Here is a 57153-nt window from a genome sequence, read left to right on the forward strand (position 1 = left end):
ATCCTCTACTGGAACGGCGCGCCCGATCAGTGGAGCGGGGGCGATGGCTGGCGCGTCGTCTGTATCTTCCTGTCGGTCGCGATCGCCGCACCGTTGTTCCAGACCGCACGCGATCAGGGTGCACGGCGCTTCCCTTATGCCGAAGTCCATAGCCACGCGCTGACCAATGTCGTGATCTGGTGCGCCGGCTGGGCGTTCGTCGGGATCGTGTTCCTGCTCACGCTGCTGCTGTCCGAACTGTTCGCGCTCATCAAGATCACGCTGATCAAGGACCTGCTCGACGAAAACTGGTTTGTCCGCGTGCTGATGGGCGCATCCTTCGGCGCGGCGATCGGCATATTGCGCGAGCAGGATCGGATCGTGCGCGTACTCCAGCGCGTCATCGTCGCGGTGCTGAGCGTGCTGGCGCCCGTGCTCGGCGCGGGATTGCTGCTGTTCCTGCTGAGCCTGCCCTTCACGGGCCTAACGGCGCTGTGGGATGCGACCAAGGCGACGACGCCGATCCTGCTGTCCTGCGTGATCGGCGCGCTGATCCTCGCCAATGCAGTGATCGGCAACAGCGACGAGGAGGAGTCCCGCTCCTTGCCACTGCGCTATGGCGCAATGGCGCTCGGGCTCGCGATGCTGCCGCTTGGCGTAATCGCGGCGATCTCGACGGGGCTTCGTATCGGCCAGTACGGCTTTACCCCCGATCGGCTCTGGGCGCTGGTTTTCGTCGTGATCGCCTGCGCCTATGGTCTGGCCTATCTCGTTGCGCTGTTGCGCGGGCGGCTGAACTGGGCCGATCATCTGCGCCCCGCCAATCTCAAGCTCGCCTTCGGACTCTGCGCGATCGGACTGTTCCTCGCGCTGCCGATTTTGAGTTTCAACGCCATCTCGACGCGCGACCAGGTCGCGCGGCTGGAAAAGGGCAGGGTGACGCCCGAGAAATTCGACTGGGCCGCGCTGCGCTACGATTTCGGTGAAGCGGGCAAGGCCGCTGTAGATCGGCTGGCACGATCGTCGTCGCCGGCAATCGCGAAGGCTGCAAAGGCTGCGCTTGCAGCCGATACACGATGGGATCTTGCGGAACGTCAGACAAATGCGGTGCGGGCCGAACGCGTCCGGCGGACGATCCGCATCGTCCCCGAGCAGGTTGCACTTCCCCGAGGGCTTCTGGAGTCGTTCAATCTGGGCTGGGGCGATGATGCGAGCTATGTGCTCCACTTTGTGCCGGGCGAGCAGAGTGCGGTGCTGGTTGGCCGATATTGTCGCGACTGTCCGCTGAACGTGCAGGTGACCCGCCTTGATGCGAAAGGCGCATGGAGCACCGATAGGGCGGATCGCCCTGTGGTGCAGAAGCCCGTTGAGGCCCGGCCCGGCGTGGCGATTTCGGGCGATATCGAGGTGCGTGAGGTGAAGCGGCGGCAGGTCTTCGTCAACGGTGCCCCCTTGGGCGACGCGTTCGAATAACCTCTCTGCTTGAAGCGCGGCGCGGCGGGTGCTAGCCGCGCTGGCGTCTATCCGACCTGATTGAAGGCTTTCATGTCCGTCGATACCGCAACCGTGAAGAAGATCGCGAGCCTCGCGCGCATCGCCATGCGCGATGACGAGGCCGAGGCGATGGTGCCCGAACTCAACAACATCCTCGGCTGGATCGAGCAACTGGGTGAGGTCGACACCAGCGCCGTCGAGCCGATGACCGCGGTGATCCCCAATCATCTGCGCCTGCGCGAGGATGTCGTGACCGACGGCAATTGCCGCGACAAGATCCTCGCCAATGCGCCCCAGGCCGAACACGGCTTCTTTGCTGTTCCCAAGGTGATCGAATAGTGACCGAACTGACTGACCTTGGCGTTGCCGCCATCCGCGACGGTGTGCGCGACGGCAGCTTTTCCGCGCGCGAAGTCGCGACCGCGTTCAACGATCGCGTCGCGAAGGCGAAGGCGCTCAACGCATTCCTCGTCGAAACCCCCGATCATGCGCTGAAGGCAGCCGATGCGGCCGATGCTGCGCGCGCTTCGGGCGATCTCAAGCCACTTTCGGGCGTGCCCATCGGCATGAAGGACCTGTTCTGCACCGATGGCGTACCGACGACCGCGGCGAGCGGCATCCTCGAGGGCTTCACCCCGACCTATGAGTCGACCGTCTCCGCCAATCTGTGGAACGCGGGCGCGGGCATGCTCGGCAAGCTCAATCTCGACCAGTTCGCGATGGGCTCGTCCAACGAGACCAGTGCCTTCGGCAACGTAATCTCGCCCTGGCGGCGCAAGGACGGCGGCAATGCGCCGCTCGCACCGGGCGGTTCCTCGGGCGGCAGCTCCTCGGCGATCTCGGCGCGGCTCTGCCCTGCCGCGACGGGCACCGACACCGGCGGTTCGATCCGCCAGCCCGCGGCCTTCACGGGCATTTCGGGCATCAAGCCCACCTATGGCCGCTGCTCGCGCTGGGGCACGATCGCCTTTGCCAGCTCGCTCGATCAGGCGGGCCCGATGGCGCGCGACGTGCGCGACTGCGCGATCATGCTCGAGGCGATGGCGGGCTTCGACCCGAAGGATTCGACCTCGCTCGAACTCGCCGTGCCCTCATGGGAAGCCGGGCTGTCGAGCGATCTGAAGGGCAAGAAGATCGGTATTCCAAAGGAATATCGCGTCGACGGCATGCCGCACGAGATCGACACGCTGTGGGAGCAGGGTATCGCATGGCTGAAGGATGCGGGCGCCGAGATCGTCGAGGTTTCGCTGCCGCACACCAAATATGCGCTGCCCGCCTATTACATCATCGCGCCCGCCGAAGCCTCGTCCAACCTCGCGCGCTATGACGGCGTGCGCTATGGCCTGCGCGACCTGCCCGACGGCGCGGGGCTGCAGGACATGTACGCCGCAACGCGCGCAGCGGGCTTCGGTCCCGAGGTCAAGCGGCGCATCATGATCGGCACCTATGTGCTCTCGGCGGGCTTTTACGACGCCTATTATAATCAGGCGCAGAAGGTCCGCACGCTGATCGCACGCGACTTCGACGAGGCTTGGAAGAGCTGCGACCTGCTGCTCGCGCCGACCGCGCCGTCGGCGGCGTTCGCGCTCGGCGAGAAATCGGCCGATCCGCTGGCGATGTACCTCAACGACGTCTTCACCGTGCCGAGCTCGCTTGCCGGCCTGCCCGCGATGTCGGTGCCCGGCGGGCTCGACGCGCAGGGTCTGCCGCTGGGCCTCCAGATCATCGGCAAGGCGCTCGATGAGCAGGGCGTGCTCAACGCGGGGCTCGCGATTGAGGAGCGTGCAGGCTTCACGGCGCGGCCGGAGCAATGGTGGTGAAAAGCCCCCTAGGCCGAGCAAGGTTGCTTCAACCCATCCTTTGGTTCGGCCTGCTGTTTTGGTGTGGTTGGGTGATTGCGCTGTTGTCAGGAGGCAGCAGCAATTCGATCAACTTCTGGGCTGCGGCGTTCTTTGGGGGGCTAGGATTGCTGAGCTATTTCAATGCATGCCCAAAATGTCACACCAATCTGGCCTCAATGACATCCCGCCCTCAAGCCGAGTGCAAAGCGTGTGGAGAGGACCTTACCCGACCACATAGAATTATTGGATCGCTTGGTTCAGCGAACGGAATCGAGAAATGACTGAGAGCACGTACAGAATTCAGGGCGCAACGGGCGAGTGGGAGGTCGTGATCGGCCTCGAGGTCCATGCGCAGGTCACCTCCAACGCCAAGCTCTTCTCGGGCGCGGCGACAGCGTTCGGCGCGGAGCCCAACAGCCAGGTGTCGCTGATCGATGCGGCGATGCCGGGCATGCTGCCCGTGCCCAATAAGGAGTGCATCCGTCAGGCGGTGCGCACGGGCATGGCGATCGACGCGCAGATCAACAAATGGTCGCGCTTCGACCGCAAGAACTATTTCTACGCGGATCTGCCGCAGGGTTACCAGATCTCGCAGCTCTATCATCCGCTGGTGGGCGAGGGCGCGATCGAGGTGACGCTCGACGAGAAGGATCCCGACAGCGCGGTGAAGCGTATCGGCATCGAGCGCATCCATGTCGAGCAGGATGCGGGCAAGCTGATGCACGACCAGCATCCGACGCGCTCCTATGTCGACCTCAACCGTTCGGGCGTCGCGCTGATGGAAATCGTCTCGCGCCCAGATATGCGTTCTCCTGCGGAAGCAGGGGCTTACGTCAAGAAGCTGAGATCGATCCTCCGCTATGTCGGCTCGTGCGACGGCAATATGGAAGAAGGCTCGATGCGCGCCGACGTCAATGTCAGCGTCCGCAAGCCCGGCGACGAATTCGGCACGCGGACCGAGACCAAGAACGTCAATTCGGTCCGCTTCGTGATGGCGGTGATCGAGCACGAGGCGAACCGACAGGTCGATGTGCTCGAATCGGGCGGCACGGTCGTGCAGGAAACGCGGCTCTACGATCCCGATCGCAACGAGACGCGGTCGATGCGCTCCAAGGAGGACGCGCACGACTATCGCTATTTCCCCGATCCCGACCTGCTGCCGCTCGAACTCGACGATGCGTTTCTCGAGGAATGCCGCGCGTCTCTGCCCGAGCTGCCTGATGCCAAGCGCAAGCGCTACGAGGGCGAGCTCGGCCTGACCGCCTATGCTGCCGCGGTGCTGACCGCCGAGGCCGAAACCGCGCGCTGGTTCGAGGCTTTGCTCGCCGAATGCGGCGATCAGGGCATGGCCAAGGCCGCATCCAACTGGCTGATTTCGGACCTGTTCGGCGCACTGAACCGCCTCGGGCTCGATATCGAGCACAGCCCGGTTTCACCGAAGCAGGGCGCGGAGCTGCTCAAGCTGGTCGCCGATGGCACGCTTTCGGGCACGCTCGCCAAGCAGGTCTTCGAGATCATGCTCGAGACGCGCCAGGACCCCGGCGTCATCGTCGAGGAAAAGGGCCTGAAGCAGACCAGCGACACCGGCGCGATCGAGGAAGTGATCGCGGGCGTGCTCGCGGCCAATGCCGACAAGGTCGAGCAGTACAAGAGCGGCAAGGAAGCGCTGTTCGGCTTCTTCGTCGGCCAGACGATGAAGGCGATGGGCGGCAAGGCCAATCCCAAGGTTGTCAATGACCTGCTCAAGAAGGCGCTTGCCTGAATCGACTTCTCCCTCCAGATCATTGCCGGTTCAATTTCCGGGGGGAAATACAAATGAGAGGGTATGTAAGGGCGTGCGCCATTGTGGCGCTGCTCGCGGCCGCGCCGTATGCGCATGCTGAACAGCCGGCGTCAGCGCCGCCGGCGGCCACCGAGAATGAAGACGATCCCAGCAAGTTCTTCTGGTTCAACAAGAGCGATACGCCCGTCGATGTCGCCAGGACCGACATCAGCTATTGCCTCGCTCAGGTAAGCTCGGTCCGTGCGATGCAGCGCCCGGACAGCTATAGCGGCGGATTGATCGGCGCCCTGGTTAGCGGGATCATCAACGGGATTACAGAGGGTGTGGAATCCCGCCGCATGCGCGATGCCGGGATGCGCAAGTGCATGGGACTGTACGGATATGCCCGCTTTCAAGTGCCCGAGCCGCAATGGAACGAGATGATGCGCGCATCGGACGCGCTTGACCGTCTCGCGGTTTATGCAACTGGCCCCGTTCCCGTCACCGAAAGGCTCGATCCATGAAACGCGCACTGCTTTCGTTCGGCGCGGGCGCGCTGATCGTGCTGTCATTTGCCTCTGCCCCGGCAGAAGCAGCCAAGCGGCTGAAGCCCGGCAAAGTCCAGCTCGATCCTGCGCTCGGCTATGTCCTTGTCCGCGTCGGCCCCAAGATCGGTAAGAAGGAAAAAGCGCCCAATATCTATATCTGGCGCTTCGATCCTGCGAGCAACCGGCTGCGCACGACGCGCAAGTCGGACCCAAGCCGCGTTGCCAAGGGTGAAGATGTTTCGGTCTTCTTCGGGGATCGGCCTTTCGTCACCACGACGGGCGAAAGCGCGTTCCTCGCCTCGGTAACCCCGGGCGACTATGTCATCCACGGCACGGAATCGACGTGTTTCTGCCTCGGCAGCTACCGCTTTTCAGTGAAGGCAGGCGAAGTGACCGATATCGGCACGGTGATTGTCGCGCGCGAGGATGGTGGCACGGGCTACGAGGAACTTCGCTCCCACAGGGTTGCGAGCGATCTGCTCGATCGTCCCTTTGCCGTAACCGATATTATCGCGGTGCGACCGGCGGGGGAAGGCGATCCGATTCCCGCGGATCTGGCGCAGGCGAAGATCGTGCGCGCAGAGCTGGTCGCGGACGTGCGCTTTCCCAATACCGGCCCGACGCGCGTGATGTATCCGGGCGGCCTGCTGGTCAATCGCGCGGCGGGGCTTCCTGCCCCGGTTTCGGGGGATATGAAGGCGCTTGTTGATTCGTTGCGTCCCGCCGGCGCAGACGAGGGCATCGTCGCGGCGCCCGTTCCCGAGAAGGAGCAGCCCGCCAGCGCTGAAAAGGCAGCTCCGGTCGCAGCGGAAAGCGGCGAGCGCTGAGGGGGACGGCCGATCGCCTGACGCGATCGGGGATATGCCGCCGAAGGGGGTGGGGCACCCCCTTCGCAATGCATCTGATCCGGGAAAGCATGGAGCTGCGCGTGACAAGCTTGCCCTTGCCGGTGCTCCTGCTATAGACGCCGCCGACCGGCGGTCCTCAAGCGGGCGTGGCGGAACTGGTAGACGCGCTGGATTTAGGTTCCAGTATCGCAAGATGTGGGGGTTCGAGTCCCTTCGCCCGCACCAGTTTCGCTTCAGGCGAGCGGAGGCAAGGCCAACCAGATTCCTGATAATGAAGGCGTTTGAGAGAAATGCAGACTGTCGAGACGTTGAATGAAGGCCTGAAGCGGGCCTACACGCTCACCATCACCGCGAAGGACATCGACGCGCGTGTGGAGAAAGAGATCAAGACCGTCGCGCCGCAGGTGCGCATGCCTGGCTTCCGCCCCGGCAAGGTGCCCGCGAACCTCGTCCGCAAGATGCACGGCGAGGCGCTCCATCAGGACGCGCTGAACGGGTCGATCCAGGAAGGTGTGCAGAAGCTGCTCGCCGACAACAAGCTGCGCCCCGCGATGCAGCCCTCGGTCGAGCTGAACGAAGGTTATGAGCCCGGCAAGGATGCCGAGGTAAAGGTCGCGCTTGAAGTGCTGCCCGACGTGCCCGCGCCTTCGATCGAAGGCATCAAGCTTGAGCGCCTGACCGTCGAGGTCGAGGAAGCCAAGGTTGACGAGGCGCTCGCCAGCATGGCGTCGCAGAACAAGCAGTTCGAGGAAGCGGCCAAGAGCCACAAGGCGAAGGAAGGCGACCTGGTCGTCATGGATTTCGTCGGCAAGGTCGACGGCGTCGCCTTCGAGGGCGGCACGGGCGAGGGCATGTCGGTCGAGATCGGCTCGGGCCGCCTCATCCCCGGCTTCGAGGATCAGCTCGTTGGCGTGAAGGCTAATGACGAGAAGACCATCAACGTGACCTTCCCCGAGGATTACAACGTCGAGACGCTCAAGGGTAAGCCCGCGACGTTCGACCTGGTGATCAACGAGGTCCGCGTTCCCAAGGAAGCCAAGGCCGACGAGGACTTCGCCAAGTCGCTCGGTCTCGAAAGCCTCGAGCAGCTTCGCGGTCTGCTGAAGGGCCAGCTCGAGCAGGAGCTCAACGGCCTGACGCGCACGCACATGAAGCGCAAGCTGCTCGACCAGCTCGCCGCCAATCACGATTTCGAGGTTCCCCCCTCGATGGTCGAAGCCGAGTTCAACCAGATCTGGGCGCAGCTCCAGCACGAGGCGAGCCACGAGGAAGACCCCGAGGCGGCGCTCAAGGAAATGGAAGCCGACCGCGAGGACTACCGCAACATCGCGGTGCGTCGCGTGCGTCTCGGCCTGCTTCTCTCCGAGATCGGCCAGGCCAATGGCGTCGAGGTCAGCATGCAGGAGATGAACCGGCTGATCGCGCAGGCCGCGCAGCAATATCGTCCCGAGGATCGCGAACGCTTCGTCCAGTACATCCAGCAGGAGCCGATGGCTGCCGCACAGCTTCGCGCGCCGCTCTATGAGGACAAGGTCGTCGACTTCCTGTTCTCCAAGGCCGAAATCACCGATCGCACGGTGAGCCGCGAGCAGCTCGAAGCCGAGATCGAGGCCGAGGATGACGGCCATGTCCATGGTCCGGGCTGCGGCCACGACCATGACCATGATCATGGTGAAAAGCCCAAGGCCAAGAAGCCTGCGCCCAAGAAGGCCGATGCAGAGGAAAAGGCCGAAAAGCCCGCCAAGGCGAAGGCCGAGAAGGCTGACGCCAAGGCTGAAAAGCCGGCTGCCAAGAAAGCTGCGGCGAAGGCGGACGACGCTGCACCCGCAGCCGAGAAGAAGCCTGCGGTCAAAAAACCGGCTGCAAAGAAGTAAGACGCCAGGGACGGGGGGGAAATGGCACAACCGGATAGCGTGAAGGCGGGCGCACTGCCCGCCGGGCTCAGGGTCGCCGTTCTTCTCCCCTGCTACAACGAGGAAGCCGCGATCGCGCAGACGATCGCGGGCTTCCGGGCCGCGCTGCCTGGCGCCGCCATCTATGTCTACGACAACAACAGTCGCGACCGCACCGTAGAGGTTGCACAGCAGGCGGGCGCGATCGTCCGCACCGAGCGCATGCAGGGCAAGGGCCATGTGGTGCGCCGGATGTTCGCGGACATCGACGCCGACATCTATGTCATGGCCGATGGCGACGCGACATACGACGCCGCCGCAGCGCCCGCGCTCGTCGCGCGGCTGTGGGGCGAACAGCTCGACATGGTCGTGGGTGCGCGCAAATCCGAGGTGGAGGAGGCCTATCGTCGTGGCCACCGCTTCGGCAACGCCATGCTGACGGGCCTGCTCGCACGACTGTTCGGACGCAGTTTCAGCGATATTCTCTCTGGTTACAGGGTTTTCTCGCGACGTTTCGTGAAGAGCTTTCCCGTGCTTTCGGGCGGGTTTGAGATCGAAACCGAGATCAGCGTGCATGCGCTCGAACTCAAGATGCCCGTGGCCGAGGAAATCACCCAATATGGCGCCCGACCGGAAGGGTCGGTGTCGAAGCTGTCGACCTATCGCGACGGCTTCCGCATCCTCAACATGATCGTCACGCTGTTTCGCAACGAGCGTCCTGCGCTGTTTTTCGGCATCGTCGCGGCGCTGCTGGCGTCGCTGTCGATCATCCTCGCGATACCGCTTGCGATCGACTATCTCCACACCGGACTGGTGCCGCGACTGCCCACGGCCGTGCTCGTGACGGGCCTCATGATTCTGGCGTTTTTGAGCCTGTTCAGCGGACTGATTCTGGACACCGTGGTGCGCGGTCGCCGTGAGTTTCGCCGGCTCGCCTATCTGTCCCAACCGGCTCCGGGCGGCAAGCCGGCTTGAAGCCGGTCGGCTTTCAACCGATATAGGGTGGGCAAAAGGCTCACTTCAGGAAAAACGGATCTCCCATGCATCCTCTTCAAGACGCTCTCGTCCCCATCGTCATCGAGCAATCGAACCGCGGCGAGCGCAGCTTCGACATTTATTCGCGGCTGCTACGCGAGCGGATCATCTTCGTGACCGGGCAGGTCGAGGACCACATGGCCTCGCTCATCACCGCACAGCTCCTGTTCCTTGAGTCGGAGAATCCGAAGAAGGACATCTACATGTACATCAACTCGCCGGGCGGCGTGGTGACGGCTGGCATGGCGATCCATGACACGATGCAGTACATCCGTCCGCGCGTCGGCACCGTATGCATCGGCCAGGCCGCGTCGATGGGCAGCTTCCTGCTCGCGGCCGGTGAGCCCGGCATGCGCATGGCGCTCACCAATTCGCGAATCATGATCCACCAGCCTTCGGGCGGCGCACAGGGCCAGGCGACCGACATCGAGATCCAGGCGAAGGAAATTCTTCGCATCCGGCACCGGATGAACGAGCTCTACGCGAAGTACACCGGCCAGCCGCTCGAAACCATCGAGAACGCGATGGAACGCGACAAGTTCATGTCTTCGGACGAGGCCAAGGCATTCGGCATCGTCGATGAGGTGTTCGACAAGCGGCCGATGCCTGCCGAGGAGCCCGCGGCGGCGGCGTGAGACGATTACCGGAAATTCGTCATTGTGAGATAGAAGCAACGCGGTCTAGGATGACCGCGTTGCAAATGGCCCCTGTATGGGACCCAAGGATGTTTAGATGACCAAGTTGAGCGGCGGCGACTCGAAGAGCACCCTGTATTGCTCGTTCTGCGGCAAGTCGCAGCACGAAGTGCGCAAGCTGATCGCCGGCCCCACCGTCTTCATCTGCGATGAATGCGTTGACCTGTGCAACGACATCATCCGCGAGGAGACCAAGACCGCGCTCGTCAGCAAGAAGGATGGTGGCGTTCCAACGCCGCAGGAAATCTGTGACGTGCTCGACGACTATGTCATCGGTCAGAAGCAGGCCAAGCGCGTGCTCTCGGTGGCAGTGCACAACCACTACAAGCGGCTCAACCATGGCGCCAAGGGCACCGATGTCGAACTCGCAAAGTCGAACATCCTGCTCGTAGGGCCCACGGGCTGCGGCAAGACGCTGCTCGCGCAGACACTCGCCCGCATCCTCGACGTGCCATTCACTATGGCCGATGCGACGACGCTGACCGAAGCGGGCTATGTCGGCGAGGATGTCGAGAACATCATCCTGAAGCTGCTCCAGGCATCGGATTACAATGTCGAGCGCGCGCAGCGTGGCATCGTCTATATCGACGAAATCGACAAGATCAGCCGCAAGGCCGAGAATCCCTCGATCACGCGCGACGTGTCGGGCGAGGGCGTGCAGCAGGCGCTGCTCAAGCTGATGGAAGGCACGACCGCATCGGTCCCGCCGCAGGGTGGCCGCAAGCACCCGCAGCAAGAGTTCCTGCAGGTCGATACGACCAACATCCTCTTTATCTGCGGCGGTGCATTTTCCGGCCTGGAAAAGATCATCGCGGACCGTCTTCAGGGCAAATCGATCGGCTTCGGCGCCTATGTCGCTGCGCCGGAGGAACGCCGTACCGGCGAGATTCTGCGCCAGGGCGAGCCCGAGGATCTGCTGAAGTTCGGCCTGATCCCCGAATTCGTCGGCCGTCTGCCTGTCATCGCGACGCTCGAGGATCTCGACACCGACGCGCTGGTCAAGATCCTGTCGGAGCCCAAGAACGCGCTGGTCAAGCAGTACCAGAAGCTGTTCGAGATGGAGGAGGTGAAGCTTGGCTTCACCGACGACGCACTCACCTCCGTCGCCAGGAAGGCGATTGATCGCAAGACCGGTGCACGCGGCCTTCGTTCGATCCTCGAAGGCATCCTGCTCGATACCATGTTCGATCTGCCGTCGATGGATGGCGTCGACGAGGTGATGATCGACAAGGATGTCGTTGAAGGACGCAAGGACCCCGTCCGCGTCTTCTCCAAGAAGGAAAAGGCCAAGGCGGGTGACGCCGCCTGAGCCGATATGACGCACCCTGCCGACGTCTTTGCCGGCCCGCGACAGCACGCGTGGTGATATCGCCACCACGCGTGCAGATTATTGCCCGGGACGCAGCGTAGTCCGGTTTGATGCGCTAAAAGTTATGGTATTGCGTTGCTTCATTGATCGGCAAGGCACGCGCGCCCATATACGCATCACGCGTTTCCGGAGTCTTCATGTCCAATAGCTACCCCGTATTGCCGCTTCGCGACATTGTCGTCTTTCCGCACATGATCGTGCCGCTCTTCGTCGGGCGTGACAAATCGGTCGTGGCGCTGGAACGGGCGATGGAAGCGAACAAGGAAATTTTCCTTGTTGCTCAGCTGGATCCGGCCGAGGACGATCCGGGCCGTGAGGATCTTTACGATCTGGGCGTCATCGCAACAGTGCTGCAGTTGCTCAAGCTGCCCGATGGGACGGTGCGCGTGCTGGTCGAAGGACAGCAACGGGCTTCGCTCGAGTCGTTGAGCGTGGTCGACGATCATGTGACCGCCACGATCAGCCCGATCGAGGAACGCGCCGCCGAAGGCAACGAAGTGCAGGCGTTGATGCGCTCGGTGGTCGAACAGTTCGAGAACTACGCCAAGCTCAACAAGAAGCTGCCCGCGGAAACCGCGGTCCAGCTGGGCGAGATCGAGGATGCGTCACGACTTGCGGACTCGGTCGCCTCCAACATCTCGATCAAGGTTGCTGACAAGCAGGCCTTGCTCGTCGAGCTCGACCCGTCGCGACGTCTCGAAATGGCCTTTGCCTTCATGGAAGGCGAACTGGGCGTGCTCCAGGTCGAGAAGAAGATCCGCAGCCGCGTGAAGCGGCAGATGGAGAAGACGCAGCGCGAATATTATCTCAACGAGCAGTTGAAAGCGATCCAGCGCGAACTGGGCAATGAGGGCGAGGAAGGCGAGGGCGACGAGATCGCCGAGCTGACGCAGAAGATCGCGACGCTCAAGCTGTCCAAGGAAGCGCGCACGAAGGCGACCGCGGAGCTCAAGAAGCTCAAGACGATGGCGCCGATGTCGGCTGAGGCGACGGTCGTGCGCAACTATCTCGATGTGCTTCTGGGGCTACCCTGGGGCAAGAAATCGAAGCTCAAGAAGGACATCGCGCAAGCGCAGGCGGTCCTCGACGAGGATCACTACGCGCTTGAGAAGGTCAAGGACCGGATCGTCGAATATCTCGCGGTTCAGGCGCGCACCAACAAGCTGAAGGGCCCGATCCTCTGTCTTGTCGGGCCTCCGGGCGTCGGCAAGACTTCGCTCGGCCGCAGCATCGCAAAGGCATGCGGGCGCGAGTTCGTGCGCCAGTCGCTGGGCGGCGTGCGCGACGAGGCCGAGATTCGCGGTCACCGCCGTACCTATATCGGCTCATTGCCCGGCAAGATCGTCTCGAACCTGAAAAAGGCCGGAACCTCCAACCCGCTGTTCCTTCTCGACGAGATCGACAAGCTCGGGCAGGATTTCCGCGGCGATCCGGCGTCGGCGCTGCTCGAGGTGCTCGATCCCGAACAGAATTCCAAATTCCAGGATCACTATCTCGAGATCGATGTCGACCTTTCGGATGTGATGTTCGTGACCACGGCGAACTCGCTCAACCTCCCGCAGCCCTTGCTCGACCGCATGGAGATCATCCGGCTCGAGGGATACACCGAGGACGAGAAGGTCGAGATCGCCAAGCGCCACCTGCTCACCAAGCAGATCGAGGCGCACGGGCTCAAGCCCGGTGAATTCGAGCTGACCGACGAAGGGCTGCGCGCGCTGATCCAGCAGTATACCCGCGAAGCCGGGGTCCGTACGCTCGAACGCGAAATCGCCAAGCTCGCGCGCAAGGCGCTCCGCAGAATCCTCGAAGGCAAGATCAAGCAGGCGATCATCACGCCCGAGAATCTCTCGGAATATGCGGGCGTCCAGAAATATCGCCATGGGCTCAGCGAGGAAGAGAACCAGATCGGTGCGGTCACGGGGCTTGCCTGGACCGAGGTTGGCGGGGAACTGCTGACGATCGAGGCGGTGACGGTGCCGGGCAAGGGGCTGGTCAAGACGACCGGCAAGCTTGGCGAGGTCATGACCGAGTCCGTCCAGGCCGCGTTCTCCTTCGTCCGGGCGCGTGCGCCGGCCTATGGCATCAAGCCCAGCCTGTTCGGGCGCAAGGATATCCACATCCACCTTCCCGAGGGCGCGGTGCCCAAGGACGGCCCTTCGGCGGGCATTGGGATGGTCACGACGATCGTCTCGACCCTGACGGGCATCCCGGTGCGCCGCGAGGTCGCGATGACGGGCGAAGTGACCCTGCGCGGGCGCGTCCTCCCGATCGGGGGGCTGAAGGAAAAGCTTCTGGCGGCGCTCCGCGGTGGCATCGAAACCGTGCTGATACCGGCCGAGAACGAGAAGGATCTCGTCGAGATTCCCCAGAACATCAAGGACGGCCTCAAGATCGTGCCGGTCAAGCATGTTGACGAGGTTCTGTCGCTTGCGCTCACCGAGTCGCTGCAACCGATCGATTGGTCGGAAGCCGATGAAATGGCTGCGCAACCCCCGCAATCAGGCGCTTCGGGGCTGTCCGAGGGGGATACGGTGCGTCACTGATCGCGTTTTGCCGAAAAAACACGGTTTCCAAGGGGTTTTTTGGCAAAATGTGACGGTTTTGCTTTGACAGGCCCATAAAGCTCCGCCTTAACTACGCGCCGGCCAAACAAGCCGAAGTTGAATCATCCACAACAAGATCAAGGGGGTTCCCAGGGCATGAACAAGCAAGAGCTCATCGGCGCGGTCGCCGATGCATCGGGCCTGAGCAAAAGCGACGCCAGCAAGGCGGTTGAGGGCGTGTTCGACGCAATCACCGGCGCGCTGAAGAAGGGCGACGAAGTGCGCCTGGTCGGTTTCGGTACATTCTCGGTTTCCAAGCGCAAGGCTTCGACGGGCCGCAACCCGCGCACCGGCGAAGCGATGACCATCAAGGCGTCGACGCAGCCGAAGTTCAAGGCCGGCAAGGGCCTGAAAGACGCCGTCAACTAACCTGCTATCCCCTGGCGGGATTGCTCGCCGGGGGAAGCTCCGTCCGGTCGGGAGATCGGAAAAGAAACGCCTCGATCGGGCAAAGCCAGTCGAGGCAGTGGGCGGCGCAACGGACGCCGCCTTTTTCTTTTTGGGGGCCAGATATTGCGGGGGCGTGATTCTCCCGTTATGGACCCCGCTCCGGTCAGACAGCGCATCGTCGCAGGCCGAGACAAGCGTGGGCGCGTAGCTCAGTGGTAGAGCACACCCTTCACACGGGTGGGGTCGTAGGTTCAATCCCTACCGCGCCCACCACGCTTCCCTTCCCCTATGAATGATGCTGGACTGCTCCCGCGCATGGTGGTTGAGCGATGGCGACGCCCGACCGGAATTGTTGCGAGCGTTAGTCACGCAGCGAGAGTCGTCCGTCGAAAATCATGCCAGCGCCGGCGCAATATCGGTTGACATGATATAAAGTAACCTTAATCAGCGCGGGGCAAGTACAGGAGTAGCCATGCAATCGCCCCGCCTCATCGCCCTTCTTCTCGCATCTGTCGCCGTGCCCGCTGTCGCGCAGGATCAGGACCAGGACAATTCTGCCGAATCGCGTTCGGTCCCTGTCATGCATGAAGAGGAAGCGTCCGACATCATCGTCACCGGACTCCAGCGCGAGCGCGGCGACCTGCTTGCCGGCGTCTCGGTTCTGAGCGGAACCGATCTCGATGCGGCGCGGCGGACCTCGATCGGCGAGACGCTGGCGGCGCTCCCTGGTGTCAGCGCGACCTCATTTGGCCCCTCCGCTTCACGGCCGATCCTTCGCGGTATGCAGGCCGATCGCATTCGCGTCCTGATCGACGGTATCGGCAGCTTCGACGCTTCGGGGTCGAGCGTGGACCACGCGGTCACCATCAACCCGCTGACTGCCGAGCGCATCGAAGTGCTCCGGGGCCCCAGCGCGCTCCTTTATGGGTCTTCCGCGATTGGTGGCGTGGTGAGCGTGGTGGACAACCGCATCCCCCGCAATGTCCCCGATGAGGCGGTGCACGCGCAGCTCGATGCGGATTATGCGACCGCAGCCGAGGAACGCCGTGTCGCGGGTGCAATCGACGTGCCGGTCGGCGGGGGCTTCGTGCTCCATGCGGATGGCAGCTACGCCAGGACCGATGACCTCAGGGCAGGGGGCTATCTCCTGAGCCGGCCGCTTCGCGAGCAGGCGGCGGCGTCGCCGGATCCCGAAATCCGGGAGATCGCGGGTCTTCGTGGTGAGATACCCAACACCGCGTCGGAATCGAGCGAGGGCGCGCTGGGCGTCGCCTATGTCGCCGATGGCGGCAATATCGGCTTTTCGGTGTCGCGCAGCGACAATCGCTACGGCGTGCCGATCCGTTTCTCGCTCGATCCGGCGATCGAGGCCGAGGCGCCGACGCTGGACGTCCGTCAGTATCGCGCCGACGTCCGCGCCGAGATCACGCCGGCGAGCGGCTTCCTCGACGCGGTCCGCTTCCGCGGCGGCTATGGCGATTATCGCCATTTCGAGATCGAGGACACCGGCGAGATCGCAACCCGCTTCTATAACAAGGGCATGGAGGGGCGGCTCGAATTTTCCCAGCGCAAGCAGGGAGCGTGGAGCGGTGTCTCAGGCGCGCAATATCTCACGCGCGATTTCGAGGCGATTGGCGAGGAGGCCTTCCTGCCGCCGACGAGCACCGAACAGGGTGGCCTGTTCACGGTCCAGAATTTTGATTTCGGCCGCTTCCGCGCAGAAGCTGGCGGGCGTTTCGAACATACCAGCGTCAAGGCGACCGCGAGCGATCAACTCGGAACACCCGATGCGCGCCGCAGCTTTGATACCTTCTCGGCATCGATTGGCGGACAATATGAAATCGTCGACAACTGGAAGCTGGGCATCAACCTGACGCATAGCGAGCGAGCACCGACCGCCGAGGAGCTGTTCGCCAACGGCCCGCATCTGGCCACACAGGCCTTCGAGCTCGGCGATCCCGATTTCGGCAAGGAAAAGAGCAATGGCGCCGAACTGACGCTGCGCGGCCGGTTGCCCGGCTTCTCGGTCGAAGCGTCCGCCTATTACAATGACTTCTCCAACTTCATTTATCAGGCGCCTACGGGCGTGATCGCGGACGATCTGCCCGTCTTCGCCTATTTCGCGAATGGTGCGAAGCAATATGGATTCGAGGCCGAAGCCACTGCGACGCTGGCCGAGATCGGTGAGGGCAGGATCGTCGCTGATGGCGTCTTCGACTATGTCCGCGTCAAGATCGACGGACTGGGCTCGGCGCCCTTCATTCCGCCGCTGCGGTTGCTGGGCGGGCTCGAATATCAATCGGACCCGATTGTCGGCCGTGTCGAGGTCGAGCATGCGATGAAGCAGGACAAGGTCGCCGCCTTCGAAACCGAAACACCGGGCTATACGCTTGCCAATGCGCGAATCGAATGGCGCCCGATGGGCCCCGACGGGCTGCTCACGCTGCGTCTTGCCGCCAACAACATCTTCGATGCGACGGCACGGCGTCACAGCTCGTTCCTGAAGGACTATGCGCCGCTTTCCGGTCGCGATTTCCGGATCGGGGCAAGCATTCGTTTCTGAGCGCAAACGCGATCTCTTGGCGTTGGCGGTTGCGCAAACCGGTCGGCAGTCCCTATCTGGCTGCAACACAGTTCAGACGACAGGGCAATTGCACATATGACCGCCACGCACTCCAGCCGCATGCTCATTCTCGGATCCGGCCCCGCCGGCCTGACCGCCGCCATCTATGGCGCACGCGCGGGTCTGGCGCCCATCGTGGTGCAGGGGCTCCAGCCCGGCGGCCAGCTGACCATCACGACCGATGTCGAGAATTATCCGGGCTTTCGCGATGTCATCCAGGGTCCCTGGCTGATGGAGGAAATGCGCGCGCAGGCCGAGCATGTCGGCGCGCAGATGATGTACGACCAGATCGTCGAGGTCGACCTGACCCAGCGCCCCTTCCGCCTGATCGGCGACGGCGGCACCGTCTATACCGGCGACACGCTGGTGATCTCGACGGGCGCGTCCGCCAAGTGGCTCGGGCTTGAGAGCGAGGTGCTGCTGCAGGGCAAGGGCGTGTCCGCCTGCGCGACCTGCGACGGTTTCTTCTATCGCGGCAAGAAGGTCGTCGTGATCGGCGGCGGCAACACTGCGGTGGAGGAAGCGATCTACCTGACCAACCACAGCCATGACGTCACACTGATCCATCGCCGCGATTCGCTGCGTGCGGAGAAGATCCTGCAAGATCGCCTGTTCGCGCATCCCAACATCAATGTGCTGTGGAACAAGTCGGTCGAGCGCTTCGTCGGCGGCGGTGATCCGGTCGGTCTGGTAGGTCTCGACCTCAAGGACACCGTCACGGGCGAGATTTCGCATATCGAGGCGGATGGCGGCTTCGTTGCAATCGGCCATTCACCCGCAACCGAAGTGTTTCGAGGGCATGTGGAGCTCGATAGCGACGGCTATATCAAGGTCGATACCGGCACGACGCGGACCAGCGTGCCCGGAGTCTTCGCGTGCGGTGACGTCATGGACAAGATCTATCGCCAGGCCGTGACTGCAGCGGGAACGGGTTGCATGGCCGCACTCGATGCCGAGCGCTTTCTCGCGGAAGCGGATTTTGAGCTAGAGCCCGCCTGATACCGCGGCGAGCACCGTCAGCACCTGTGTTTCGAGCGCCTCGGCATCGGCCGGGCGCGCGAAGCTGTGTGATGCGGTCTCGATCTCGAAAAGGCTGATACGTCCGCTATTGCGCAGATCCGCGAAGGCGGGCGAGCGCCAATGCTCGGCGAAGGCGAGCGCGGTGGCATCCCGGCGCGCGAGAATGATGTGTGCGGGGAGGGAGCTCGTGGCGAGCGCCTGATGCACTCGCGCGGCCAGACCATCTGTAACTGTGCCGTTCGAGATGGCGGCGACGCCACGCGCGAGCTTGGCGATATTCACGCGACCGCTGAACAGCCGCAACCATTGGCGGGGATCGCGCAGCCTCTCGCCATAGCGCGCGCGGATGGCCGCGGGTGGCGGCAGGTCATGCTGCTGCTCGATCAGCCAGGGATTTGCGAGGATCAGCGCATCGACATTCCACGTGCGATGAAACAGCGCGATCGCGGTCGCCGCATCGCAGTTCCCTAACAGCACCAGCCGGCGTATCCCGGGCGCCGATCGCCGAAACGCGGCTATGGCGGCCGCAATGTCATCGGCGCTACCGGCATATCCCGAATTGCTCCCGTCGCTGTCGCCGGTGCCACGTCGGTCGAAGCGGAAGGTCGGGAAGCCCCGCGCGGCGATGCGTGCGGCGAGCTGCGCCATGCCCGCATGCGCCCCCGACTGGATTTCATTGCCGCCCGAAACGATCAACAGTCCCGTCTCGCCATCGGCGGCATCGAGCGCAGCGGCCAGACATGCGCCATGGCAGTCAAAGCTCAGCCATTGACGCATTCTGAAATCCAATCTGCAATATCGCTCACAAGATATTGTGAAAGAGCAGGATAATGCGATGGCTCGCTGTTGCGCCAGAGCGGCGTTCCCGAGACCTTGATATCGGCCTCATGCGGGTCGGACTCGAGCCTGATTGTGCGGATGGCGCCTCCGCTAGCCACGTTGGTCGCTTTCAGGCCTGCCAGAAGCGGGGCGCCGAGGCGATAGCCCGCGACCTCCAGCCCGTCCGAAAGCGCCTTCGCCTCGATGCTTGCGGCCAGTTCCGGCAGCCCGTCTTCGCGGTCCGCCGCCATGCGCGTCCGGATCAGTTCGCGCAGCAGAGCCTCTCCCGTGACCGGGGCGAGGCGCCAGCGACTCTGCGCCATGACGCCACCGTCCAGAAGCGCACCGCCGCGCAGGCTTGCGATATGGAAGGGGCTCCCGATCGCATCGGCGGAACGCGCGATCGCGGCATGCCAGTCGGTCCAGGCGACACCGTCGATCGGCGTGATGCTTTCCAGCGTGCCGGGCAGGTCGGGCAGGAAGCAGCGAAACCCGCGCGCGGCGAGCCCGCGCATCGTTTCGATCAGGAAATGCCGCGTCCGGTTGGCTTCCTCGAACAGCGGCGCGAGCAAAAGCAGCGGCGTTGCACCGCTATCTCCGATCGTGACGATGCGCTCGCGCCCGTCGCCCCATGGGTAGGCGAGCCAGCCCAGCCCGCCTCGGTTCACCCGAGCGCCTTGGCTGTCGCGAATCCGACCAGATTGCCGAAGCTCTCGAGCATCTCGCCATCGACCTCGTCATCATCGATGATGATGCCCAGACGATCTTCTATCTCGGTCAGCAAGCCGGCGACCGCCATCGAATCCAGTTCCGGCAATGCCCCAAACAGCGGCGTGTTGTCATCGAATGTAGCGACGCGCTCGGGCTGGAGTCCCAATATGTCGCGGAGCACGGCGCGAACCGTATCCTCGATTTCGACGGCTTCGGCAGACTTCACGCGTATTCCTCGCTGAATCCGGGTTTCGCGGGTTCCCTAGTCGACACTGCGCCCGCGGACAAGATTGCCCAGCGTCGCGCGTGCCCAGCCGACCCATCCACCGATTGTTCGCGGATTGTACATTTCAAGATGCTCGAGGGGGCGGGCACGATCCATCCAGTTGGCCTTATAGCCATCATTGCCTGTTCCATAGTCGATCAGCGACACGCCATCCTTGTCGAGCACATGCTCGAACATAGCGGCGCTGAGCAGCGTTCCAGGCGAATGTTCAGCAGCGTCCTCGACATAGGCGAGCTTGTGGATGATCGCGGAGCCGTTCTCTACGGTCCAGATCTGCGCCGCGACCGGGCGCCCATCAAGTTTTGCGATGCCTAGTCGTAATGTACCGGCCGCGGCCTCATGCGCAGCCATGGCGCGCAGGAAGTCAGCAGAGCCTTCATCAGGCTTCCAGCTTTCTTTGTAGATGACCTCGTAGGATTTCCATGTAACTGCATCAAATGTTGTGTGAACATCGAAATCGATCTGTGCTTTCGCCAGCTTGCGCGCAACGGTACTTCGCAGTTCGCCGGGGCGGGCCGACCAATAGCGGGCGAAGGAAATTTCCGGGGTGTCTGCAATCCAGTTGACCGTGGCCGAGCTGCGCACGACCTTCCAGCCAGCGCGTCGAAAAGCGGTGGCCAGCAGCGCGGCGCTGCCGTCTTCGACGGGCACTGGCGCGAGCGCGAGGCGCTTGACCTTGAGCGTGCCGCGCACGCGCTTCGCTATTGCGGTCAGCAGCCGGAGCTTCAAGGCGTCATCCGCGACGCCGCTGAATACCGGCTGAAAGGCGAGCGTGTACCAACTCGCCAGCGCGGTCAGCGAGCCGTCCTGCTGGCGCGCGAGAAACAGCCAGCATTGCGCCTTTTCGCTGACGGCGCGCGCGACCAGTGGACGGACGCCGGGCGGGCAGTGCGCCCAGGTGCGACGGAACCATTCGAGCCGGTTGAACAGTGCGGGCTGGGCGGTACGATCGAGCGATCCACGCGCCGCGGCTTCGACAGCATCGAAATCGTCGAAATATTCCCCCTTAACCCACAAGGCGCTATCCCCCATTCCCCCATGCCGGGTTGAACGCCAAAGGAGCCAAAGTGCAAGCCCCCTCCTGCAATCCTATGCCGCTCGACCATCTGGTCTTGCGCGGTTCGCCCGAAGCGCCCGCAATAGCGGCCCGATTCGGGACGATCAGCTATGCCGAACTCGACGGGCTTGTCGGACGGATGGCTTCGGGATTGCTCGCGCAAGGGCTCGATGCGGGCGATCGCGTGGCGGCATGGCTGCCCAAGACGCGCGCGTCGTGCGTGCTGCCTTTGGCGGCCGCGCGCGCGGGTCTGGTCTATGTGCCGATCAACCCGCTGCTCAAGCACGCGCAGGTCGCCCATATCCTCGCCGATAGCGGCGCGCGGCTGCTTCTGACACAGGCTGCGCGCGCGGAGACGCTCGGTGAGGGCGATCGGCCCGATGACTGCGCGCTGATCACCGACGAGGATGCGCTGATCGGCGATGACGTCATGCCGCCATCATCGCGCAACGCGGCCGAACTTGTGGAAATTCTCTACACGTCGGGATCCACGGGGCGGCCCAAGGGCGTGATGCTGAGCCACGCCAATCTCTGGCTCGGGGCGATCAGCGTTGCGCATTATCTGAACATCGTGCCCGCCGATCGTGTGCTGGGCGCACTGCCTTTCAGCTTCGACTATGGCCAGAGCCAGCTGCTCTCGACATGGGCGGGGGGCGGGTGCGCGGTGCCTATCGACTATCTGACCCCGCGCGACGTGATCAAGGCGGTCGAGCGGTTCGGCGTTACCAGCCTGGCAGGCGTCCCGCCGCTCTGGGTGCAACTCGCCGAGGCCGAATGGTCGGTGGAAACGGCGACGCAGATCCGACGCCTGACCAACACGGGCGGCGCGCTCCCGGTGCCATTGGTCCGCAAGCTTCGGGGTATGTTCCCTGCCGCGCAGCTCTACCTGATGTACGGGCTGACCGAGGCATTCCGGTCTACTTATCTCGATCCCGCATTGACCGACGATCATCCTGATTCGATCGGTCGCGCGATCCCCTTTGCCGAGGTGATGGTCGTCCGTCCCGATGGCAGTCTGACCGATGACGGCGAACCCGGAGAGCTTGTCCACGCTGGCGCGCTGGTGGCGCAGGGCTATTGGCGGGATCCCGCGCGCACCGCCGAGCGGTTCAGACCCGCGCCCATCGCTTCGCAGGAAGGCGGCACAGCGGTCTGGTCGGGCGATACCGTGATACGCGATGCTGAGGGCTTGCTGCGCTTTTCGGGACGTAATGACGAGATGATCAAGACCGCGGGCAACCGCGTCAGCCCGACCGAGGTCGAGGAGGCCGCGATCGCCAGCGGGGCGGTCGCCGAAGCCGTGGCACTGGGCGTTCCAGATCCGCGGCTGGGGCAGGCGATCCTGCTGGTCGCGCGCCCCGTCGGCATTTCGCACGAATCCGCGCAGGAAAAGCTGGCGTCATGGTTCAGGGCGGAACTCCCCAATTACATGCAGCCGCGTGAAATCCGTCTGCGCGACGAATTGCCGCGCAATCCCAACGGCAAGCTCGACCGAAGCGCCATCCGGCAGGAGCATCTGGCATGAAGCCCATGGGCAGCATCCCCGCGGACTATCGCGGCGACGACGGCGAACTCGTGATCGGAGGGCAGCGCGTCTCGGAAATCGTCGAAGCAGCAGGCGATACGCCGCTGTTCGTCTATGATCTTTCGATCATCGAGGCGCGGATCGATCGCTTGCGGACCGCAATGCCCGCAGGACTGCTGATCCATTATGCGATGAAGGCCAATCCCTTTCCTCCGTTGCTGACGGCGATGGCGGCGCGCGTCGACGGCATCGACGTCGCGTCGCAAGGCGAGATGCGCCTTGCGCTCGAAGCCGGCGCGGCGCCTGGCCTGATTTCCTTTGCCGGCCCGGGCAAGCGCGATCGCGAGATCGAGGCCGCGATCGGACATGGCATCACGCTCAACTGCGAATCTGCCAATGAGGTCGAGCGCGCGCTCGCTATCGCCGGTCGGCTGGGGGTGAAGCCGCGGCTCGCGATCCGGATAAATCCCGATTTCGAACTGCGAGGATCGGGCATGCGGATGGGGGGGCGGCCTACCGCCTTTGGCGTCGATGTCGCCGATGTGCCCGCTCTGGTTTTGCACATGATCTCTGAGGGCGCCGATTGGCGCGGATTCCACATTTTCGGCGGCTCGCAAGCGCTCGACCCCGACGCCTTGATCGAGGCGCAGGCGGCGACGATCGAGCTATGCGCCAGACTGGCGACGGAGATCGGCATGGCGCCGCCGCTGGTCAATCTGGGCGGCGGGTTCGGGATACCCTATTTCCCGGGCGAGGCGCCGCTCGATGTCGAGCGGATCGGCGTCGCTTTGGCGCAAGCACTTGAATCGCATGCGCATTTGCTCGGCGATACTGAATTCGCGATCGAACTCGGGCGCTGGCTTGTGGGTGAGGCGGGGGTGTATCTGACCCGGATCATCGACCGCAAGCGGAGCCATGGGGAAACATTCCTGGTCACCGATGGCGGGTTGCACCACCAGCTTGCCGCCAGCGGCAATTTCGGAACGGTGGTGCGTCGCAACTATCCGATCGCGATCGCCAACCGGTTCGGCGCGGATGCGGACGAGACAGTGACTGTCGTTGGCTGCCTTTGCACGCCGCTGGACAGGCTCGGCGATCATGTGGGCCTGCCCATGGCGGGCCCGGGTGACATCATCGCGGTGTTCATGGCCGGTGCCTATGGCGCGAGCGCCAGCCCTTCGGCCTTTCTCGGCCACGGCCCCGCGCAGGAGATTCTGCTCGGCGGGTGACGCCAGTCCTAACACTATTTTCACCTCTTTCTCCGATACCGGGCGCTGATCCAGCGCCATAGCCGCGTTCGCCCTGCCTGTGCGGGAGCCGGTGCCGCATGGTGCGCAAGGGGTGAAAAAAATGCGTTTTGGTTCAGTTGCTTCAAGATCCCTGCTCGGCGCAGCGCTGGCTGCGACCGCGCTCGGCGGCTGCATGGGCGGTGGGGCGAGCCCCGAACTTCCGTCCGCGGCCTTTGTCGCGCTCGAGGAAAAGCCTGGTGAAGAATATGTCATCGGCCCGCTGGACGAACTCACGATCTTCGTCTGGCGCAACCCCGAGCTTGGCGCAAAGGTTCAGGTCCGCCCCGACGGTCGCATCACCACGCCCCTCATCACCGACCTCCCCGCGGTAGGGAAAACGCCGGCGCTGCTCGCCGACGACATCAAGGTCGCGCTCACCAAATATATCGAGGATCCGCTGGTTTCGGTGATCGTCGACAAGTTTTCGGGTACCTATTCGCAGCAGGTCCGCATTGTGGGCGCGACCGAAAAGCCGGCATCGTTGCCCTATCGCGCGAACATGACGCTGCTGGATGCGATGATCGCTGTCGGCGGTTTGTCTGAATTCGCGGCAGGCAACCGCGCACGTCTCGTGCGCTTCGACCGCGCGAGCGGCAAGCAGCAGGAATATGCGCTCAAGATCAACAAGCTGCTCAAGCAGGGGGATTCGAGCGCCAATGTCCGCCTCGCACCCGGCGATGTCATCATCATTCCCGAAAGCGCGTTCTGACGGAACATTTGCCTAAGGTTCATAATCGGTTATGAATGGTCTTTACGACGAGATACGCATCGTGCTGCACGGGTTGTGGCAGCGCCGCTGGCTTGCGCTCGCGGTGGCCTGGGCGATCTGCCTCGTCGGCTGGCTCGTCGTATCGCTGATCCCCAACAGCTATGAATCGCGCGCGCGCATCTTCGTCCAGATGCAATCGATCCTGCCCGACAAGATCGGCATCACCCCCGTGGAGCGGCAGCGCGAGATCGATCGTGTTCGCCAGACGCTGACCTCGGCGGTCAATCTCGAAAAGATCGTGCGGGGCACCGATCTCCGCCAGACGGTCGCGAGCGAGCGCGACGTGGCTGACCGGGTCGTCGCGCTTCAGGAGGCGATCAAGGTCACCGCGCAGCAGGATAATCTGTTCGAGATCAGCGCCACCGCATCCTTTTCCGGCCTGTCCGACGCCGAGAACGCGAAGCTGGCACGCGACATCGCGCAAAAGCTGATCGACATCTTCGTCGCCGAAAACATGGCGGGTGGGCGTGAGGAGACGCAACAGACGCTGCGCTTCCTCGACACGCAGCTCGCCGAGCGTGAGCAGCAGCTTCAGGATGCCGAGCAGAAGCGGATGGCGTTCGACCAGCAATATATGGGGCTCCTCCCGGGCGTGGGATCGCTCGGCGAGCGGATGCAGGCCGCGCGCGCCGAACTGTCGCAGATCGATTCCGATCTCGTGGCGTCGCAAAGTTCGTTGTCAGCGATCAACGGACAGATGGCGGGCACGGCGGGCGCAACGGGCGGCACGCCCGTGTCCGCTGGCGCAGGCCCCGCAGCGCTGCGACTGGCCGAAATCGAGGGGCAGATTGCGGGCGCACGTGCACGCGGCTGGACCGAGGCGCACCCCGACGTCGTCGCGCTCAATCGCCAGCTTGCGGCTGCGCGCGCTGCCGCGAGCGGGGAGCGACGCATCGGCGGGGGGGCGGGAGCGGCCGCGAATCCGCTCTATGTTTCGCTGCGTGCGATGCAGGCCGAAAAGCAGGCGACGGTCGCCGCACTCTCCGCGCGCAAGAACCAGCTCCAGCGCGACATGAACCTATTGATGGCCAAGCAGAGCGCGGATCCCGGCGCCGTTTCCGAGCAGGGGCGCATCGGCCGCGACTATGACGTGCTCAAGCAGCAATATGACAAGCTGCTCGAGGATCGCGAACAGATTCGCCTTCGCAATGAGGTCGAGAGCCAGACCGAATCGATCGTCTTCAAACTGATCGATCCGCCGACGAGCCCGCGCGTGCCCGTATCGCCCAACCGCCCGCTATTGCTGGCGCTCGTGCTTGTAGCGGGCGTCGGCGCCGGCATTGCCGCGGCGTTCGCGAAGGGGCAGCTCCAGACGACCTACGCGACCGCGGAAAGGCTTGCGAAGGCGAGCGGGCTGCATGTGATCGGTACGATCAGCGAGGTACTGACCGCACCCGAGCGCGAAGCGCGCCGCAAGAAACTGGCATGGTTTGCGGGTGGGGCCGGCGGCGTGGCGGCCATGTTTGTGCTGCTGCTGCTCGTCGAGTTCATCCAGCGTGGCATGGTGGCCTGAGGGGATATGCAATGAACAAGCACACCCCGCTCAGCTCGAACGGATCGCTTCTGGAGCGCGCTTCGCAGGTCTTCGATTTGCGAAAAGCGGTTGCCGCCAACGTCGTCGAGCTTCCGGTGCAACCTGTTGTGGCCCAGGTCATGCCCGTCGCGCCGCAAGCTGAAGCGGTGATGCTCGAAACGCCGCGCGCCTTTGCCGGGCGACATGGCAGCGTCGATCGCGATGCGCTGAGGGAAGCCAGATTCATCCTTCCCGACATGCCCGCCGGGGTGCTCGGCGAGGAATTCCGGCTGGTGAAGCGCGAGTTGCTGATCGACGCCAAGGCCGATCTCGCGCCCAAGGGGCGGATGATCCTCATGGCATCGGCCAGGCCTAATGAGGGCAAGACCTTTTCGGCGATCAACCTCGCGCTCTCGATGGCTGCCGAGAAGGATATCGAAGTTCTGCTGGTCGATGCGGACTTCGCCAAGCCTGAAATTCTGTCGACCTTGGGGCTGGAGGATGGCCCCGGGCTCATGGATGCGCTCGCCGACCCGGCGCTCGATGTCGAGAGTTGCATCATACGCACCGATGTTGCGGGACTCTATGTCCTGCCGGCCGGGCAGCAGACCAACAGCGATACCGAACAACTTGCTTCAGTGCGTACCGCCGCGGTGATCGAGAGGCTGCTCACCAGCAATCCGGCGCGGATCGTGATCGTGGACTCGCCTCCTGTGCTCGCCGCATCGCCCGCCTCGGTGCTCGCGCTCCACGCCGGGCAGTGCGTGATGGTGGTCAAGGCCGACCGCACGACGGAAGCCGAACTGCGCGACGCGCTCGGGCTGCTCCATGGCTGCGAGAATATCCGGCTGCTTCTCAACGCGGTCACCTACAAGGCCGGTTCCCGCAGCTTCGGCACCTATTACGGATATGGGGACTGAGCGTGCGCGCCCTTTCGGCATGGCTGGCAGCTCTTGCCGCGCTCGTCGCGGCTGCGCCTGCGCATGCTGGCAAGGACATCACGCCCTATATCGAGATTCAGCAGGTGCTCGACGCCGATCTCGATGACGGCGGGGACGTCCTGACCTACTCCACGCTCGCGGCGGGTATCGATGCGGTGGTCACCGAACGTCGCACGCAGGTCCAGATCAGCTATCGCTACGAACATCGCTTCGCCTGGGATGATGACAGCAGCGACGAGGATGTCCATTCGGGCCTTGCGCGCGCCGCCGTGCAGCTGGTTCCCGATGTGCTGACGCTCGAGGGCGGCGCGATCGCCACGCGTTCGCGCGTCGATATTCGCGGCGCAGCCCCGAACCCCTCGCTCAGCGGCGGCGACAACATCACTCAGGTCTATTCATTCTATGCCGGGCCGACGCTCAGCACGATGGTCGGCGATCTGGGAGTCAGCGCCGCCTACCGCTTTGGCTACACCAAGGTCGAGGCGGACAGTGACTTGGCCTCGCTGCCACCCAGTCAGGTTCCCCTCGATCTTTATGATGACGCCACCAACCATCTGGCGAGCGTCTCGCTCTCGCAGCGTCCGGGGGAGCTTCCCTTTGGCTGGAGCCTTGGTGCGGGGTGGGAGCGCGAGGATGCGAGCCAGCTCGACCAGCGCTTCGATGGCCGGTTCGTGCGCGGTGATGTCACCGTGCCCGTTTCGCCGACGGTCGCGCTTGTCGGCGGCGTCGGTTACGAGGACATTGAGGTCAGCCAGCGCGACGCACTGCGTGACACCAATGGTGCGCCCGTCCGCGACAATGACGGCCGCTTCGTCACCGACCCCGCTTCGGAGCGGAAGATCGCCTATGACATTGATGGACTGATCTACGACGCAGGCGTGGTCTGGAAACCGAGCCGCCGCACCCAGCTCGAGGCGCGTGTTGGGCGGCGCTATGGCGGCACGACGGTGATCGGGTCGTTCAGCCACCAGCTCAGCCGCAATGCTGGCGTGCAGGTCGTCGTCTATGACGGTGTCGAGAGCTTCGGCCGGCTGCTCAGCGACAATGTCGCGCGACTGCCGACCAGCTTCAATGTGCCCGGAAATCCGCTCGGTGGCGGCTTCAATGGCTGCGTCTTTGGCGAGAGCGAGGGGACGGGGGGCTGCCTGAACGACGTGTTCCAGTCGATCAGCACCGCCAATTTCCGCAGCCGGGGCATCAATGCGATGTACGCGGCGACCATGGGGCGCACGTCCTATGGGCTTGGTCTTGGCTATGCGCAGCGCAAATATTACGCGCCGCGTTTCGCGACCGGCTTCAGCGTGGACGGGCTCAAGGACGACAGCGTCTTCGTGCAGGGCTACTGGGCCTATGAACTCAGCGAACGCTCGAGCGTCAATGCGAGCGCCTATCTCAGCCAGTATGACAGCGGACTGCCTTTCGCGCCCGATGTGACGAGCGCGGGGGCAACGCTCGCCTATCTTCACAATTTCACCCGGAGACTGACGGGCACCGCCGCGCTCGGCCTCTATTCCTTCGATCAGCAGGGTTTCGCAAGCGACCTCACGGCGTCGGCGCTCGCGGCCATGCGGTACCAGTTCTAGGAGCACGCAGGATGTACAGCGAATATTACGGCCTGACGGCGCGGCCCTTCCAGCTGACGCCCGATCCGCGCTTCTATTTCGACAGCGCGACGCACAAGAAGGCGATGGCCTATCTGGGCTATGGCCTCGCGCAGGGCGAAGGATTTATCGTCATCACCGGCGATATCGGCACGGGCAAGACGACTCTGGTCGGCCATCTGATGGCGACGATCGACCGTGAGCGGCTGACCGCGATCAAGATCGTGTCCACGCAGATCGAGGGCGACGACATGCTGCGCATGACCGCGCAGGCCATGGGCGTCTCGACCGAGGGTGTGGAGAAGGCGCAGATCCTCGACAAAATCGAGCGCTTCCTGATGGCGCAGGCCGAGCATGGCAAGCGCACCCTGCTGATTGTGGACGAGGCCCAGAACCTGCCAATTTCCGCCTTGGAAGAGCTGCGCATGCTTTCCAACTTTCAGGCGGGCGGACATGCGTTGCTCCAGATATTCCTGCTCGGGCAGCCCGAATTCCGGACGAGGCTCAATGGTAGCGAGCGGCTCGAGCAGCTTCGCCAGCGGGTGATCGCCACACACCATCTCGAGCCGATGCAGGCGAACGAGATCGAGCCTTACCTGATCCACCGGCTGACGCTGGCGGGCTGGCAGGGCAATCCGCGCTTCTCGCCCGAGGCGTTCGCGCGCATGTATACGCACAGCGAAGGCGTGCCGCGCCGTCTGAATGCGCTGGCGAGCCGCGTGATGCTGTTCGGCGCGATCGAACAGCGGAGCGTCATCGACGGCGAGGACGTCGCTGCGGTTATCGCTGACATGGACAGTGACGTCGCGCCCGAGTCGGTGTCTGTGGCGTCGCCTGAGCCCTTGGCCGTAACTGTCGAGCCAGAGCCGGACTATGCGGCACCGGCCGTGCAGATTGCGCCCGCTCCGGTAGTCGGGCCAGAACCGGCAGCCGCCGACAGCGCACTCCTCGCGCGTATCGAGATTCTCGAAGGCCGCGTGGCGGAGCAGGAGGCGGCAATCCGCCGTGTTCTCGGCCTGCTGATCGACTGGGTGGAGAGCGATGCGGCGACGCCCGATCGCCAGGCCGTTCGTGGCGCCGCCTGAACCGCAGGCCAGCACAATGCTCAACGCGCTTTCGGTCGACATCGAGGACTGGTTTCAGGTCGGGGCCTTCGAAAATACGATCGATCGCGGCGACTGGGACAGTCTCGTGCCGCGCGTCGAACGCAATACCGAGGCGGTCCTCGAACTGTTCGATCGCAAGGGCGTAAAGGCGACCTTCTTCACGCTTGGCTGGGTTGCCGAGCGCTATCCGAAGCTCATTCGGCGCATCGTCGCGGAGGGGCATGAGATTGCGAGCCATGGCTGGGATCACCTGCGCGTCTTCATGATGACGCCCGAGCAGTTCCGCGCCGATATCGGCCGCACGCGCAAGACGCTCGAGGATGTGAGCGGTCGTCCCGTGATCGGCTATCGCGCGCCAAGCTTTTCCATCGACCCCCGTACGCCATGGGCGCATCCTATCCTCGCCGAACAGGGCTATGCCTATTCGTCGAGCGTCGCTCCGGTCCGGCACGACCATTATGGCTGGCCCGATGCGCCGCGCTTCACCTTCCGCCCCGTCGCCGGCAGCGCACTCATCGAAATTCCCGTGACGACCGCGCGGCTCGGTGCGCGCAACCTGCCCACGGGCGGCGGATTCTTCCGCCTGTTGCCATACCGCTATTCGCGTTGGGCCTATGCGCGCGCCAATCGTGATGATGCACGCCCCGCTGTGCTTTACTTCCATCCCTGGGATATCGATCCCGGTCAGCCGCGCGTCGGCAACGCGCCGCTGCGCTCGAAGCTGCGCCACTACACGTTTCTCGCGCGGATGGAGGGCAAGCTGGAGCGCTTGCTGGGCGAGTTCAAATGGGGACGGATGGACGACGTCGCCGCCCTCGAGGCCCGGCGCACGCGATGACCCTGCCTGTCGCGCATCCACTCACGGGTGTCCGTGTTGCTGATCTTGGCGATGCCGCCGAGTGCGCGCGGATCGATGCGATGGTTGGAGCACATGCCGGAGGCACGCCCTTTCACCTGACCGGGTGGAGCCGCGCGGTCCAGCGGGGCTGCGGTCAGCACGCACGCTACCTGATCGCGGAAGATGCGGCCGGCGGGCTGAAGGGCGTACTCCCTCTCACCGAATTGCGCTCGGCGCTGTTCGGCAATGCGCTGGTTTCGGTCGGCTTTGGGGTTGGGGGCGGCATAGTTGCCGAAAATGGGGCTGTTACCGAGGCGCTGGCACGCGGTGCGTGGGAACTGGCGCAAAAGCTTGGTTGCGCCTCTGTCGAGTTGCGCGGTGGATCGCTGCCCGGTGACGAATGGCCGCGCAGCGACGGCGTCTATGCCGGCTTCGCGCGGGCTCTCGCGGCTGATGACGAGGCCGAATTGCTCGCCATTCCGCGCAAGCAGCGCGCGGAGGTACGGCGGGCGCAGGGTTTTGACCTGATCGTCGAAATCGGCACGACGCGCCGCGATCGCGATGCGCATTACCGCGTCTATGCCGAAAGCGTGCGCAATCTGGGCACACCGGTTTTCCCGCGTGCGCTGTTCGACGCCGTCCTCGACGACTTTGGTCCGGCGGCCGACATCCTCACGGTGCGGCATCGGGGCCGCGCGATCGCATCGGTGCTCAGCCTCTATGTCGACGGGACAGTGATGCCTTATTGGGGCGGTGGCACCGCGGAGGCGCGCCGCTGGCGCGCCAATGACCTGATGTACTACGCACTGATGCGTCATGCGCGCGCGCGCGGATGCACACGCTTCGATTTCGGCCGCTCAAAGGTTGGAACGGGGGCCTTCGCCTTCAAGAAGAACTGGGGCTTCGTGCCCGAGCCGCTGAACTATGCGACCCGAACCGCAGATGGCGCCACCCCACGTTCGGTCAATCCGCTCGATCCCAGATATCGCCTGAAGATCGCGCTGTGGCAGCGATTGCCGCTCGCGCTCGCGAACAGGATCGGTCCCTATATCGCACGTGGGCTTGGCTGATGGGGGAGATCCTCTTTCTCGCGCATCGGATCCCATGGCCACCCGATCGGGGCGACAAGATCCGGTCGTGGCAGCTGCTGCGCAAATTGACGACGCTGGCGCCGGTCCATCTGGCTTGCTTTGCCGATGACGAGGCTGACCTCGCGCACCGCGAGACGCTGGCTCCACTGCTCGCGTCGATCCATGTCGAGAAACGGACGCGGTCGCGTCTTGCTGCTGCTGCCGCAGGGCTGGCCACGGGTAAGCCACTGTCCGTCAGCCTGTTCGACAGCGCCGAAATTCGTCGCTTCGTGAGCGACAGGCTCGCTTTGGGCGATATCGACTGCATCTTCGCCTTTTCGGGTCAGATGGCGCAATTCGTCCCCGTGGATACTGGCTCGGCGCGCTTCGTGATGGATTTTGTCGACGTCGATTCTGCGAAATTCACGAGCTATGCCGAAAGCGCAGCACCGCCGATGCGCTGGATCCACGCGCGCGAGGGGCGCAGGCTCGCAGCCTTCGAGGCGGCTGTGGCGGAGCGCGCCGATGCGAGCCTGTTCGTCAGCGAAGCCGAAGCCGCGCTTTTCCGCACGCGGACAGGGCTCGGGCCGGAGCGCGTACGGGCGGTCGAGAATGGTGTTGATCTCGCATTCTTCGATCCTGCGGGCCGCTATAGCCTGCCCGAGAAGCGCGGACCGCTGATCGTTTTCACCGGCCAGATGGACTACCGCCCCAATATCGACGCGGTGGTCCGGTTCTCGCACCAGAGCTTTCGGACGGTCAGGGCGGCGCTGCCCGATGCAAGTTTCGCGATCGTCGGTCGCAAGCCCGATCCTGCGGTCCGCGCACTGGCTGGATTGCCCGGCGTGATCGTGACGGGCGAGGTGCCCGATGTGCGCGGCTGGCTTGCGACCGCCGATGTGGTTGTCGCTCCGCTTGGCATCGCGCGTGGGGTGCAGAACAAGGTCCTCGAGGCTATGGCGATGGCGCGGCCCGTTATTGCCTCTCCCGCCGCGTTCGAAGGCATCGATGCCCGGCCCGGGCGCGACCTGCTGGTTGCGCACGGCAGCGACGCCGAGGCCATGACGGTGCTGGACCTGCTTGCCGACCCAGCGCGCGGCAACGCTTTGGGCCGGGCGGCCCGCGCCCGGATCGAGGAACGCTATGCCTGGGACGCGCGGCTTGCAGGACTGCCAGCGATCGTCGGTTGCCCGGGCGCGTCCGTCGCCGAGGCGGCCGAGTGACCGTCGCAGGCACCATCGCGGTCGACGATGCGATGCCCGCGACCGAGCTGTGGCGGCGGCAGGGGATGCTGCTGGGCGTTTTTATGCTGCTCATCCTCGCGCTGTTTGCGCGTGATGCCGTGGATATCGCATCGATCTGGTGGAACAGCTCAACCTTCGGTCATTGCCTGCTGATTCCGCCGATTTTCGCCTGGATGGTCTGGCAACGCTGGCCCGATCTGTCGTCTCTGAACCCGCGCGCATGGGCGCCAGGATCAATTGTTGTTGCGGCGGGGGCGTTCGGCTGGTTGCTCGGTGATGCGGCCGGTGTGGCGCTGGCGCGGCATCTGGGGCTGGTCGTGATGCTGCAGGGCTCGGCGATCGCGCTGCTCGGCCCGAAGGTGGTGCGCGCGCTGGCGTTCCCGATCTTCTACATGCTCTTCATGGTGCCCTTCGGCGAGGAGCTCGTGCCCCCGCTCCAGACGATCACCGCGAAGATGTGCATGGTTCTGCTCGATCTGGTGGGGATTCCCGCGCATATCGAAGGCGTGTTCATCACGACGCCCAATGGCTATTTCGAGGTCGCCGAGGCGTGTTCGGGCGTCAATTTCCTCATCGCGATGATCGCCTTTGGCGCGCTGGCGGCGAATCTATGCTTCGCGAGCGGACTCAGGCGCTTCGCATTCATGCTGCTCTGTATTGCAGTGCCGGTCCTCGCGAATGGCATCCGGGCATGGGGGACGATCTATATTTCGGAGTTCACCAGCATCGCCTTTGCCGAGAGCTTCGACCATGTCGTCTATGGCTGGGTGTTCTTCGCGATCGTGATGGCGATCGTGATGGCCGCCAGCTGGCCCTTTTTCGACCGCGCGCGCGATGCACCATGGTTTGACGCCGGGTCACTGGTCGAACCGCCAGCCACGACACCGCGCCCCTATGCCGTGCCCGCCGCAGTCGCGGCGATCGCCGCCGCTCCCTTGCTGTGGTCGGCCGCAATCGCCGCATCGGGTCGCGCGCCGATGCCATCGACCATCGTGCTTCCCGAGGTCGCGGGATGGCAACGTGTGCCCTTGTCGACCCGCGCACCATGGTTTCCGCATTTCAACGGCGCTGACCATAGGCTGATCGGCCGTTACCGCAACGCGGTGGGCGAGGAGGTCGATCTCGTGATCGTGCTTTTCGCCTGGCAGGCCGAGGGCAAGGAACTGGTCGGCTACGGACAGGGCGCCGTCGACCCCGCCAGTACATGGGCCTGGACGGCCGACGCTCCCGCACCGCCGGCCGGAAGCGCGGAACGCATCGTCGCACCTGGCCCGGTGACGCGCGAGGTCGTGAGTTTTTACCGCGTCGGCGACACGACGACGGGCAACGCGACCCGTGTGAAGCTGGAAACGCTGAAATTACGGCTTTTTGGCGGTAATCAGGCCGCTGCGGCTGTTCTGGTCTCGGCCGAACAGGGCGGGGAGCAGCCAGCACGACCTGCCATTGACGCCTTTCTCCATAGCCTCGGTCCCGTCGACCGTCTCGCCGACGATATTGCCGCCAGCGCGCGCGGCGGATAGGGCGCGCTTCCATGTGCGGAATCGCGGGCCTTTTTCACCTCAATACGCCAAAGCCCGTCGATCCCGCTCGGGTTCGCGTCATGACCGACGTCATGGTGCACCGTGGCCCCGATGGCGCAGGGGTCTGGTCAGCGCCGGGCGTTGGATTGGGTCACAGGCGTCTGTCGATCATCGACCTCGGGGGCGGCGCACAGCCGATGACGAGCGCTGACGGGCAGATCGCCGTCACCTATAACGGCGAAATCTACAACTTCGCCGAACTGCGCGCCGAACTTGAACGTCACGGCCATGTCTTTCGAACGCACAGCGACACCGAAGTCATCATCCATGGCTGGCGTCAATGGGGCGTCGAGTGCCTGACGCGCTTCAACGGCATGTTCGCCTTTGCGCTGTTCGACGCAAAGCGTCAGGCGCTGTTCCTTGCGCGCGACCGATTGGGGGTAAAGCCGCTCCATCTGGCGCGACTGTCCGACGACAGCCTGGCCTTCGCGTCTGAGCTCAAAGGACTGATGGCGCACCCGCTGTTCCGCCGGAAGCCCGACATTCGCGCCGCCGAGGATTTTCTGGGGCTGGGCTACGTCCCCGACGACGCCAGCATCATGACCGGCGTGGAGAAGCTGCCCGCTGGTCACTATCTGCTTATCGAGCGCGGCAGGCCCGTGCCCAATCCTGTGCAATGGTGGGACGTCGATTTTAGCCGCCGTGCTTCGGGCTCGACGCGAGCGCTCGAGGAAGAACTGGTCGAGCACATGCGTGCCGCGGTGACGTCACGCATGGTCGCCGACGTCCCGCTCGGCGCATTCCTGTCGGGCGGTGTCGACAGCTCGAGCGTCGTCGCGCTGATGGCCGAGGCGAGCAACCGCGCGGTCCAGACCTGCTCGATCGGCTTCGATCAGGCCGATCATGACGAGACGCAACACGCGCGGCTGGTCGCCCAGCGCTTTGCCACCGATCACCGCGAACGCATCGTCGCGGCGGATGATTTCGCGCTGATCGACACGCTGGTAGCAGCTTTTGACGAGCCTTTTGCCGATGCATCGGCGCTGCCCACTTATCGCGTCTGCGAGCTTGCACGCGAAAGCGTGACCGTGGCGCTTTCGGGTGACGGCGCCGACGAGGCCTTTGCCGGATACCGCCGCCACCGCTTTCACGCCGCAGAGGAACGCGTACGCGGGCTCGTTCCCGAGGGGCTGCGTCACGGCGTGTTCGGTGCGCTTGGCCGCATCTGGCCGAAGGCGGACTGGGCGCCGCGGCCGCTGCGCGCCAAGACCACATTTCAGGCGCTGGCGACCGACGGTGCGCATGCCTACGCCCTAGCGGTTGGCGTCACGCCGCCAGCCCTTCGCCAGCGGATCTTCAGCGCCGATGCCATGCGCGCGCTTCAGGGACACCGCGCCGAGGCGCGCTATGAGGCGGCGATGAAGACAGCGCCCGCGCGTGACGCGCTCGACCGCGCGCAATATGCGGACCTCAAGATCTGGCTGCCGGGCGATATCCTGACCAAGGTCGACCGTACCAGCATGGCGGTCAGTCTCGAGGCGCGCGAGCCGCTGCTCGACCATCGGCTCGTCGAATTCGCCGCGTCGCTCCCCGCCTCGATGCGGCTGCGCGGCGGTACGGGCAAATGGCTGATGAAGAAGGCGATGGAGCGCTATCTGCCCGAACAAATCCTCTACCGCCCCAAAATGGGCTTTGTGACCCCGATCAGCGCTTGGTTTCGTGGCGCTTTGGCCGATGAAGCCGAACATATCGCACGCGGCTCCACGCTCGCGGAGACGGGCTGGTTCAACATGGCCGCGCTTGACGGAATCGTCTCTGCGCATCGCAGCGGGGTGAGCGACCATGGGCGGCTGCTCTGGCAATTGCTGATGCTCGACAGGTCGCTCGGCCGCCTGTTCGGCACCGCACGCTGACTGAAGTTCAGTCGGTGGGGTAGGTCGCCTCGATGAAATAGAGCCCGTCGGGCGGCGCGTTGAGCCCGAGCGCTGCGCGATCCTGCGCCTCAAGCGCCGCCTCCAGGTCGTCCGCACTCCATTTTCCCTGACCCACCAGGGCGAGGCAGCCGACCATCGAGCGCACCTGATGGTGCAAGAATGAGCGCGCCGCAGCATGGATGATGACGCGGTCGCCCTCGCGCTCGACGTCGAGTTGGTCGAGCGTCTTCACCGGACTTTCGGACTGGCAATGCACCGAGCGGAAGGTGGTGAAGTCATGCAATCCGACGAGCCGCTGGGCGGATTCATGCATTGCGCGCGCGTCGAGTGGCTGGACGACGCGCCAGGCAAGCCCCTTTTCGAGCGTGAGCGGGGCGCGGCGATTCACGATGTGATACTCGTACCGGCGGCCGATGCACGAAAAGCGCGCATGCCAGTCATCCGCTACGATCTCGCAGCCCAGAATGGCCACAGGCTGGGGACGGAGCAGCCCGTTCAGGGCCTCCATCAGGCGAAAGGGCGCGATCACCTTGTCGGTTTCGAGATGCGCGCGCATGCCAAGGCCGTGCACGCCCGCATCGGTGCGCCCCGCGCAGTGGAGCGTCACCGCATGCCCCAGCACCGACTGGGCGGCGTCTTCGATCGCCTGCTGGACACTCGGGCCATGCGCCTGCCGCTGCCAGCCCATAAAGGGCCGGCCGTCGAATTCGACGGTGAGCGCGAAGCGCGTCATGCGAGTTGCGTGCCCTGCGGAACCGCGTGACCGCGCAGGAGCTCGGCTGGTGTCATGGCGCTCCGGCCGGCGCGCTGGACAGTCAGCGGCCGTAAAATGCCCGATCCACAGGCGATGCCGAGCGCGTCGTCGATCACGAGTCCCGGCTTGCCCGCACCGGTTTCGACATCGGCATCGAGGATGCGGATCCGCTCTCCCTCGAACTCGAAGAATGCGCCCGGCGCCGGATTGAAGGCGCGCACCTGCCGCTCGACGACTACGGCCGCCTGCGTGAAGTCGAGCCGCGCTTCCGCCTTGTCGACCTTGGCGGCATAGGTGACGCCCTCGGCAGGCTGCGGCAGACCGGGATAGGCCTCGGGGCGCGCCAGTACCTCGACCATCAGCGCCGCGCCTTTTTCGGCGAGCTCCGCGGTAAGAACGCCCGCTGTCTTGCGGTCGACAGGGGTCTCCACGATCGCGCGCATCGGGCCGGTATCGAGCCCGGCCTCCATATCCATGATCGTGACTCCCGTCATCGCGTCGCCCTCGAGGATCGCGCGATGGATCGGCGCCGCACCCCGCCAGCGCGGCAACAGCGAGGCATGGACGTTGAGGCAGCCGAGCCGCGGGGCGTCGAGAACGGCCCGCGGCAGGATGAGGCCATAGGCGGCGACCACCGCGGCATCGAGGTCGAGCGCCGCAAATTGTGCCTGTTCTTCCAATCCTTTGAGCGAAAGCGGCGTCATGACGGCGATACCCAATTCTTCCGCGCGCCGATGGACGGGGGAGGGTGACAGCGCCTTTCCGCGCCCCGCGCGGCGCGGTGGCTGGCTGTAGACCGCCACGACATCATGCCCGGCGGCGACAAGGGCGTCGAGCGTCGGGACGGCGAATTCAGGGGTTCCCATGAAGGCGATGCGCATCATTTCTCTCAACCGCTTGGCAGAGGGGAGTGCAAGCCCTTATCTGATGGCATGGCATCACCCGAAATCGAAACGCTGACACAGGCGCTGGCGCGGCTTCCCGGATTGGGCCCCCGTTCGGCGCGTCGCGCCGTGCTTCATTTGCTGAAAAAGCGCGAGGGCGCGATGGCGCCGTTGCTACGCGCGCTCGAGGCGGTCAACGAGCGGCTCGCGACCTGCGAGGTCTGCGGCAACGTCGACACCACTAATCCCTGCGGCGTCTGCACCGATTCGCGCCGGGATTCGCGCGCCTTGTGCGTGGTGGAGGAAGTGTCCGATCTTTGGGCGCTCGATCGATCCAGGCTTTTTCCGGGCAAGTTCCATGTGCTTGGCGGCCGCCTTTCGGCGCTTGAGGGGGTGAGACCTGAAGACCTCGCGATCGACAGCCTGATCCGCCGGATCGCAGCGGGCGGCATTGACGAGGTGGTGCTCGCGATGAATGCCACGCTCGAGGGGCAGACCACCGCGCACTATATCGCCGAGCGCCTCGAGCAATTCCCCGTTCGCATCACGCAGCTGGCGCACGGCCTGCCCGTCGGTGGCGAACTCGACTATCTCGACGAAGGAACGCTTGCGCAGGCGCTGCGTGCGCGGCGGCCCATCGGATAGTTGAAAATCGCGCGATCAGGGCCTAGCTAGGCGCCATGGCCATACTTCCGATCCTAGAGACGCCCGATCCGCGTCTACGCACGATTTCAAAGCCCGTCGACAAGGTCGATGACGAACTCCGCGCACTCATCGACGACATGTTCGAGACGATGTACGACGCGCCGGGTATCGGGCTTGCGGCGATCCAGGTCGGCGTGCCCAAGCGCGTTCTCGTGATCGACTTGCAGGAGCCCGAGGAAGAGGGCGGACCTGCAGTGCGCAAGCCCCTGGTCTTCATCAACCCCGAGCTGTTCGACCCCTCGGAAGAGATGGCGGTCTATTCGGAAGGCTGCCTTTCGGTCCCCGATCAATATGCCGATGTGATCCGCCCCGCGGAGATCAGCGCGCGCTGGCTCGATTACGACGGCAAGCCGCACGAGGAGCGCCTCGACGGCCTGCTCGCGACCTGCATCCAGCACGAAATGGACCATCTCGAAGGCATCCTCTTCATTGATCATCTGTCCAAGCTGAAGAAGGACATGATCCTGAAGAAGATCGCCAAGGCGCGCCGAAACGCTGCCTGACGTCGGCGATCGTCAGCCCGTGTGGGGGCCGCAATAGACCAGCCCCACCGGCTGCAGGATGCGGTCCGCCTCGACCATCATGGTCTTGGCCGACTCGGCGAAACGCAGCCGCAGCGTGTTGCGCACCTCATCCCCCTCGGCACGGCACATCGCCGCGATGTCATAGCCTTCGGGAACCGGGTTGATCCGGTTGAAGTCGCACGACACCTCGCCTGCGGTGCCCAACCCGCGCTCGGTAAAACGCCACGCGCCTTCGCCGCACAGGTCCTTTTCCGCAGCCCAGACCCCGACGAAGCGCAGATTGGCGTCCGCGGGCGGTAATTCGCCGGGCGTTACGGATGGGATCACGGCATTGCTCGCCGGCGGTGCCAGATTGGGGGCCGCTTCGTTCTGTTCGGGTTGCGATTTCTGACATGCGGAAAGCATGGCCAGCGCGGCGAGTGCGATCGGGATACGCTTCATGCGGCTATCTTGCCCACGCGTCGTTGATTGCGCCAGCCTTTGCTTTGCCGGGTTGCGACAAGCGCACGATGAACCGTGTTCACCGAAGAATTCAGGCGCCGCACCCGTTGCCAAGAGCGCTTCGAACGGGCAAAGGTTCGCATAATGTTCTTGTGGGATTGAGCGATGGAAACGCCCTTGGCGATGCTGTTTGTGGTTGTGGCACTGCTTGCGGGGCTGGGGATCGGCTGGTTCCTCGGGAGCCGGGGCACCTCGGCGGTGCGCGCCGAGCGCGACCTGCACCTCGACAATTTCCGCAAGGCGATCACCGATCTTGCCGGCGCCGAGGAACGCGCCAAGGCAGTGGCACCGCTCCAGCAGGCGCTTGCCGAGACATCCGCCGATCGTGAGGCCGCGCGCACCGAGGCCGCGGCGATGCGCGCCGCGCGTGACGCGCGCGAGCAGGCGCTGCATGACCAGATCAAGGCGTTGATCGAGGCCAAGGAGGCGCTTTCAGCGCAGTTCAGCGAGGTCGGGCAGAAGCTGTTGAGCGAAGCGCAGCGGCAGTTCCTCGAGCGCGCCGACCAGCGCTTCCACCAGGCCGGCGAAAAGAGCGAGGCACAGCTGAAGGCGCTGCTGACCCCCGTCGAGACCACGCTGAAACGCTATGAGGAAGGGCTGCAGCGCGTCGAGAAGGATCGCGTCGACAGCTATGCCGGGCTGCGCGAGGCGGTCGAGCAGGTGCGCGTGGGGCAGGGGCAGGTGAAGGACGAGGCGGCCCGGCTGGTCAATGCGCTGCGATCGAGCCCCAAGGCTCGAGGGCGCTGGGGCGAACAGTCGCTCCGAAACGTGCTCGAACAGGCGGGCCTTTCGCCGCACGCGGACTTCCGCACCGAGGTTTCGGTCGACACCGATGACGGACGTCTTCGGCCCGACGTCATCGTCCGGCTGCCAGGCGGGCGTGAACTCGTGATCGACGCCAAATGTTCGCTGAGCGCCTATCTCGACGCTTCCGAAGAAGTCGATGAAACAACGCGCCTCAACCATTTGAAATTGCATGCATCGTCTATCCGGAATCACGCCCGTCAGCTCGGTGAGAAAAGCTATTGGGAGCGCTTTGGCAAGGCGGCTGATTACGTCGTGATGTACATTCCCGGCGAGCATTTCCTCTCCGCGGCGCTCGAACAGGATGACGCGCTGTGGGAATGGGCCTTCGAGCGCCGCGTGCTGCTGGCGACGCCGACCAACCTCGTCGCGATCGCGCGAACCGTCGCCAGCGTCTGGCGGCAGGAAAAACTTGCCGAGGAAGCGCAGCAGATCGGCGCGCTCGGCAAGGAGATGTACGAGCGGCTGTCGGTTATGGCGGGGCATCTCAAACGCGTGGGAGGCGGGCTCAACAGCGCGGTCGACAACTACAACAAGTTTGTCGCCAGCTTTGAAGGACGCGTGCTTGTCACCGGCCGCAAGTTCCGCGATCTCAATGTGGAGACCGGCGCCAGGGACATCGAGGCGATCGAGAGTGTCGATACGCTCGCGCGTCAGCCCGCCGAACTCCTGCCGGCGCCTGATGAATTCGAGGAACGCAAGCAGGATGCCGCCGAATAGCGAGCCTTAGAGCGGCGTGCATGAATTTGGAATCAAAGACGGAGTACCCCGGCGAAGGCCGGGGTCCAGGGTGGTCGGTCTCAGTGCCCGTGACTCCTGGACCCCGGCCTTCGCCGGCGTACTCTGTAGCGCGTCAGATTAAGCGCACGATGCTCTAGATCGCGCGCTTCAGTACGACCTCGCTCCCGTCGCGACCGGAGATGATGAGCGTGTCGCCATCGCGATGGCTGACAGTGACCTCGCCGCCAAGGATCGCGAACAGCTTGTTTTCCAGGTCCATAGCGGGGCCGATGCACGCCATCTTGGTCGCCATCACCGGCGATATGACCAGCCGGTCACCCGTCTGCTTGTAACTCCCTGAAAAGCGATTGCAGCCGCTGCTGCCGCTCAGGCGATCCCCGGTGAACGCAAGTGTGGCGGGGCGGCTTCCCTGAACCGGGCTTCCCCCGACGCTTGTGATCGTCCAGTTCGTGCCGGCCAGCACCTGTGGCGGGATCGTGGCGCCGCCGCAGCCCTTTACCGTCTTGCCATCCGCGATCACCACGACGCTGTCAGGATAGACCCGGTCGCTCATCCCGTCATTGCACTGGGCATGCGTGACATCGACAACCAGCGTGTGTGCCTCGGTCTTTGCTTCATAGCGATGGCCGTTGAACGTCGTGCGCGGCTCGGGCCGCGGCGTCGAGATCCGCTTTTCGCCATAATCCCCCAGATACTCGATCTGATTCGGCGTGATCGTCACCGTCCAGCCCGGTTCGGTGCCCACTGCACGATAATTGTCGGCGGTCGGCGGTGCAGGATCCTTGGGGGGCGAGTTGGGGCTGCATGCGGCAAGCAGCGTGATGGCGAGCAGGGGAGCGCGTTTCATGTCGATTCAACAACGAACCCGCGCTTTGGTTCCTGCTCAGCGTCTTCGATTCTGATTGAGCAATTCATAGGCCATCACCGCTGTCGCCACCGCCGCGTTGAGGCTGTCAGCCTTTCCCATCATGGGCATTTTAACAAGAATATCACAATCTTTCTCATAGCTTGGAGGAAGACCCTGAGATTCGTTTCCAACGAGCAGGAAGGCGGGACTTTCATAGCGTGGCGCCTGATAGTCATGATCGGTGTTGAGGCTTGTCCCGATCAGTTGCCCCGGACCGCTGCGCAGCCAGGCAATGAAATCGGGCCAGCGCGCCGTTGCGATCTTCTGGGTGAAAAGGGCGCCCATGCTCGCGCGGACCGACTCGACCGAAAACGGGTCGACGCAATCGTCGACCAGGATCAGCCCGCCAGCGCCCACGGCGTCGCCCGTGCGCAGGATCGTGCCGAGATTGCCGGGATCGCGCAGCGACTGGGCGACGATCCAGATATCGGCCTGGCTCCGGTCGAGAGCCCTCAGCGGGACGATCCGTTCGGGGTAGACCCCGATGACGGTTTGCGGGTTTTCCTTGCCCGAGAGCTTGTGGAGGATGTCGGGGATCGTCTCGATGACGTCGCCGCCCGCTTCCTCGGTTGCGGTGACGAGCCGCTTCACGATCGGATGGTCCGCAGATTCGCGCGCGTAGAACAGCATTTCAGGCAGGAAGCCCGCTTCCTCGGCCTCGGCAAGAATGCGCAGCCCTTCGGCAAGAAACAGTCCCTCGCGCTTGCGGTGCTTCTTGTCGCGAAGACTGCGGACGCGCTTGATCAGCGGGTTGGAAAAGCCTGTGATTTCGCGCGGCACGCGCTCATTCCTCGCCGAACTTGGCCTCGACGAGCTCCGCGAGCAGCGTGACCGCCTGGTCGGCACCGTCGCCGCGCGCGCTGATCGTCACATGGTCGCCCATCGCGGCGCCCAGCATCATCAGCCCCATGATCGAAGTGCCAGTGACTTTCGAACCGTCCTTCTCGACCTCGATTGTCGCGCTCTGCTGGGCGGCGAGAGTCACGAACTTGGCGCTGGCGCGCGCGTGTAGTCCGCGCTTGTTGGTGATCTGGACCGTTCGCGAAACCCCGTTCAAACCGATTCCCCCAGAACCTCGGATGCAACGCTGATATATTTGCGACCGGCCTCGCGCGCGGCGGCGACGGCATCCTTGACGTTCATGGTGCGGCGCGCGCCCTCGAGGCGGATCAGCATCGGCAGGTTGATGCCGGCAATCACTTCGATATGGCCAGGCTTCATAAGGGAGATGGCGAGGTTCGACGGCGTGCCGCCAAACAGGTCGGTCAACAGGATCACGCCCGTGCCCGAATCGACATTGGCTATGGCGTCGGCGATGTCCTGACGTCGCAGGTCCATGTCATCGTCGGGGCCGATGCAGATCGGGGCGATGGCATCCTGCGGTCCTACCACATGCTCCATTGCGACGACGAATTCCTTCGCCAGAAGCCCATGGGTAACCAGCACCAAACCGATCATGAAACGTCCTGCATTCTTGATTTACGACCCATTGTCCGGACCTCCTTCCATAGCATCGGATGGAGTCGAGGCCAGATCACGGTGGGCGACCGTGGGCGAAAATCCTTCATAGCGCAACCGTTCCGCCACACGCTCGGCGACATGGACCGAACGATGTCTCCCTCCGGTACAGCCGAATGCGATGGTCAGATAGGATTTGCCTTCATGGCGGTAGCGCGGAAGCAGCAGCAGCAGCAACGACTCGATCTGGCGCAGCGCCTGATCATAGGCCGGATCCTGCGCCACATAGGCGCCAACGGGCTCGTCGAGGCCGCTCAACGGGCGCAGATCCTCCACCCAGTGCGGATTGCGCAGAAAGCGCATGTCGAAGACCAGGTCGGCGCTGCGCGGAACGCCGCGCGCGAAACCGAAGGACATGACCGTAAGCGTTGGTTCTTCAGCAGTCGCACCGCCAAACCGTGCGCGCAGTCGCTGCTGCAGTTCGTTCGAACTCGTCTCGGTGGTGTCGATGACATGCTCGGCCCAGTGCCTGAGCGGCCCCATCAGTTCGCGTTCACGCGCGATTCCGTCGGATACGGGCCGATCCTGGGCCATGGGGTGACGTCGACGCGTTTCGGAAAAACGGCGCTGAAGTTCGCTGCCGCTGCAATCGAGAAACAGCGTTTCGACGACGTGGCCATGAATCTCGCGCAACTGCTTGATGCGCATGATGATCCTGTCGGCATCGAAACCGCGCGTCCGGCTGTCGATGCCAAGCGCGAGCGGCCGATCGCTATCGGTTGTGCCCAATGCCTGCGGCGTCGCCAGCAGGCGATCAAGCAAGCCGAGTGGCAGGTTCTCGACCGCTTCCCAGCCGATATCCTCAAGGCAGTTCATCGCCACTGACTTGCCCGCACCCGACATGCCGGTGACGAGCAATATTCGCTTGGGTCGCGCGTTGTCGCTCATGCCGAGGCCGGCATTCCGATCTGGCGCAGCGCAAGTTCGACCTTTACGGGCGCCGATGCTTCCAGCCCGTTGAGCGCCACGACGGGCACCGCAACACCCGCGATCCTGCGCGTTACGTCGGACGCTGGAATCCGTTCGACCGGATCACCCAGCGTGACGACGATACCAACCGGGACATCCTCGACATTGCCCAGTTCGATGATGCCAAGCCCGCGCACCTCTATCTTGCCCGCGATATTGGGAGCGGCCGTGGCCAGCAATGCCGCCTTGTCACGCTTTACCAGCGTATAGTCGTCGCTGATGAGGCGCGCGCCGCGGTCGATCAGCCGCAGCGCCAGATCGGACTTGCCCGATCCCGAGCGGCCCTCGATCAGTACCGCACGACCGCCAATCTCGACGGAGGAGGCATGCAGCATTTCGGACGACAATGACGCCATGGACTAGTGCTCCGCGACTGGAAGGGTGACCACGAAGCGCGCTCCCCGGCGCGAATCGGGCCGATCATGAACCGTTATTGTGCCACTATGACCCTCGACAATGGTCTTGGCTATGGCAAGGCCAAGCCCCGAATGTCGCCCGAAACCGTCGCTTTCGGGTCGATCGCTGTGAAAGCGTCGGAAGATGGCGTCGCGCATGTCGGGCGGTACGCCCGGGCCTTCATCCTCCACTGTCAGCAAAATCGCGGCGTCGTCGCGCGTCGCATCAATGCGGACGAGCCCGCCGGGCGGCGAGAAGGATACGGCGTTATCGAGAAGATTCTCGACGACGCGCACCAGTTTGGAAGCGTCGCCGGGAACGACCGCGGTTCCTTTTCGCGGACGGGCAAAGGCGATGTGGACATCACCGTCAGTGCCCCGCTGCTCGCGTGACCTGAGCAGATGTTCGATCATCGGCCCAAGATCGACGGGTTCGAATGCAGCGCGCGACAATTGCGCGTCGAGCCTCGAAGCCTCGGCCACATCGGTGATCAGCCGGTCGAGGCGCAGCACGTCGTCGCGTACAATGTCCAGCAACTGCGCCTGGAGCGTCGGATCCTTCACCGACTGCAGGCTTTCCACCGCCGAACGCAGAGAAGCCAGCGGGTTCTTGAGCTCGTGCGTCACATCCGCTGCAAACGCCTCGATCGCGTCGATGCGGACATTGAGAGCGTGGCTCATGTCGGCCAGTGCTCGCGCCAGCATCCCGATCTCGTCGCGCCGCTCGGGCAGCCGCGGCACTTCGACATCACGCGCACGGCCGAGGCGAACGCGCACTGCAGCGCGTGCGAGGCGGCGCAGCGGTCGGACGATGGTACGGGCAAGGAACAATGAAAAGAGGATCGACACCAGGCTGACCGCCGCGATCACGAGACCGAGCCGGAACCGCTCGGCGCGGACGATCCGGGTGATGTCGCGCGTATTCTCGGTCAGGAGGAGCGCGCCGCGGTCCCCGGAGAGCGTGATTGCCGCAGACAGCATTGGCGTACGGTCGGGGGCATAGCGCACTCGCGTGACCGTCCGACGCTCAGCGCGGGCTGCGACGATTTCGGGCCATGCGGCCGCATTGTCGGTGCTGGGCTCGACGAAGCGTCCGAGCCGGTCGGCCCAGACAATCCGGTCGATGACGCGATCGAGAAAACGCGCGACATGGCGTTGCCATGCTTCGCTCGCGGGATCGCGCAGCTCGTAATTGGGCGGGCCAAGTTGCCAGCTGTCCGCAATCCGCACGCCGTCGCGATCGTAGAGGCGCAGGCGACCGTCGCTTTCCTGCGCGAACGCCAGGATCAGCGCGTCACGCGACGCAGGTCCCGCGATCGCTGTCGCCTTGGCCATCAGCTCGATTTCACGCGCCGCTTGCGCACTGCGTTCGTCGACCAGGCGCGAGCGATAGCTGTCCAGATAGAAGAAGCCGCCCGCCAGGAGCGCGAGCGCAAAGATGTTGACCGCAAGGATGCGGGGCGTGAGCGACAATCGCCCCGACCAGCGGAGCGAAAGATCGCTTTCGTCACTCTTCGGTGAAACGGTAGCCTCGGCCGTAAAGCGTGTCGATCGCGTCGAACTGGTCGTCGACCTGTCGGAACTTGCGGCGGAGGCGCTTGATATGACTGTCGATCGTGCGGTCGTCGACATACATGTCCTCCTGATAGGCTGCATCCATGAGCTGGTCGCGCGTCTTGACCACGCCCGGGCGGCGGGCAAGCGATTCGAGGATCAGGAATTCGGTCACGGTCAGCGTCACTTCCTGGCCGCCCCAACTCACCCGGTGGCGCGCAGGATCCATCTCCAGGCGCCCGCGGACCAGTAGTTCGACCTCTTCCTCCTCGGTGCCCGCGGGCTGCGCCGCAAGTTCGGTGCGCCTCAGGATGGCACGGATACGCGCGATCAGCAGCCGCTGCGAGAAGGGCTTCGAGATATAGTCGTCGGCGCCCATCGCGAGCCCCAGCGCCTCGTCGAGCTCGTCGTCCTTGGACGTGAGGAAAATGACGGGGAGGTTGCTCTTCTCGCGCAGCCGACGCAGTAGCTCGAGTCCGTCCATGCGCGGCATCTTGATGTCGAACACTGCGAGATCGGGCGGATTCTCCGTAAGCGCCTTCAGCGCATTCTCGCCATCGGTGTAGAGCCGCGTCACGAAGCCTTCGGCCTGGAGCGCGATCGACACCGACGTCAATATGTTACGGTCATCGTCGACGAGCGCGATGGTTGCGGACATGGACTGTGCTGCTCCCTTTGACCCCCTGCCGCTCTAAAACAACATATGAGCCGGGGCAAATCCCCCTGATAGCGTTGTCTTGTTGCACAAGGGACATGCTTCGATATGCGCCGGAATGAAGTTCAAGGCGCGCGCACACGGCGTTGCGTCACACCAGTCGGGTATTCAGGAGATACAAGGTGGCCGATAGCGCACCCAAATTCACGCTCGCTCAGCAGGGGATCGAATCCGGTGCCGAACTGCACTGGAACCTCGGTACGGCGCCGCTCGTGGAATTTGCGCTCAACCGCGGCGAGGGCACCTTGGCGAAAGATGGCCCGCTCGTCGTCGCCACGGGCAAGCACACCGGCCGTTCGGCCAAGGACAAGTTCATCGTTCGTGATGCCGAAACCGAGAACACCGTCTGGTGGGGCAAGACCAATGTCGGCATGACGCCTGAGCATTTCGCTGCGCTCAAGGCCGATTTCCTCAAGGCAGTCGCCGAGAAGAAGACGCTGTTCGTCCAGGACCTGTTCGGCGGCTCGCAGCCCGAGCATCGCGTCAAGGTGCGCGTGATCAACGAGTTGGCCTGGCACAATCTGTTCATCCGCACGCTGCTGGTCCGTCCTGAAGCCTCCGAGCTTGCTGATTTCGTGCCCGAATTCACGATCATCGATCTGCCGAGCTTCCGGGCCAACCCTGCACGCCACGGCACGCGTTCGGAAACCGTGATCGCGGTCAACTTCACCGAGAAGCTGATCCTGATCGGCGGCACCGCCTATGCGGGCGAGATGAAGAAGTCGGTGTTCGGCATCCTCAATTACAAGCTGCCGGTTGAAGGCATTATGCCGATGCACTGCTCGGCCAATATCGGTCCCAAGGGCGATACCGCGATCTTCTTCGGGCTTTCGGGCACGGGCAAGACCACGCTTTCGGCCGATGCCAGCCGCACGCTGATCGGCGACGACGAACATGGCTGGTCCGATACTGCGGTCTTCAACTTCGAGGGCGGCTGCTACGCCAAGATGATTCGCCTCTCGCCCGAGGCTGAGCCCGAAATCTACGCGACCACCAGGCGCTTCGGCACGGTGCTGGAAAATGTCGTGATCGATCCCGAAACGCGCGAACTCGACCTCGATGACAACAGCCTCGCCGAGAACAGCCGCGGTTCCTACCCGATCGACTTCATCCCGAATGCGTCGGAGCACAATATGGGCCCGGTGCCCAAGAACGTGATCATGCTGACCGCGGATGCCTATGGCGTGCTGCCCCCGATCGCGAAGCTGACGCCCGATCAGGCCATGTATCACTTTCTTTCGGGCTACACCGCGCGCGTCGCGGGCACCGAGATCGGCGTGACCGAGCCTGAAGCGACCTTTTCGACCTGCTTCGGCGCGCCCTTCATGCCGCGTCACCCGTCGGTTTACGGCAATCTGCTCAAGGAGCGGATCGCCAGGGGCGCGGTCGATTGCTGGCTGGTCAACACCGGATGGACGGGAGGCAAGGCCACGATGCCCGGCATCAGCCGCATGCCGATCAAGGCGACGCGTGCGCTGCTCAATGCCGCGCTCGACGGAAGCCTCAAGGACGCCGAGTTCCGCACCGATCCCAATTTCGGTTTCCAGGTGCCCGTGGCGGTGCCCGGCGTCGACAGCACGATCCTCGACCCGCGCTCGACCTGGGCCGACAAGGCGGATTACGACGCGACCGCGCAAAAACTGGTTCAACAATTCATCGACAATTTCGAGCAATTCGAAAGCCATGTCGACGAAGGTGTAAGGCAAGCGGCGCCCAAGGCCGCCTGAGAGTACGGAGAGGGGAATTTCCGGGCTCTCAGCAAAGAAATGAGAGCCCGGAAATGACTGAATACACGCCAAGACTGTTCGAGAACGACGACGCCATCCGCCATATCGGCGAGGGGCTGTTGGCCTGCACGCTGGCGCGCGCCGAATGGACGCACGAGGCGCATCTCGCGGCTTGCACCTGGCTGGTGCGCGAGCGCCCCGATATTCATGCCGAGAGCGCGCTGCCCGTGATCATCGCACGCTTCAACGAAAGCGTTGGCGGCGTGAATGACGATCATAACGGTTATCATGAGACGATCACGCAGTGCTTCGTGCGCGGCGTTCGGCTGCACCTCGAAGCGCATCCGGTCGAGGCGTCGCTCGTCGACCTGGTCAATGCGCTGCTGCTCTCGGAGAAGGGCGCGCGCGACTGGCCGTTGCGCTTCTACAGCCGCGAAAGGCTGTTCTCGGTCGCTGCGCGGAGAGGGTTTGTCGAGCCCGATCTCAGTCCGCTGCCGTGCCTCCGACGATCATCCGCCCCAGCATGACTTCATGATGCTCCACATGTTCAGGGCGTTCGAGAAGAAAGCGGTCGTCCTCTGGGTAATAGCGTGCGCGGCTGATGTCCTCGCCCGCAAAGCCCCTGATGGCCTCCAGCGATATCCACCAGCTGAGCGTCGTGACTTCGCTCGTGCCGTCGCCGAGGTCGCGCATCAGCATCTGGAATCCCAGATTGCCGTGCGTGTTGCGGTAATCGGCGCCGCCGGTGCCTTCGATGTAATGGACATAGGCATCGCGATCGGCGGTTCGAATCCGGCCGGTCCAGCGACGCAGAATGATCACGGCAGCGGTTCCACGGTCAGCCGGCCATTGGCGGCGCCCGTGACGCGCAGCCTCGTGCCGACGGCAGCATCGGCGCCGATCGCGGTCCAGACGCCGTCGGCGACGCGTACGCGCCCGGTGCCGCCGTCGATGGCCTCAACCACGGTGACGATTTCACCAATCAGCCGGGCCGTGCGGTCATTGAGCAACGGATCGCTCGTCTCGATCGGATTGAGTGCGAACCAGCGCCGCCCTGCATAGACCGCGGCGATCGCCAGCGTCGCGAAAACCGCGAACTGTGCGGGTTCGCCGATGCCCGTGAGCAGCGTGATCACGCCGGTCAGCAGCGCGGCAAGGCCGATCCAGATCAGGAAGAAGCCGGGCAGCAGGATCTCTGCCGTGCCCAGGATCGCGGCCAGGATCATCCAGATCCAGTGCGCTTCGAGCGGAAGCACGTCCAGCATCGCGTCCTCCTGTCAGGCCTGTTCGAAGGGGCCGGGGCGACGCGAACGGGCGGGCGGCGGGGTGCCGCCGTCATTTCCGCCCAGCGCTTCCTTGGCCAGTTCCCCGATTCCGCCGAGCGTGCCGATGAGCTGCGTCGCCTCCACCGGGAACAGGATCGTTTTGGCGTTGGGCGAAGTCGCGAACTGGCCGATCGCATCGACATATTTCTGCGCGACGAAATAGTTGATCGCTTGCGCGCTGCCCTTTTCGATCGCTTCGGACACCATCTGCGTCGCCTTGGCCTCTGCCTCTGCCGAGCGTTCACGCGCCTCTGCGTCTCGGAACGCTGCCTCGCGACGTCCCTCTGCCTCCAGGATCTGCGACTGCTTTTGCCCTTCGGCGCGCAGGATTTCAGACGCCCGGCTGCCCTCGGCCTCAAGGATCACTGCGCGCTTCTCGCGCTCGGCCTTCATCTGGCGGCCCATGGCGTTCACGATATCGGCCGGCGGGCGGATATCCTTCACCTCGACGCGCGTGATCTTGACGCCCCAGCTCGTCGTCGCGTGATCGACCACCGAGAGCAGCCGCGCGTTGATCTCGTCGCGCTTCGACAGCGTCTCGTCGAGGTCCATCGATCCCATCACGGTACGCAGGTTGGTCGTGGTGAGTTGCAGGATCGCGACATAAAGTTCGTAGACTTCATAGGCGGCCTTCGCCGGGTCGAGCACCTGGAAGAACACGACGCCGTCGACCGCGACCATCGCATTGTCCTTGGTGATGATTTCCTGGCCGGGGATATCCAGCACCTGCTCCATCATGTTGATCTTGCGTCCGACGCGATCGACGAAGGGCACGATCAGGTTGAAGCCGGGTGCGGCGGTATGGGTAAAGCGCCCGAAGCGCTCGATCGTGTAGATGTAACCCTGGCGCACCACGGTAACGCCCGCGAAGACGAAGGCGATCGCAAGCACCGCGACAATGATGAAGAACAGGCTCATTCAATCCCCCCGGACATGACGCTGCGGATACTGCCTTGAGATCACGCGCACGCCAAGCAGAATTGGGGAGGGGGTTGCGGGCGTCGAAATTCGCTGCCAATGGCCTGCGATGAAGTCATCGTTGATCGCGGGTCTGCTGCCGCTCCTGATCGCAGGCGCCCCTCCGGGGGATATCATCGCCGAAGCCAATCTGCGCGCGCATATCGCGGAACTTGCCAGCGATGCCTATGAGGGCAGGGCACCCGGCACCGAAGGCCAGACCAAAACGATTGCCTATATCGCCGAACAGTTCAGCAAAGCCGGCCTGATGTCCGCCGCCACCGATAGGCCATGGTTCCAGACGGTCGCACTGACAGAGCGCTCAGTAGCCGACGCATCTGCGTCCTTTTGGCACGAGGGTAATGCGATCGCGCTTGACCCAGACGACATCGCATTGCGCAGTTGGCAGCCGCGTTCGAGCGTGAAGGCCGCGCCCGTGATCTTCATGGGCTATGGCGTCGATGACGCGCTTCCCGATCCCGCGGGCAAGGTCGTGCTGCTGCTCCGTGACGCGCCCGCCGATCAGCCCGGGATGTCCGATTTTGCGGATCGCCGTAATGCGTTGCTCAGGCGCGGAGCGGTCGCCGTGATCGGCATAGCCGGTGGAGGATCGGCGTTTGAGTCGCTTCGCCGCGGCTATCGTCGTGGAGGGACGACACTTGCTTCCGCTGCCACACCGGGCATCGACGGCGTCATGACGCTTGATGCCGCGGCAGCGATCTTCCACGCCGCCGGAATCGAGATCGCCGCCGTCGTGGATGCGGCCGGCAAGCCCGACTTTGCGGGGCGGACCCTCGCAATTCAGAGCGATCTTGCGGTGGACATGAATGTCAGGCGCTACGAAAGCTTCAACGTCATCGGCAAGATCGCGGGCCGAGTGCCCGACAAGGGCGCGGTGCTCATCACGGGCCATTGGGACCATCTGGGCATTTGCCGTACAGAGGGCGAGAAGGATCGCACCTGCAACGGCGCGGTCGACAACGCGAGCGGGATCGCGCTGATGATCGAAGTCGCGCGCAAGCTGCGTTTCGGCCCGCGGCTCGATCGCGACATCTATTTCATTGCCACGACCGCCGAGGAAAAGGGGCTGCTCGGCGCGAGGGCCTTCGTCGAACGCCCCGTCGTCCCGCTCGATTCCATTCAAGCCGTGCTCAATGTCGACACGGTGGCGCTTGCGCCAAGGGGCACGCCGATCGCGGTCATCGGGCGCGGCGGCAAACTCGACGCGCCGGTCGCGCGGGCCGCCGCCCTCATGGGGCGCACCATCGACGGCGACGGCGATGCGGATGAGTATTTCGGTCGGCAGGATGGCGCGGTCTTCAGCGAAAAGGGCATTCCGGCCGTGATGCTCGTCAGCGCCTTCAGCGACAAGGCGCGGCTCGATGCCTATCTTTCAACGGCTTATCACGCACCCGGCGACGAGCTGACCGACGTGATCGAGCTTGGCGGCGCAGCCGAGGATGCGGCTTTTCACGTCGTGCTCGCGCGCATGCTCGCCAATCCGAAAGAATACAGCCGGTGAACCCACTTTCATCCCCCGCGCAGCTTGTTTACAGAGCCGCCCAACCCCCCGCCAAAGGAGTCTAGACCGCATGGACATCGCCCTCGGTCTCACATTCGACGACGTTCTGCTTCGCCCCGGCGAATCCGAAGTCCTGCCCAGTCAGGCCGATACGCGCACCCGCGTGACACGCGAGATCGGGCTCAACATCCCGATCCTGTCGTCGGCGATGGACACCGTCACCGAAGCGGACATGGCCATCGTAATGGCGCAGCTCGGCGGGATCGGGGTGCTCCACCGTAACCTGACGGTCGAGGAACAGGCTGATGCCGTGCGCGCGGTGAAGCGCTTCGAATCGGGCATGGTCGTCAATCCGATCACCATTGCGCCCGATCGCCCACTCGCCGAGGCACAGACGCTGATGACGCGGCACAGGATCTCGGGCATTCCGGTGGTGGAGGCCGGCGGCAAGCTCGTGGGCATCCTGACCAACCGCGACGTGCGTTTCGCCGAAAATCCCGGGCAGCCGATCTCCGAGCTGATGACCCACGAAAATCTCGCTACGGTGAAGATCGGTGTCAGCCAGGAGGAGGCGCGGCGCCACCTGCATCAGCGCCGGATCGAGAAGCTGCTCGTGGTCGACGACGCCTATCACTGCGTCGGCCTCATCACCGTCAAGGATATCGAAAAGGCCGTGAACTATCCCGATGCTACCAAGGACGGTTCGGGCCGTTTGCGCGTCGCCGCTGCGACCACTGTGGGCGACAAGGGGTTCGAGCGAACCGAGGCACTGATCGACGCCGAATGCGACCTGATCGTCGTCGATACCGCGCACGGCCATTCGAAGATGGTCTCGGCTGCGGTCGAGCGCATCAAGAAGCTCTCCAACTCGGTGCAGATCGTCGCGGGAAATGTCGCGACCGCCGAGGCGACGCGCGCGCTGATCGGCGCGGGCGCTGACGGTATCAAGGTCGGCATCGGCCCCGGCTCGATCTGCACCACGCGCGTCGTCGCTGGCGTCGGTGTACCGCAGCTTACCGCGGTGATGGAATCGGCGGAGGAAGCAGCGAAATCGGGCGTCCCCGTGATCGCCGATGGCGGCCTGCGCACTTCGGGCGATATCGCAAAGGCACTCGCGGCGGGTGCCGCCACCGTCATGGTCGGCTCGCTGCTCGCGGGGACCGAGGAGGCGCCGGGCGAAACCTTCCTTTATCAGGGGCGTGCCTATAAATCCTATCGCGGCATGGGCTCGGTGGGTGCGATGGCGCGCGGTTCGGCCGACCGCTATTTCCAGCAGGACATCAAGGACCAGCTCAAGCTCGTGCCCGAAGGCATCGAGGGGCAGGTGCCATACAAGGGCCCCGCAAAGGATGTGATTCACCAGCTCGTCGGCGGCGTGAAGGCGGCGATGGGCTATACCGGCGCGCGCACGATCGAAGAGCTGAAGCAGCGCGCTCGCTTCGTCCGCATCACCAATGCGGGGCTTCGCGAAAGCCATGTCCACGATGTCACGATCACGCGCGAGGCGCCCAACTATCCGACACGTTAAGGCCACGCGATGACACCCCAGGCGCGGGTCCAGGCCGCCATCGAGCTGCTCGACGAGATCATCGTCGCGGCGCGCGAGGGCGGCGCGGCGGCTGACACGATCATCGCGCGCTATTTCAAGACCCGACGCTATGCAGGGTCGAAAGACCGGCGCGCGGTGCGCGATCATGTCTATGCCGCGATCCGTCGCAGCGGCGATCGTCCGACCTCGGGCCGTGCCGCGATGATCGGGCTTGCGCGCGACGATACCGAACTCGTGGGGCTGTTCGACGGAGCCCCGCACGGACCAGCGCCGATCACTGCCGACGAGGCCGCGACGTCGGCGAACCCGGTGCCCTCATGGCTCGGCGCCTCAATCTCTGCGCTGGGCGACAATGAAGCCACTGCGCTTCTCGAACGCGCGCCGCTCGACCTGCGCGTCAATCGCCTCAAGGCGACGCGCGAGGCGGTCCTGGCGGAAATCCCCGAGGCGAGTGCAATGGCTCACAGCCGCGACGGAATCCGCCTTCCTGAAGGTTTCGCAGTCGAGTCGCACCCGCACTGGCTGGACGGCAGCATCGAGATTCAGGACGAAGGCAGCCAGCTCATCGCCGAAGTTTGCGGCGCCGTGCCGGGGATGACCATCGTGGATCTCTGCGCCGGGGCGGGCGGCAAGACGCTGGCGCTCGCTGCCGATATGGGCGGGGAAGGGCGCCTCATCGCGTGCGACACGGTGAAGTCGCGACTGGATCGCTTGCCGCCACGCGCCGCGCGCGCTGGCGCGACCGGGATCGAACTTCGCCTGCTCGACGGCGGTCGCGAACAGGAGAAGCTCGCGGATCTGGCGGGGCAGGCCGATATCGTGCTCGTCGATGCGCCGTGTTCGGGCACCGGTACGTGGCGACGGAACCCGGAGGCGCGCTGGCGGTTAACGTCGGAGCGATTGACCGCGCTCAATGCGCTTCAGGCGCGGATCATCGACCTTGCAGTGCCCCTTCTGCGTCCGGGAGGTGTGCTGGTCTACGCCGTCTGCTCGGTGCTCGACAGCGAAGGCAAGGATCAGGTGGCGGCGTTGCTCAAACGGCATTCATCCTTGACGCCCGAAAGAGCTTTGCCCCATGTTGGGCGTATATGGGGAGACGGAACACTGCTCACCCCGGCCAGGGATCAGACCGACGGATTTTTCGTCGCGAGGATCAGGCGGCCGTGACAGCCCCCACCCGTTCTCCCGCCTTGGAGATGATTATGCGTTATACGCCTGTGACATGCGCGCTCGCGCTGACCCTCGCCTGTTTTTCCAGCGGGGTTAATGGCCAGAAACCCGATGCCGAAATCGATCAGCGCTCGATCGAGCTGGTCCAGAAAGGCGAGGCGCTGGCCGCCACGGGCGACTATCAGGGCGCGAATGACGCGATCGAGAGCGCGCTGGTGCTCGATCCTCGCAATCGCGCCGCTTATGTCGCGCTCGCCAAGGTCGCGCAGAAGCAGGAACTCAACGGAAAGGCGATCCGCTTCTACCGCGAGGCTTTGAAGATCGAGCCCAATGACGTCAATGCGCTCGCAGGACAGGGCGAAGCCCTCGTCGCCAAGGGCGCGGTCGAGAAGGCCAAGGAAAACCTTGCCCGCATCGAAAAGCTCTGCGTTTCGCGCTGCGCCGAACAGATCGCGCTCTCCGCGACGATCGCGCGCGGGCCTGCGCCGCAGGTCCTTACCGCGAAAACGACAGCGCCGCAGCCCGGGGCCGCAAAGGCCGAGTAAATGCCCGGTCAGCTCCGGTAATCGGCGTTGATCGCGATATAGCCATGCGTCAGGTCGCACGTCCAAACGGTCGCGCGGCCTGATCCCAGCCCCAGATCGACGCCAATCTCGATCTCCTTGCCCTTCAGATGCGCCGCGACGGGTGCCTCGTCATAACCTTCGAGCGCAAGCCCGCCCTGGGCGACCTGCGTTGCACCGAAGCGGATGGCGAGCTGGTCGCGCTCGGCGGGCTCTCCCGCCTTGCCTACTGCCATGACGACGCGCCCCCAATTGGCGTCCTCACCCGCGATCGCGGTCTTCACCAGCGGGGAATTAGCCACCGACAGCGCGATCCGGTGCGCGCTGTCGTCGGAGACGGCTCCCTCGACCTGGATCTCGATGAATTTCGTCGCTCCCTCGCCATCGCGCACGACAAGGTGTGCGAGCTGGAGGCACATGTCGCTGAGCGCTGCCTGAAACGCGTCTGCGCCCGCATCGTCGGGGGAGGTGAGGGGCGTGTTGCCCGCCTTGCCCGTCGCGAAGGCGAGCACCGTGTCGCTCGTCGAGGTGTCGCTGTCGACCGTGATGCACGAAAAGCTGGTCCGGTTTGCGGCGGACAGCATCTTTTGCAACAGGACCGAATCGATCGCCGCATCGGTGAAGATGAAGCCGAGCATCGTTGCCATGTCGGGCGCGATCATCCCCGATCCCTTGACGATACCGACCAGATTGACGGTCTTGTCGCCGATCACCGCGCGCGTGAGCACGGCCTTGGGAAAGGTGTCGGTCGTCATGATCGTGGCGGCGGCCTGTTCCCAGTCGCAGGGTTCGGCATCGAATGCTGCATCAAGCCCGGCTTCGGCCTTGTCGATCGGAAGCGGCACGCCGATCACCCCCGTCGAGGCGATGAAGACGTCGGACGGCTGGCAATCGAGATGTCCCGCCACGCGCGCCGCGATCGCCTCGACAGCCGCGCGCCCGCGATTGCCGGTAAAGGCGTTGCTGTTGCCGGCATTGACGACAAGTGCCCGCGCCGCGCCCAGCCCCATTGCTGAGCGACACCATTCGACCTCGGGCGAGGGGCAT

At 64.2% G+C, this 57153-nt stretch carries 54 protein-coding genes and 2 tRNA genes (1 of these 56 only partly in view); 37 read left to right on the forward strand and 19 right to left on the reverse strand.

What is annotated here, in order from left to right:
* From MKI88_RS07770 to trxB, 16 genes are all read left to right on the forward strand, one after another.
* Positions 1-1452 (forward strand): DUF4153 domain-containing protein (locus MKI88_RS07770; RefSeq protein ID WP_241630502.1); only part of this gene is annotated, 1452 nt, incomplete at its 5' end.
* A gap of 72 nt (positions 1453-1524) precedes the next feature.
* On the forward strand, positions 1525-1812 hold the full coding sequence (gene gatC / locus MKI88_RS07775; protein ID WP_241630504.1) for an Asp-tRNA(Asn)/Glu-tRNA(Gln) amidotransferase subunit GatC: 288 nt from the start codon (positions 1525-1527) through the stop codon (positions 1810-1812).
* Positions 1812-3293 (forward strand): Asp-tRNA(Asn)/Glu-tRNA(Gln) amidotransferase subunit GatA, encoded by a 1482-nt coding sequence (gene gatA / locus MKI88_RS07780; RefSeq protein ID WP_241630506.1) that lies wholly within the window; start codon positions 1812-1814, stop codon positions 3291-3293. The genes gatC and gatA overlap by 1 nt, the downstream gene beginning before the upstream one ends.
* A gap of 298 nt (positions 3294-3591) precedes the next feature.
* A complete protein-coding gene (gene gatB, locus MKI88_RS07785) occupies positions 3592-5076 on the forward strand; it encodes an Asp-tRNA(Asn)/Glu-tRNA(Gln) amidotransferase subunit GatB (RefSeq protein WP_241630508.1) in 1485 nt (494 codons plus the stop codon).
* Between the two features lie 53 nt (positions 5077-5129).
* The gene (locus tag MKI88_RS07790) at positions 5130-5600 is read left to right on the forward strand and encodes a hypothetical protein (RefSeq protein WP_241630510.1); all 471 of its coding nucleotides are present in this window, start codon (positions 5130-5132) and stop codon (positions 5598-5600) included.
* The gene (locus tag MKI88_RS07795; RefSeq protein ID WP_241630511.1) at positions 5597-6451 is read left to right on the forward strand and encodes a hypothetical protein; all 855 of its coding nucleotides are present in this window, start codon (positions 5597-5599) and stop codon (positions 6449-6451) included. The genes MKI88_RS07790 and MKI88_RS07795 overlap by 4 nt, the downstream gene beginning before the upstream one ends.
* A 161-nt stretch (positions 6452-6612) precedes the next feature.
* A tRNA-Leu gene (locus tag MKI88_RS07800) sits at positions 6613-6697 on the forward strand.
* Positions 6698-6762: 65 nt separating this feature from the next.
* A complete protein-coding gene (gene tig, locus MKI88_RS07805) occupies positions 6763-8346 on the forward strand; it encodes a trigger factor (RefSeq protein ID WP_241630513.1) in 1584 nt (527 codons plus the stop codon).
* A 21-nt stretch (positions 8347-8367) separates the two neighbouring features.
* Positions 8368-9339, forward strand: a complete 972-nt coding sequence (locus tag MKI88_RS07810) for a glycosyltransferase family 2 protein (protein WP_241630516.1) — start codon at positions 8368-8370, stop codon at positions 9337-9339.
* Between the two features lie 65 nt (positions 9340-9404).
* On the forward strand, positions 9405-10034 hold the full coding sequence (gene clpP / locus MKI88_RS07815; RefSeq protein ID WP_241630518.1) for an ATP-dependent Clp endopeptidase proteolytic subunit ClpP: 630 nt from the start codon (positions 9405-9407) through the stop codon (positions 10032-10034).
* Between the two features lie 97 nt (positions 10035-10131).
* Positions 10132-11403 carry an ATP-dependent Clp protease ATP-binding subunit ClpX gene (clpX, locus tag MKI88_RS07820; protein WP_241630520.1) on the forward strand — a complete coding sequence of 424 codons (1272 nt, stop codon included), beginning with the start codon at positions 10132-10134 and terminating at the stop codon, positions 11401-11403.
* Between the two features lie 197 nt (positions 11404-11600).
* Positions 11601-14006, forward strand: coding sequence for an endopeptidase La (gene lon, locus MKI88_RS07825; RefSeq protein WP_241630523.1), 2406 nt, complete (start codon positions 11601-11603; stop codon positions 14004-14006).
* Positions 14007-14162: 156 nt separating this feature from the next.
* Positions 14163-14435, forward strand: coding sequence for an HU family DNA-binding protein (locus MKI88_RS07830; RefSeq protein WP_119763562.1), 273 nt, complete (start codon positions 14163-14165; stop codon positions 14433-14435).
* Between the two features lie 219 nt (positions 14436-14654).
* Positions 14655-14729, forward strand: a tRNA-Val gene (locus MKI88_RS07835).
* A 199-nt stretch (positions 14730-14928) separates the two neighbouring features.
* Complete coding sequence (locus MKI88_RS07840; protein ID WP_241630525.1) at positions 14929-17019, forward strand: TonB-dependent receptor; 2091 nt, start codon at positions 14929-14931, stop codon at positions 17017-17019.
* Positions 17020-17115: 96 nt separating this feature from the next.
* Positions 17116-18078, forward strand: a complete 963-nt coding sequence (gene trxB, locus MKI88_RS07845) for a thioredoxin-disulfide reductase (RefSeq protein WP_241630527.1) — start codon at positions 17116-17118, stop codon at positions 18076-18078.
* On the opposite strand, the gene MKI88_RS07850 is transcribed toward trxB, so the two are convergent.
* The 4 genes from MKI88_RS07850 to MKI88_RS07865 are packed head-to-tail and all read right to left on the reverse strand — an operon-like array spanning position 18064 to position 20932.
* A complete protein-coding gene (locus MKI88_RS07850) occupies positions 18064-18876 on the reverse strand; it encodes a hydrolase 1, exosortase A system-associated (protein ID WP_241630528.1) in 813 nt (270 codons plus the stop codon). The genes trxB and MKI88_RS07850 overlap by 15 nt on opposite strands.
* A complete protein-coding gene (locus MKI88_RS07855) occupies positions 18861-19586 on the reverse strand; it encodes a hypothetical protein (RefSeq protein ID WP_241630530.1) in 726 nt (241 codons plus the stop codon). The genes MKI88_RS07850 and MKI88_RS07855 overlap by 16 nt, the downstream gene beginning before the upstream one ends.
* Positions 19583-19855 (reverse strand): acyl carrier protein, encoded by a 273-nt coding sequence (locus MKI88_RS07860; protein ID WP_241630531.1) that lies wholly within the window; start codon positions 19853-19855, stop codon positions 19583-19585. Before MKI88_RS07860 ends, MKI88_RS07855 begins: the two co-directional genes overlap by 4 nt.
* Positions 19856-19891: 36 nt before the next feature.
* On the reverse strand, positions 19892-20932 hold the full coding sequence (locus MKI88_RS07865) for a GNAT family N-acetyltransferase (RefSeq protein ID WP_241630533.1): 1041 nt from the start codon (positions 20930-20932) through the stop codon (positions 19892-19894).
* A gap of 74 nt (positions 20933-21006) precedes the next feature.
* On the opposite strand from MKI88_RS07865, the gene MKI88_RS07870 reads away from it, so the two are divergent.
* The 12 genes from MKI88_RS07870 (at position 21007) to MKI88_RS07925 (ending at position 36301) form a co-directional block, all read left to right on the forward strand.
* On the forward strand, positions 21007-22497 hold the full coding sequence (locus MKI88_RS07870; protein WP_241630670.1) for an acyl-CoA ligase (AMP-forming), exosortase A system-associated: 1491 nt from the start codon (positions 21007-21009) through the stop codon (positions 22495-22497).
* The gene (locus MKI88_RS07875) at positions 22494-23726 is read left to right on the forward strand and encodes a pyridoxal-dependent decarboxylase, exosortase A system-associated (RefSeq protein ID WP_241630535.1); all 1233 of its coding nucleotides are present in this window, start codon (positions 22494-22496) and stop codon (positions 23724-23726) included. The genes MKI88_RS07870 and MKI88_RS07875 overlap by 4 nt, the downstream gene beginning before the upstream one ends.
* 121 nt (positions 23727-23847) lie before the next feature.
* Positions 23848-24495, forward strand: coding sequence for an XrtA/PEP-CTERM system exopolysaccharide export protein (locus MKI88_RS07880; protein WP_241630537.1), 648 nt, complete (start codon positions 23848-23850; stop codon positions 24493-24495).
* A 31-nt stretch (positions 24496-24526) separates the two neighbouring features.
* A complete protein-coding gene (locus tag MKI88_RS07885; RefSeq protein ID WP_241630539.1) occupies positions 24527-26068 on the forward strand; it encodes an XrtA system polysaccharide chain length determinant in 1542 nt (513 codons plus the stop codon).
* A gap of 11 nt (positions 26069-26079) precedes the next feature.
* Positions 26080-26988: an AAA family ATPase gene (locus MKI88_RS07890; RefSeq protein ID WP_241630541.1), complete on the forward strand. Its 909-nt coding sequence runs from the start codon at positions 26080-26082 to the stop codon at positions 26986-26988.
* Between the two features lie 2 nt (positions 26989-26990).
* Positions 26991-28592, forward strand: a complete 1602-nt coding sequence (locus tag MKI88_RS07895) for a hypothetical protein (protein ID WP_241630544.1) — start codon at positions 26991-26993, stop codon at positions 28590-28592.
* A gap of 11 nt (positions 28593-28603) precedes the next feature.
* Positions 28604-29695 (forward strand): XrtA/PEP-CTERM system-associated ATPase, encoded by a 1092-nt coding sequence (locus MKI88_RS07900; protein ID WP_241630546.1) that lies wholly within the window; start codon positions 28604-28606, stop codon positions 29693-29695.
* A gap of 16 nt (positions 29696-29711) precedes the next feature.
* Positions 29712-30554 (forward strand): XrtA system polysaccharide deacetylase, encoded by an 843-nt coding sequence (locus MKI88_RS07905; protein WP_241630547.1) that lies wholly within the window; start codon positions 29712-29714, stop codon positions 30552-30554.
* Positions 30551-31624, forward strand: a complete 1074-nt coding sequence (locus MKI88_RS07910) for a FemAB family XrtA/PEP-CTERM system-associated protein (RefSeq protein ID WP_241630549.1) — start codon at positions 30551-30553, stop codon at positions 31622-31624. Before MKI88_RS07905 ends, MKI88_RS07910 begins: the two co-directional genes overlap by 4 nt.
* On the forward strand, positions 31621-32847 hold the full coding sequence (locus tag MKI88_RS07915) for a TIGR03087 family PEP-CTERM/XrtA system glycosyltransferase (RefSeq protein WP_241630672.1): 1227 nt from the start codon (positions 31621-31623) through the stop codon (positions 32845-32847). Before MKI88_RS07910 ends, MKI88_RS07915 begins: the two co-directional genes overlap by 4 nt.
* 32 nt (positions 32848-32879) lie before the next feature.
* Positions 32880-34388 carry an exosortase A gene (gene xrtA, locus MKI88_RS07920; protein WP_407073317.1) on the forward strand — a complete coding sequence of 503 codons (1509 nt, stop codon included), beginning with the start codon at positions 32880-32882 and terminating at the stop codon, positions 34386-34388.
* An 11-nt stretch (positions 34389-34399) separates the two neighbouring features.
* On the forward strand, positions 34400-36301 hold the full coding sequence (locus MKI88_RS07925; RefSeq protein ID WP_241630553.1) for an XrtA/PEP-CTERM system amidotransferase: 1902 nt from the start codon (positions 34400-34402) through the stop codon (positions 36299-36301).
* Positions 36302-36308: 7 nt separating this feature from the next.
* On the opposite strand, the gene truA is transcribed toward MKI88_RS07925, so the two are convergent.
* Both truA and fmt read right to left on the reverse strand, forming a co-directional pair.
* Complete coding sequence (gene truA / locus MKI88_RS07930; RefSeq protein ID WP_241630555.1) at positions 36309-37055, reverse strand: tRNA pseudouridine(38-40) synthase TruA; 747 nt, start codon at positions 37053-37055, stop codon at positions 36309-36311.
* On the reverse strand, positions 37052-37957 hold the full coding sequence (gene fmt, locus MKI88_RS07935; RefSeq protein ID WP_241630675.1) for a methionyl-tRNA formyltransferase: 906 nt from the start codon (positions 37955-37957) through the stop codon (positions 37052-37054). Before fmt ends, truA begins: the two co-directional genes overlap by 4 nt.
* 51 nt (positions 37958-38008) lie before the next feature.
* Between fmt and recR the strand changes: the two genes are divergently transcribed.
* Together recR and def are read left to right on the forward strand one after the other, a co-directional pair.
* A complete protein-coding gene (gene recR, locus MKI88_RS07940; protein WP_241630557.1) occupies positions 38009-38605 on the forward strand; it encodes a recombination mediator RecR in 597 nt (198 codons plus the stop codon).
* 35 nt (positions 38606-38640) lie between these two features.
* Positions 38641-39168, forward strand: a complete 528-nt coding sequence (gene def / locus MKI88_RS07945) for a peptide deformylase (RefSeq protein ID WP_241630559.1) — start codon at positions 38641-38643, stop codon at positions 39166-39168.
* A gap of 12 nt (positions 39169-39180) precedes the next feature.
* On the opposite strand, the gene MKI88_RS07950 is transcribed toward def, so the two are convergent.
* Positions 39181-39630, reverse strand: a complete 450-nt coding sequence (locus MKI88_RS07950) for a hypothetical protein (protein ID WP_241630562.1) — start codon at positions 39628-39630, stop codon at positions 39181-39183.
* Between the two features lie 165 nt (positions 39631-39795).
* Between MKI88_RS07950 and MKI88_RS07955 the strand changes: the two genes are divergently transcribed.
* Complete coding sequence (locus MKI88_RS07955) at positions 39796-41214, forward strand: DNA recombination protein RmuC (protein ID WP_241630564.1); 1419 nt, start codon at positions 39796-39798, stop codon at positions 41212-41214.
* A gap of 154 nt (positions 41215-41368) precedes the next feature.
* On the opposite strand, the gene MKI88_RS07960 is transcribed toward MKI88_RS07955, so the two are convergent.
* Genes MKI88_RS07960 through MKI88_RS07995 form a run of 8 tightly spaced genes read right to left on the reverse strand, consistent with a single transcriptional unit; the run spans position 41369 to position 47236 of the window.
* Positions 41369-42082, reverse strand: a complete 714-nt coding sequence (locus tag MKI88_RS07960; RefSeq protein WP_241630566.1) for an META domain-containing protein — start codon at positions 42080-42082, stop codon at positions 41369-41371.
* A 36-nt stretch (positions 42083-42118) separates the two neighbouring features.
* On the reverse strand, positions 42119-42922 hold the full coding sequence (locus tag MKI88_RS07965) for an RNA methyltransferase (protein ID WP_241630569.1): 804 nt from the start codon (positions 42920-42922) through the stop codon (positions 42119-42121).
* Positions 42923-42926: 4 nt separating this feature from the next.
* Complete coding sequence (locus MKI88_RS07970; RefSeq protein WP_241630571.1) at positions 42927-43199, reverse strand: HPr family phosphocarrier protein; 273 nt, start codon at positions 43197-43199, stop codon at positions 42927-42929.
* Complete coding sequence (locus MKI88_RS07975) at positions 43196-43600, reverse strand: PTS sugar transporter subunit IIA (protein ID WP_241630574.1); 405 nt, start codon at positions 43598-43600, stop codon at positions 43196-43198. Before MKI88_RS07975 ends, MKI88_RS07970 begins: the two co-directional genes overlap by 4 nt.
* Positions 43601-43621: 21 nt before the next feature.
* On the reverse strand, positions 43622-44548 hold the full coding sequence (gene rapZ, locus MKI88_RS07980) for an RNase adapter RapZ (protein ID WP_241630576.1): 927 nt from the start codon (positions 44546-44548) through the stop codon (positions 43622-43624).
* Positions 44545-44985 (reverse strand): HPr kinase/phosphorylase, encoded by a 441-nt coding sequence (locus MKI88_RS07985; RefSeq protein ID WP_241630578.1) that lies wholly within the window; start codon positions 44983-44985, stop codon positions 44545-44547. Before MKI88_RS07985 ends, rapZ begins: the two co-directional genes overlap by 4 nt.
* Positions 44986-44988: 3 nt before the next feature.
* Positions 44989-46497, reverse strand: coding sequence for an ATP-binding protein (locus MKI88_RS07990; RefSeq protein WP_241630579.1), 1509 nt, complete (start codon positions 46495-46497; stop codon positions 44989-44991).
* Positions 46498-46531: 34 nt separating this feature from the next.
* Complete coding sequence (locus MKI88_RS07995; protein ID WP_241630582.1) at positions 46532-47236, reverse strand: response regulator transcription factor; 705 nt, start codon at positions 47234-47236, stop codon at positions 46532-46534.
* A gap of 179 nt (positions 47237-47415) precedes the next feature.
* On the opposite strand from MKI88_RS07995, the gene MKI88_RS08000 reads away from it, so the two are divergent.
* Positions 47416-49020 (forward strand): phosphoenolpyruvate carboxykinase, encoded by a 1605-nt coding sequence (locus MKI88_RS08000; protein WP_241630584.1) that lies wholly within the window; start codon positions 47416-47418, stop codon positions 49018-49020.
* 53 nt (positions 49021-49073) lie between these two features.
* Complete coding sequence (locus MKI88_RS08005; RefSeq protein ID WP_241630586.1) at positions 49074-49547, forward strand: hypothetical protein; 474 nt, start codon at positions 49074-49076, stop codon at positions 49545-49547.
* On the opposite strand, the gene MKI88_RS08010 is transcribed toward MKI88_RS08005, so the two are convergent.
* The 3 genes from MKI88_RS08010 to MKI88_RS08020 are packed head-to-tail and all read right to left on the reverse strand — an operon-like array spanning position 49504 to position 51263.
* Positions 49504-49842 (reverse strand): hypothetical protein, encoded by a 339-nt coding sequence (locus MKI88_RS08010; protein WP_241630587.1) that lies wholly within the window; start codon positions 49840-49842, stop codon positions 49504-49506. The genes MKI88_RS08005 and MKI88_RS08010 overlap by 44 nt on opposite strands.
* Positions 49839-50285: an NfeD family protein gene (locus MKI88_RS08015; RefSeq protein WP_241630590.1), complete on the reverse strand. Its 447-nt coding sequence runs from the start codon at positions 50283-50285 to the stop codon at positions 49839-49841. The genes MKI88_RS08010 and MKI88_RS08015 overlap by 4 nt, the downstream gene beginning before the upstream one ends.
* Before the next feature lie 12 nt (positions 50286-50297).
* A complete protein-coding gene (locus MKI88_RS08020) occupies positions 50298-51263 on the reverse strand; it encodes an SPFH domain-containing protein (protein ID WP_241630592.1) in 966 nt (321 codons plus the stop codon).
* A 109-nt stretch (positions 51264-51372) separates the two neighbouring features.
* Here MKI88_RS08020 and MKI88_RS08025 point away from each other — a divergent pair, with 109 nt between their 5' ends.
* From MKI88_RS08025 to MKI88_RS08040, 4 genes are all read left to right on the forward strand, one after another.
* The gene (locus tag MKI88_RS08025) at positions 51373-52824 is read left to right on the forward strand and encodes a M20/M25/M40 family metallo-hydrolase (protein ID WP_241630594.1); all 1452 of its coding nucleotides are present in this window, start codon (positions 51373-51375) and stop codon (positions 52822-52824) included.
* 70 nt (positions 52825-52894) lie between these two features.
* The gene (gene guaB, locus MKI88_RS08030; RefSeq protein WP_241630595.1) at positions 52895-54352 is read left to right on the forward strand and encodes an IMP dehydrogenase; all 1458 of its coding nucleotides are present in this window, start codon (positions 52895-52897) and stop codon (positions 54350-54352) included.
* Positions 54353-54361: 9 nt separating this feature from the next.
* Positions 54362-55540 carry an RsmB/NOP family class I SAM-dependent RNA methyltransferase gene (locus tag MKI88_RS08035; protein ID WP_241630598.1) on the forward strand — a complete coding sequence of 393 codons (1179 nt, stop codon included), beginning with the start codon at positions 54362-54364 and terminating at the stop codon, positions 55538-55540.
* Positions 55541-55575: 35 nt separating this feature from the next.
* Positions 55576-56088, forward strand: coding sequence for a hypothetical protein (locus MKI88_RS08040; protein ID WP_241630601.1), 513 nt, complete (start codon positions 55576-55578; stop codon positions 56086-56088).
* An 8-nt stretch (positions 56089-56096) separates the two neighbouring features.
* Here MKI88_RS08040 and argJ read toward each other — a convergent pair whose 3' ends face one another.
* A protein-coding gene (argJ, locus tag MKI88_RS08045) for a bifunctional glutamate N-acetyltransferase/amino-acid acetyltransferase ArgJ (RefSeq protein WP_241630603.1) crosses the window boundary here: on the reverse strand, positions 56097-57153 show its 3' portion. It continues 173 nt past the right edge of the window; 1057 of the gene's 1230 nt are visible here — the last part of the coding sequence; the start codon falls outside the window, past its right edge; the stop codon is at positions 56097-56099.

This window comes from Sphingomonas sp. LaA6.9, from assembly GCF_022601895.1.
Classification (GTDB): domain Bacteria; phylum Pseudomonadota; class Alphaproteobacteria; order Sphingomonadales; family Sphingomonadaceae; genus Sphingobium_A.

Excerpts from the sequence above, each read along its gene's own strand:
- xrtA (WP_407073317.1), top strand. The coding sequence starts at position 32,880 with ATGCCCGCGACCGAGCTGTGGCGGCGGCAGGGGATGCTGCTGGGCGTT.
- MKI88_RS08015 (WP_241630590.1), bottom strand. The coding sequence starts at position 50,285 with ATGCTGGACGTGCTTCCGCTCGAAGCGCACTGGATCTGGATGATCCTG.
- MKI88_RS07875 (WP_241630535.1), top strand. The coding sequence starts at position 22,494 with ATGAAGCCCATGGGCAGCATCCCCGCGGACTATCGCGGCGACGACGGC.
- MKI88_RS07975 (WP_241630574.1), bottom strand. The coding sequence starts at position 43,600 with ATGATCGGTTTGGTGCTGGTTACCCATGGGCTTCTGGCGAAGGAATTC.
- MKI88_RS07955 (WP_241630564.1), top strand. The coding sequence starts at position 39,796 with ATGGAAACGCCCTTGGCGATGCTGTTTGTGGTTGTGGCACTGCTTGCG.
- recR (WP_241630557.1), top strand. The coding sequence starts at position 38,009 with ATGGCATCACCCGAAATCGAAACGCTGACACAGGCGCTGGCGCGGCTT.
- lon (WP_241630523.1), top strand. The coding sequence starts at position 11,601 with ATGTCCAATAGCTACCCCGTATTGCCGCTTCGCGACATTGTCGTCTTT.
- MKI88_RS08020 (WP_241630592.1), bottom strand. The coding sequence starts at position 51,263 with ATGAGCCTGTTCTTCATCATTGTCGCGGTGCTTGCGATCGCCTTCGTC.
- MKI88_RS07910 (WP_241630549.1), top strand. The coding sequence starts at position 30,551 with ATGACCCTGCCTGTCGCGCATCCACTCACGGGTGTCCGTGTTGCTGAT.
- MKI88_RS07850 (WP_241630528.1), bottom strand. The coding sequence starts at position 18,876 with ATGCGTCAATGGCTGAGCTTTGACTGCCATGGCGCATGTCTGGCCGCT.
- fmt (WP_241630675.1), bottom strand. The coding sequence starts at position 37,957 with ATGCGCATCGCCTTCATGGGAACCCCTGAATTCGCCGTCCCGACGCTC.
- MKI88_RS07870 (WP_241630670.1), top strand. The coding sequence starts at position 21,007 with ATGCCGCTCGACCATCTGGTCTTGCGCGGTTCGCCCGAAGCGCCCGCA.
- MKI88_RS07950 (WP_241630562.1), bottom strand. The coding sequence starts at position 39,630 with ATGAAGCGTATCCCGATCGCACTCGCCGCGCTGGCCATGCTTTCCGCA.
- def (WP_241630559.1), top strand. The coding sequence starts at position 38,641 with ATGGCCATACTTCCGATCCTAGAGACGCCCGATCCGCGTCTACGCACG.
- gatB (WP_241630508.1), top strand. The coding sequence starts at position 3,592 with ATGACTGAGAGCACGTACAGAATTCAGGGCGCAACGGGCGAGTGGGAG.
- MKI88_RS07995 (WP_241630582.1), bottom strand. The coding sequence starts at position 47,236 with ATGTCCGCAACCATCGCGCTCGTCGACGATGACCGTAACATATTGACG.
- truA (WP_241630555.1), bottom strand. The coding sequence starts at position 37,055 with ATGACGCGCTTCGCGCTCACCGTCGAATTCGACGGCCGGCCCTTTATG.
- MKI88_RS07810 (WP_241630516.1), top strand. The coding sequence starts at position 8,368 with ATGGCACAACCGGATAGCGTGAAGGCGGGCGCACTGCCCGCCGGGCTC.
- MKI88_RS07905 (WP_241630547.1), top strand. The coding sequence starts at position 29,712 with ATGCTCAACGCGCTTTCGGTCGACATCGAGGACTGGTTTCAGGTCGGG.
- MKI88_RS07925 (WP_241630553.1), top strand. The coding sequence starts at position 34,400 with ATGTGCGGAATCGCGGGCCTTTTTCACCTCAATACGCCAAAGCCCGTC.
- gatC (WP_241630504.1), top strand. The coding sequence starts at position 1,525 with ATGTCCGTCGATACCGCAACCGTGAAGAAGATCGCGAGCCTCGCGCGC.
- guaB (WP_241630595.1), top strand. The coding sequence starts at position 52,895 with ATGGACATCGCCCTCGGTCTCACATTCGACGACGTTCTGCTTCGCCCC.
- MKI88_RS07830 (WP_119763562.1), top strand. The coding sequence starts at position 14,163 with ATGAACAAGCAAGAGCTCATCGGCGCGGTCGCCGATGCATCGGGCCTG.
- MKI88_RS07795 (WP_241630511.1), top strand. The coding sequence starts at position 5,597 with ATGAAACGCGCACTGCTTTCGTTCGGCGCGGGCGCGCTGATCGTGCTG.
- MKI88_RS07790 (WP_241630510.1), top strand. The coding sequence starts at position 5,130 with ATGAGAGGGTATGTAAGGGCGTGCGCCATTGTGGCGCTGCTCGCGGCC.
- MKI88_RS08025 (WP_241630594.1), top strand. The coding sequence starts at position 51,373 with ATGAAGTCATCGTTGATCGCGGGTCTGCTGCCGCTCCTGATCGCAGGC.
- MKI88_RS08040 (WP_241630601.1), top strand. The coding sequence starts at position 55,576 with ATGCGTTATACGCCTGTGACATGCGCGCTCGCGCTGACCCTCGCCTGT.
- MKI88_RS07900 (WP_241630546.1), top strand. The coding sequence starts at position 28,604 with ATGTACAGCGAATATTACGGCCTGACGGCGCGGCCCTTCCAGCTGACG.
- MKI88_RS07840 (WP_241630525.1), top strand. The coding sequence starts at position 14,929 with ATGCAATCGCCCCGCCTCATCGCCCTTCTTCTCGCATCTGTCGCCGTG.
- MKI88_RS07880 (WP_241630537.1), top strand. The coding sequence starts at position 23,848 with ATGCGTTTTGGTTCAGTTGCTTCAAGATCCCTGCTCGGCGCAGCGCTG.
- clpP (WP_241630518.1), top strand. The coding sequence starts at position 9,405 with ATGCATCCTCTTCAAGACGCTCTCGTCCCCATCGTCATCGAGCAATCG.
- tig (WP_241630513.1), top strand. The coding sequence starts at position 6,763 with ATGCAGACTGTCGAGACGTTGAATGAAGGCCTGAAGCGGGCCTACACG.
- MKI88_RS08005 (WP_241630586.1), top strand. The coding sequence starts at position 49,074 with ATGACTGAATACACGCCAAGACTGTTCGAGAACGACGACGCCATCCGC.
- MKI88_RS07985 (WP_241630578.1), bottom strand. The coding sequence starts at position 44,985 with ATGGCGTCATTGTCGTCCGAAATGCTGCATGCCTCCTCCGTCGAGATT.
- rapZ (WP_241630576.1), bottom strand. The coding sequence starts at position 44,548 with ATGAGCGACAACGCGCGACCCAAGCGAATATTGCTCGTCACCGGCATG.
- MKI88_RS07890 (WP_241630541.1), top strand. The coding sequence starts at position 26,080 with ATGAACAAGCACACCCCGCTCAGCTCGAACGGATCGCTTCTGGAGCGC.
- MKI88_RS07960 (WP_241630566.1), bottom strand. The coding sequence starts at position 42,082 with ATGAAACGCGCTCCCCTGCTCGCCATCACGCTGCTTGCCGCATGCAGC.
- MKI88_RS08035 (WP_241630598.1), top strand. The coding sequence starts at position 54,362 with ATGACACCCCAGGCGCGGGTCCAGGCCGCCATCGAGCTGCTCGACGAG.
- trxB (WP_241630527.1), top strand. The coding sequence starts at position 17,116 with ATGACCGCCACGCACTCCAGCCGCATGCTCATTCTCGGATCCGGCCCC.
- clpX (WP_241630520.1), top strand. The coding sequence starts at position 10,132 with ATGACCAAGTTGAGCGGCGGCGACTCGAAGAGCACCCTGTATTGCTCG.
- MKI88_RS07885 (WP_241630539.1), top strand. The coding sequence starts at position 24,527 with ATGAATGGTCTTTACGACGAGATACGCATCGTGCTGCACGGGTTGTGG.